This window comes from Providencia rettgeri (genome assembly GCF_013702265.1).
GTDB classification, from domain to species: domain Bacteria; phylum Pseudomonadota; class Gammaproteobacteria; order Enterobacterales; family Enterobacteriaceae; genus Providencia; species Providencia zhijiangensis.
Window position 1 is genome coordinate 1,730,142 of the sequence record NZ_CP059348.1, and the last position, 57,671, is coordinate 1,787,812.

53 protein-coding genes, 4 tRNA genes, 2 pseudogenes and 1 riboswitch (2 of these 60 cut by a window edge) are annotated in these 57,671 nt (G+C 41.5%); of the genes and pseudogenes, 33 read left to right on the forward strand and 26 right to left on the reverse strand.

Annotated elements, in window-relative coordinates; genetic code table 11:
• From H0913_RS07840 to H0913_RS07855, 4 genes are all read left to right on the forward strand, one after another.
• Nucleotides 1-557 carry the 3' portion of a Rieske 2Fe-2S domain-containing protein gene (locus H0913_RS07840; protein ID WP_181478447.1) on the forward strand. It extends 418 nt beyond the left edge of the window, so 557 of the gene's 975 nt are visible here — the last part of the coding sequence; its start codon lies off the left edge, out of view; the stop codon is at nt 555-557.
• A gap of 303 nt (nt 558-860) precedes the next feature.
• Nucleotides 861-1,412 (forward strand): helix-turn-helix transcriptional regulator, encoded by a 552-nt coding sequence (locus H0913_RS07845; RefSeq protein ID WP_154639178.1) that lies wholly within the window; start codon nt 861-863, stop codon nt 1,410-1,412.
• Between the two features lie 24 nt (nt 1,413-1,436).
• Nucleotides 1,437-1,919 carry a glutathione peroxidase gene (locus H0913_RS07850; RefSeq protein ID WP_181478449.1) on the forward strand — a complete coding sequence of 161 codons (483 nt, stop codon included), beginning with the start codon at nt 1,437-1,439 and terminating at the stop codon, nt 1,917-1,919.
• A gap of 358 nt (nt 1,920-2,277) precedes the next feature.
• Nucleotides 2,278-3,525, forward strand: coding sequence for a DUF3644 domain-containing protein (locus H0913_RS07855; protein WP_181478451.1), 1,248 nt, complete (start codon nt 2,278-2,280; stop codon nt 3,523-3,525).
• A 320-nt stretch (nt 3,526-3,845) separates the two neighbouring features.
• Here H0913_RS07855 and H0913_RS07860 read toward each other — a convergent pair whose 3' ends face one another.
• Nucleotides 3,846-4,907 carry a tetratricopeptide repeat protein gene (locus tag H0913_RS07860; protein WP_181478453.1) on the reverse strand — a complete coding sequence of 354 codons (1,062 nt, stop codon included), beginning with the start codon at nt 4,905-4,907 and terminating at the stop codon, nt 3,846-3,848.
• A gap of 1,019 nt (nt 4,908-5,926) precedes the next feature.
• Here H0913_RS07860 and dtpA point away from each other — a divergent pair.
• Complete coding sequence (dtpA, locus tag H0913_RS07865) at nt 5,927-7,396, forward strand: dipeptide/tripeptide permease DtpA (RefSeq protein ID WP_036951277.1); 1,470 nt, start codon at nt 5,927-5,929, stop codon at nt 7,394-7,396.
• Between the two features lie 79 nt (nt 7,397-7,475).
• Here the strand turns inward: dtpA and glpX are convergent, their stop codons facing one another.
• Together glpX and H0913_RS07875 are read right to left on the reverse strand one after the other, a co-directional pair.
• A complete protein-coding gene (glpX, locus tag H0913_RS07870; RefSeq protein WP_181478713.1) occupies nt 7,476-8,453 on the reverse strand; it encodes a class II fructose-bisphosphatase in 978 nt (325 codons plus the stop codon).
• A gap of 174 nt (nt 8,454-8,627) precedes the next feature.
• Complete coding sequence (locus tag H0913_RS07875) at nt 8,628-9,551, reverse strand: AEC family transporter (protein ID WP_036951272.1); 924 nt, start codon at nt 9,549-9,551, stop codon at nt 8,628-8,630.
• Nucleotides 9,552-10,060: 509 nt separating this feature from the next.
• Here H0913_RS07875 and H0913_RS07880 point away from each other — a divergent pair.
• From H0913_RS07880 to H0913_RS07955, 16 genes and pseudogenes are all read left to right on the forward strand, one after another.
• Complete coding sequence (locus H0913_RS07880) at nt 10,061-12,823, forward strand: DUF2339 domain-containing protein (protein WP_181478455.1); 2,763 nt, start codon at nt 10,061-10,063, stop codon at nt 12,821-12,823.
• Nucleotides 12,824-12,825: 2 nt separating this feature from the next.
• A complete protein-coding gene (locus H0913_RS07885; RefSeq protein WP_230089169.1) occupies nt 12,826-14,355 on the forward strand; it encodes a DUF3999 family protein in 1,530 nt (509 codons plus the stop codon).
• Between the two features lie 61 nt (nt 14,356-14,416).
• Nucleotides 14,417-14,827, forward strand: coding sequence for a GFA family protein (locus tag H0913_RS07890; protein ID WP_154604114.1), 411 nt, complete (start codon nt 14,417-14,419; stop codon nt 14,825-14,827).
• 222 nt (nt 14,828-15,049) lie between these two features.
• On the forward strand, nt 15,050-15,457 hold the full coding sequence (psiE, locus tag H0913_RS07895) for a phosphate-starvation-inducible protein PsiE (protein WP_181478715.1): 408 nt from the start codon (nt 15,050-15,052) through the stop codon (nt 15,455-15,457).
• A 295-nt stretch (nt 15,458-15,752) separates the two neighbouring features.
• A pseudogene (locus tag H0913_RS07900) lies at nt 15,753-17,307 on the forward strand (AbgT family transporter).
• 16 nt (nt 17,308-17,323) lie between these two features.
• Nucleotides 17,324-18,556: a peptidase T gene (pepT, locus tag H0913_RS07905; RefSeq protein WP_154604112.1), complete on the forward strand. Its 1,233-nt coding sequence runs from the start codon at nt 17,324-17,326 to the stop codon at nt 18,554-18,556.
• 229 nt (nt 18,557-18,785) lie between these two features.
• Nucleotides 18,786-19,472 carry a LuxR C-terminal-related transcriptional regulator gene (locus tag H0913_RS07910; RefSeq protein WP_154639181.1) on the forward strand — a complete coding sequence of 229 codons (687 nt, stop codon included), beginning with the start codon at nt 18,786-18,788 and terminating at the stop codon, nt 19,470-19,472.
• Complete coding sequence (gene uvrC, locus H0913_RS07915; RefSeq protein ID WP_181478457.1) at nt 19,439-21,271, forward strand: excinuclease ABC subunit UvrC; 1,833 nt, start codon at nt 19,439-19,441, stop codon at nt 21,269-21,271. Before H0913_RS07910 ends, uvrC begins: the two co-directional genes overlap by 34 nt.
• A gap of 56 nt (nt 21,272-21,327) precedes the next feature.
• Nucleotides 21,328-21,876, forward strand: coding sequence for a CDP-diacylglycerol--glycerol-3-phosphate 3-phosphatidyltransferase (gene pgsA / locus H0913_RS07920; RefSeq protein WP_006657588.1), 549 nt, complete (start codon nt 21,328-21,330; stop codon nt 21,874-21,876).
• 164 nt (nt 21,877-22,040) lie between these two features.
• Nucleotides 22,041-22,116 (forward strand) — tRNA-Gly (locus tag H0913_RS07925).
• 25 nt (nt 22,117-22,141) lie between these two features.
• Nucleotides 22,142-22,215: transfer RNA gene (locus tag H0913_RS07930), tRNA-Cys, on the forward strand.
• A 7-nt stretch (nt 22,216-22,222) separates the two neighbouring features.
• Nucleotides 22,223-22,309, forward strand: a tRNA-Leu gene (locus H0913_RS07935).
• Between the two features lie 104 nt (nt 22,310-22,413).
• A tRNA-Leu gene (locus H0913_RS07940) sits at nt 22,414-22,500 on the forward strand.
• 241 nt (nt 22,501-22,741) lie between these two features.
• Nucleotides 22,742-22,900: an MbeCy gene (locus tag H0913_RS07945; protein ID WP_154604110.1), complete on the forward strand. Its 159-nt coding sequence runs from the start codon at nt 22,742-22,744 to the stop codon at nt 22,898-22,900.
• A 98-nt stretch (nt 22,901-22,998) separates the two neighbouring features.
• On the forward strand, nt 22,999-24,198 hold the full coding sequence (gene fabV, locus H0913_RS07950) for an enoyl-ACP reductase FabV (RefSeq protein ID WP_154604109.1): 1,200 nt from the start codon (nt 22,999-23,001) through the stop codon (nt 24,196-24,198).
• Nucleotides 24,199-24,329: 131 nt separating this feature from the next.
• Nucleotides 24,330-25,532, forward strand: a complete 1,203-nt coding sequence (locus H0913_RS07955) for a nicotinamide mononucleotide deamidase-related protein YfaY (RefSeq protein ID WP_181478459.1) — start codon at nt 24,330-24,332, stop codon at nt 25,530-25,532.
• 69 nt (nt 25,533-25,601) lie between these two features.
• Here the strand turns inward: H0913_RS07955 and H0913_RS07960 are convergent, their stop codons facing one another.
• A complete protein-coding gene (locus H0913_RS07960) occupies nt 25,602-26,021 on the reverse strand; it encodes a DUF5339 family protein (RefSeq protein ID WP_181478461.1) in 420 nt (139 codons plus the stop codon).
• A gap of 300 nt (nt 26,022-26,321) precedes the next feature.
• Between H0913_RS07960 and map the strand changes: the two genes are divergently transcribed.
• The gene (gene map / locus H0913_RS07965) at nt 26,322-27,092 is read left to right on the forward strand and encodes a type I methionyl aminopeptidase (RefSeq protein WP_181478463.1); all 771 of its coding nucleotides are present in this window, start codon (nt 26,322-26,324) and stop codon (nt 27,090-27,092) included.
• 285 nt (nt 27,093-27,377) lie between these two features.
• Complete coding sequence (locus H0913_RS07970) at nt 27,378-28,184, forward strand: hypothetical protein (protein WP_181478465.1); 807 nt, start codon at nt 27,378-27,380, stop codon at nt 28,182-28,184.
• 59 nt (nt 28,185-28,243) lie between these two features.
• On the opposite strand, the gene H0913_RS07975 is transcribed toward H0913_RS07970, so the two are convergent.
• The 3 genes from H0913_RS07975 to H0913_RS07985 are packed head-to-tail and all read right to left on the reverse strand — an operon-like array spanning nt 28,244 to nt 30,266.
• Nucleotides 28,244-29,500, reverse strand: coding sequence for a PTS ascorbate transporter subunit IIC (locus tag H0913_RS07975; RefSeq protein WP_006659411.1), 1,257 nt, complete (start codon nt 29,498-29,500; stop codon nt 28,244-28,246).
• 11 nt (nt 29,501-29,511) lie between these two features.
• Nucleotides 29,512-29,799, reverse strand: coding sequence for a PTS sugar transporter subunit IIB (locus H0913_RS07980; protein WP_006659412.1), 288 nt, complete (start codon nt 29,797-29,799; stop codon nt 29,512-29,514).
• A 20-nt stretch (nt 29,800-29,819) separates the two neighbouring features.
• Complete coding sequence (locus H0913_RS07985; protein WP_036953691.1) at nt 29,820-30,266, reverse strand: PTS sugar transporter subunit IIA; 447 nt, start codon at nt 30,264-30,266, stop codon at nt 29,820-29,822.
• A gap of 236 nt (nt 30,267-30,502) precedes the next feature.
• Here H0913_RS07985 and H0913_RS07990 point away from each other — a divergent pair, with 236 nt between their 5' ends.
• Together H0913_RS07990 and H0913_RS07995 are read left to right on the forward strand one after the other, a co-directional pair.
• On the forward strand, nt 30,503-31,537 hold the full coding sequence (locus tag H0913_RS07990) for a LacI family DNA-binding transcriptional regulator (protein WP_154604103.1): 1,035 nt from the start codon (nt 30,503-30,505) through the stop codon (nt 31,535-31,537).
• Between the two features lie 223 nt (nt 31,538-31,760).
• Nucleotides 31,761-32,662, forward strand: a pseudogene (locus tag H0913_RS07995) (endonuclease/exonuclease/phosphatase family protein).
• A 54-nt stretch (nt 32,663-32,716) separates the two neighbouring features.
• On the opposite strand, the gene H0913_RS08000 reads toward H0913_RS07995, so the two are convergent.
• The 3 genes from H0913_RS08000 to H0913_RS08010 all read right to left on the reverse strand — a co-directional run bounded on the left by H0913_RS08000 (nt 32,717) and on the right by H0913_RS08010 (nt 35,909).
• A complete protein-coding gene (locus H0913_RS08000) occupies nt 32,717-33,004 on the reverse strand; it encodes a hypothetical protein (protein ID WP_154604101.1) in 288 nt (95 codons plus the stop codon).
• 517 nt (nt 33,005-33,521) lie between these two features.
• Complete coding sequence (locus H0913_RS08005) at nt 33,522-35,144, reverse strand: FGGY-family carbohydrate kinase (protein WP_181478468.1); 1,623 nt, start codon at nt 35,142-35,144, stop codon at nt 33,522-33,524.
• 36 nt (nt 35,145-35,180) lie between these two features.
• A complete protein-coding gene (locus H0913_RS08010; RefSeq protein ID WP_181478470.1) occupies nt 35,181-35,909 on the reverse strand; it encodes an SDR family oxidoreductase in 729 nt (242 codons plus the stop codon).
• A gap of 238 nt (nt 35,910-36,147) precedes the next feature.
• Between H0913_RS08010 and H0913_RS08015 the strand changes: the two genes are divergently transcribed.
• Entirely contained in the window at nt 36,148-37,206 is a 1,059-nt protein-coding gene (locus tag H0913_RS08015; protein ID WP_181478472.1) for a LacI family DNA-binding transcriptional regulator, read from the forward strand.
• A 57-nt stretch (nt 37,207-37,263) separates the two neighbouring features.
• Here H0913_RS08015 and fetB read toward each other — a convergent pair whose 3' ends face one another.
• Nucleotides 37,264-38,004 (reverse strand): iron efflux ABC transporter permease subunit FetB, encoded by a 741-nt coding sequence (gene fetB, locus H0913_RS08020; protein WP_420720243.1) that lies wholly within the window; start codon nt 38,002-38,004, stop codon nt 37,264-37,266.
• A gap of 54 nt (nt 38,005-38,058) precedes the next feature.
• Nucleotides 38,059-38,712 carry an iron efflux ABC transporter ATP-binding subunit FetA gene (gene fetA / locus H0913_RS08025; RefSeq protein ID WP_181478477.1) on the reverse strand — a complete coding sequence of 218 codons (654 nt, stop codon included), beginning with the start codon at nt 38,710-38,712 and terminating at the stop codon, nt 38,059-38,061.
• A gap of 144 nt (nt 38,713-38,856) precedes the next feature.
• Nucleotides 38,857-38,926: riboswitch (Fluoride riboswitch) on the forward strand.
• A gap of 108 nt (nt 38,927-39,034) precedes the next feature.
• On the opposite strand from fetA, the gene crcB reads away from it, so the two are divergent.
• The 3 genes from crcB to H0913_RS08040 all read left to right on the forward strand — a co-directional run bounded on the left by crcB (nt 39,035) and on the right by H0913_RS08040 (nt 42,500).
• Nucleotides 39,035-39,415, forward strand: a complete 381-nt coding sequence (gene crcB / locus H0913_RS08030) for a fluoride efflux transporter CrcB (protein ID WP_006659423.1) — start codon at nt 39,035-39,037, stop codon at nt 39,413-39,415.
• Nucleotides 39,416-40,011: 596 nt separating this feature from the next.
• On the forward strand, nt 40,012-41,235 hold the full coding sequence (locus H0913_RS08035) for a hypothetical protein (RefSeq protein ID WP_181478479.1): 1,224 nt from the start codon (nt 40,012-40,014) through the stop codon (nt 41,233-41,235).
• A gap of 80 nt (nt 41,236-41,315) precedes the next feature.
• Nucleotides 41,316-42,500: a M20 family metallopeptidase gene (locus H0913_RS08040; RefSeq protein ID WP_181478481.1), complete on the forward strand. Its 1,185-nt coding sequence runs from the start codon at nt 41,316-41,318 to the stop codon at nt 42,498-42,500.
• A 172-nt stretch (nt 42,501-42,672) separates the two neighbouring features.
• Here H0913_RS08040 and H0913_RS08045 read toward each other — a convergent pair whose 3' ends face one another.
• Entirely contained in the window at nt 42,673-42,849 is a 177-nt protein-coding gene (locus H0913_RS08045; RefSeq protein WP_108479034.1) for a DUF2526 family protein, read from the reverse strand.
• A 27-nt stretch (nt 42,850-42,876) separates the two neighbouring features.
• The gene (locus H0913_RS08050) at nt 42,877-43,446 is read right to left on the reverse strand and encodes a helix-turn-helix domain-containing protein (protein WP_154604094.1); all 570 of its coding nucleotides are present in this window, start codon (nt 43,444-43,446) and stop codon (nt 42,877-42,879) included.
• Nucleotides 43,447-43,517: 71 nt separating this feature from the next.
• Here H0913_RS08050 and H0913_RS08055 point away from each other — a divergent pair, with 71 nt between their 5' ends.
• Both H0913_RS08055 and H0913_RS08060 read left to right on the forward strand, forming a co-directional pair.
• Nucleotides 43,518-44,189 (forward strand): AzlC family ABC transporter permease, encoded by a 672-nt coding sequence (locus H0913_RS08055; RefSeq protein ID WP_181478483.1) that lies wholly within the window; start codon nt 43,518-43,520, stop codon nt 44,187-44,189.
• Entirely contained in the window at nt 44,189-44,512 is a 324-nt protein-coding gene (locus H0913_RS08060) for an AzlD domain-containing protein (RefSeq protein ID WP_181478717.1), read from the forward strand. The genes H0913_RS08055 and H0913_RS08060 overlap by 1 nt, the downstream gene beginning before the upstream one ends.
• Nucleotides 44,513-44,666: 154 nt before the next feature.
• Here H0913_RS08060 and H0913_RS08065 read toward each other — a convergent pair whose 3' ends face one another.
• The 5 genes from H0913_RS08065 to hxpB form a co-directional block, all read right to left on the reverse strand.
• Nucleotides 44,667-44,975 carry a hypothetical protein gene (locus H0913_RS08065; RefSeq protein ID WP_154604091.1) on the reverse strand — a complete coding sequence of 103 codons (309 nt, stop codon included), beginning with the start codon at nt 44,973-44,975 and terminating at the stop codon, nt 44,667-44,669.
• Between the two features lie 212 nt (nt 44,976-45,187).
• A complete protein-coding gene (locus H0913_RS08070; RefSeq protein WP_036950513.1) occupies nt 45,188-45,577 on the reverse strand; it encodes a YkgJ family cysteine cluster protein in 390 nt (129 codons plus the stop codon).
• Nucleotides 45,578-45,860: 283 nt separating this feature from the next.
• Nucleotides 45,861-47,252, reverse strand: a complete 1,392-nt coding sequence (locus tag H0913_RS08075; protein WP_154638929.1) for an L-cystine transporter — start codon at nt 47,250-47,252, stop codon at nt 45,861-45,863.
• Between the two features lie 166 nt (nt 47,253-47,418).
• Entirely contained in the window at nt 47,419-48,009 is a 591-nt protein-coding gene (locus tag H0913_RS08080) for a metal-dependent hydrolase (protein WP_181478485.1), read from the reverse strand.
• A gap of 192 nt (nt 48,010-48,201) precedes the next feature.
• Nucleotides 48,202-48,867, reverse strand: a complete 666-nt coding sequence (gene hxpB, locus H0913_RS08085; RefSeq protein WP_132494803.1) for a hexitol phosphatase HxpB — start codon at nt 48,865-48,867, stop codon at nt 48,202-48,204.
• Between the two features lie 303 nt (nt 48,868-49,170).
• On the opposite strand from hxpB, the gene H0913_RS08090 reads away from it, so the two are divergent.
• Complete coding sequence (locus tag H0913_RS08090) at nt 49,171-49,710, forward strand: YniB family protein (protein ID WP_154604089.1); 540 nt, start codon at nt 49,171-49,173, stop codon at nt 49,708-49,710.
• A gap of 171 nt (nt 49,711-49,881) precedes the next feature.
• Here H0913_RS08090 and H0913_RS08095 read toward each other — a convergent pair whose 3' ends face one another.
• From H0913_RS08095 to H0913_RS08115, 5 genes are all read right to left on the reverse strand, one after another.
• The gene (locus H0913_RS08095) at nt 49,882-50,751 is read right to left on the reverse strand and encodes a fructosamine kinase family protein (protein WP_154604432.1); all 870 of its coding nucleotides are present in this window, start codon (nt 50,749-50,751) and stop codon (nt 49,882-49,884) included.
• Nucleotides 50,752-51,014: 263 nt separating this feature from the next.
• Nucleotides 51,015-51,881, reverse strand: coding sequence for a metal ABC transporter permease (locus H0913_RS08100; RefSeq protein ID WP_154604088.1), 867 nt, complete (start codon nt 51,879-51,881; stop codon nt 51,015-51,017).
• Nucleotides 51,874-52,764 carry a metal ABC transporter permease gene (locus tag H0913_RS08105; RefSeq protein ID WP_154627923.1) on the reverse strand — a complete coding sequence of 297 codons (891 nt, stop codon included), beginning with the start codon at nt 52,762-52,764 and terminating at the stop codon, nt 51,874-51,876. The genes H0913_RS08100 and H0913_RS08105 overlap by 8 nt, the downstream gene beginning before the upstream one ends.
• The gene (locus H0913_RS08110) at nt 52,761-53,651 is read right to left on the reverse strand and encodes a manganese/iron ABC transporter ATP-binding protein (RefSeq protein WP_154604086.1); all 891 of its coding nucleotides are present in this window, start codon (nt 53,649-53,651) and stop codon (nt 52,761-52,763) included. Before H0913_RS08110 ends, H0913_RS08105 begins: the two co-directional genes overlap by 4 nt.
• On the reverse strand, nt 53,652-54,563 hold the full coding sequence (locus H0913_RS08115) for a metal ABC transporter substrate-binding protein (protein ID WP_154604085.1): 912 nt from the start codon (nt 54,561-54,563) through the stop codon (nt 53,652-53,654).
• A 370-nt stretch (nt 54,564-54,933) separates the two neighbouring features.
• Here H0913_RS08115 and H0913_RS08120 point away from each other — a divergent pair, with 370 nt between their 5' ends.
• Nucleotides 54,934-55,593 (forward strand): transglycosylase SLT domain-containing protein, encoded by a 660-nt coding sequence (locus tag H0913_RS08120; RefSeq protein ID WP_181478487.1) that lies wholly within the window; start codon nt 54,934-54,936, stop codon nt 55,591-55,593.
• Here the strand turns inward: H0913_RS08120 and H0913_RS08125 are convergent.
• Nucleotides 55,587-56,291: a MarC family NAAT transporter gene (locus H0913_RS08125; protein ID WP_154638925.1), complete on the reverse strand. Its 705-nt coding sequence runs from the start codon at nt 56,289-56,291 to the stop codon at nt 55,587-55,589. The genes H0913_RS08120 and H0913_RS08125 overlap by 7 nt on opposite strands.
• Before the next feature lie 475 nt (nt 56,292-56,766).
• Nucleotides 56,767-57,671: the 3' portion of an IS5-like element ISEc68 family transposase gene (locus H0913_RS08130; RefSeq protein ID WP_000082736.1), read on the reverse strand. The gene runs 76 nt beyond the window's last position; the window shows 905 of its 981 coding nt (coding positions 77-981); the start codon falls outside the window, past its right edge; the stop codon is at nt 56,767-56,769.

Consider the following 57,671-nt stretch of genomic DNA (forward strand, 5'->3'; position numbering starts at 1 on the left):
ATTTTCTTGATGGTTTTCACACCCATTTTGTTCACTCTGGCTGGATCCGTCATGACCGGCAACGGCAACAAATTAGCGCCCGAGTTCACTCACTGGCAGATGGCGTCGAAGCCGTGTATAGCGAAGAGGGCAAACAGTCAGGATTTATTTCACGATTGTTTGAGCGTGAGCGTGGAATCAGTATGGGGCGCTTTCGTCTGCCGTGTTTGGCGGAAATTGAGTACCGCGACCGCCGTGACGAGCTCAATCTGCTGGTTAGCGCTTGGCTAGTCCCTTGTGGAAATGACCAGTTACGCCTGTTTGCACGGATTGCCACTCGACGCGGAAAGCTTCCGGCAGTCATCAAACGTTATGTATTAAGCAAGTTATTCCGCGTGATCCTCCGTCAAGACCGTCAAATATTGGAGAAAGTCAGTGCCAATAAATTGCGTTTTCAAGGAACCTTACCGACACCGTTGGATGGTGAGCAAGATTTACTAGGTCCTAGTATTCGCCAATTACTTGCAGATGGTGAGCCGCTGATGTTTGAGGAGAGGGAGTTCTGTTTTCGGCTTTGAGTCGCTGCGAGGAATATTGCAATACGCTTTCCAGACATATTTGGAGCCTATAAAAAGGCTCTTTTTATAGGTCAGTGCCATCAATCTCTCTTTCCATCTTTTTTCTCAAGTATAAGCCTTCAATTGCATTACTCGGCACTAATGTCATTAAATGGTGTTGACGAGAGTCAACAAACTGCATATTGTTAATGCATGCAAAGCAAATCCGTAGAATGGTTGACCGCTGTACCCCGAAGAAATCTAAGGGTTGATTCGGTTTTTTAAGGCAAGGCGGGTAACCGCCTTTTTGATGAGGAGAGCAGAATGGAACTCTACAATTTCACATTGACGTTATCAGGCGTTCAAATGGAGACGGAGGGTCTTGCCGATGCTCTGTATTCTAACGGTTGTGATGATGCACTAATTTGCTACTACGGTAGCTCAGTCTATATAGAATTTGACAGAGAAGCTGAAAGCTTAGATTTGGCAATCAAATCAGCGATTAATGACATTGAAACTGCTGGTATTGGGGCTATCGTTGAGTCGGTGGACTCGGCTCTAGTTGGTTTGAGTGATATTGCCCAACTTTCCGGTTTAACTCGTCAAGCCATTGCTTTACTTAAGGACGGCTCACGAGGTAAAGGCGATTTCCCTTGTCCTATCCAACGTATTAGTGGCCAGTCACCACTTTGGGATTGGTCAGAAGTTGCTAAATGGTTGAATGATAGCGGTCGCCTCGACAGTAAAGGCGTTCAGGCTCGAGAGCAGTTGGTGAGTAACGCACACACATTGAGCAAGTGGAATCTTGCGTTAAGAATGCGGTCATTTGGAAATATTAAAGAAGTAGAATCCATCGCATATTCACTTATTTCATAATATTTGATCTTTGAGGGCTTTACGATGACCACTTTTTATCAACTGACAGCAACAAGCCTTGGCGGGCAGCGTATTTCTATGGCGGACTACGCGGGTAAGGTGGTTCTCGTCGTGAATACCGCCAGTCATTGTGGCTTTACACCGCAATATGAAGGTCTTGAAGCACTCTACAAAAAATATGCAGATCAGGATTTGGTACTGCTGGGTTTCCCTTGCAATCAATTCGGGAAACAGGAACCTGGAGGTGCTGAGGAAATCGGGCAAACCTGCTACATTAATTACGGTGTAAGCTTTCCGATGTTCGAGAAAATAGACGTCAATGGAAGCGCCGCACACCCAGTATTTCGTTATCTAAAAAGTGAGTTACCTGGGCTGCTAGGTGGGCGAGTTATGTGGAATTTCACTAAATTTTTGATCGGACGCGATGGTAAGCCAATTAAGCGCTTTGCTCCGTTCACAACCCCAGAAAAAATGGAAACTGCGATTGTTGCGGCACTGGAAATTTAAGCGCTTTAGTATTTGCAGATTAAATACGAAATATACAGTGAAGAAGAACACTGAAAATATCGATTAAACTAAATAACGTATATATAGGGGAACTTTAGTATCTGTGGCTAGATAATTGACATCTACAGGAATGTATTTTCTCTGTGTCGGATTAATATAGTTTTGCTCGGTAGGCTTGTGATAGTAGCATATACTGTAAAATTGGGATTAATAATATTGTTGATATAAATTATACATATGTTTAAATTTGAAGTTTATTGACTATATTATTAACACGAATTCATATAAACAGCATGTGAGTATCTTTGGTAAAAATTACTGTTCAGGTAATAAGGCCACTAGATTAGGAAAATTCATAATGAGCAAGTTTGATAAAGTTGATTTGGCATATGACTTTTTAGTTTCGAGAGAAAAAAACCAAGAGTCTTTTACGGTAGAGGAGCTGGCTGAAGCTACTGGATGGAAAGCTCAAACATGTAAAACCTACCCAACCAAAACATGGAGTAAATTTATATCTAGAGATGGTAATCAATATACTACTCAAGGAATAAAATATATTAGTAAGGAAGATTTTCGGCATGTAAATACTCAAAAATATAAGGACTCAACATCTCAATCAGAAAGAAGTATTAGTTTACGAAAAGCTAGAGAATTTGCGTTACTTGCAGTTGCAACATATAACAACCCTTTTACTGACTTCAAGACATTCGGTTTTATCGTAAATATTATTATTGCATATACATCTCTTTTTCATGCCATTTTTGCCAAAAATGGCACACCGTATACTTATCTTGATGATGATGGAAATCCTAAATTAGTAGATGGACAAGAAAAAGCATGGGAGTTAAAAGCTTGTTGCCAAGAATATTGGCCTGGTATTGAGTCTGCAGAAAAAGCAAATCTACTATTTCTTATTGGGCTAAGAAATATAATTGAGCATCGAGGTCTTCCTGCAATTGATTTATTAACATTTGGTGAGTGTCAGGCTGCAATTAATAATTTCGAAAATATTCTAACTGAAGAATTTGGAGAGGATAATGTGTTGATGATTAATTTGGCGCTTGCTATGCAACTGACAAGAGCCACTCAACAAGCACAGATTGATGCCATAAAACAATTTCAAACAGAAAATTTTAATGTAGTTAAAAAATTCATGGATGATTATAAAAATGAGCTATCTGATGATGTAGTTCAAAGTCAACAGTATAGATTAAGAGCATTACTAGTACCTTTAGTTGGAAAAAATGCTAAACAGTCAGATTTAGCAGTTGAATTTATAAATGTTAATAATTTAAGTGAGGATGAAGTAGAAAAATATGAGTCTGGCATAGCATTCATAAAGAATGTAGAAAATCAATTCAAATTAAAGCCTAAAAAAGTTGTTTCACTGGTTGAAAAAAAAGAAAAGAGTTTCAATATGGCAACTCATACCAAATTTTGGAAGTATTATGAAGCTAGGCCGATTCAAATCGACAAAAAGTTTAAAGGAAAATATTGTGGTTATATAGAGGGTTTCGATGGCTATCTATATTGCCAGGAATGGGTACGATTTATTTTATCTATCTATAAAGATACAGAGGAACTAAAAAAAGTTCTCGCTTCCTAATCAATAAGTAGTTTTTTAGGGGGTAAAAATCCCTAATAATGCTGGCAAAGTACTTACTAGTTTAAGCGCTATCATGATGTAAATGGTAGCGTTTTAATATTTTTTGTATACGTACCTTGATGTGTGATGATGATTTATTTTAAATAAAACAATGGGGTAAATTGGTTTGTTATTATCATTAAATATGGAGATCAAAGTATTTAATTTTAAATTAGATATGACATGTTTACCTTATCAATGCTAACCATCAAGTTAACTTCTGTTCTATCAACAAACAAAAAACGCACTTAACAGTATTATTCCATGCAGATATTCTGAGGCTATTTCCCTTTCCCCAAATTCTGTAACTCATTTTCCATAATCATCACTTTCTTCTGGGCGCGTTCATCGCCTTGCTTCGCGGCGAGTCGATACCAATATAAGGCTTTCGCATCATCTTGCGGTACGCCCATTCCATACTGATAACACGCTCCGCTGGCATACTGAGCATCACGGCTGCGCTGGTTGGCGGCCTTGATAAACCACTGGCAGGCTTTCGCTTGGTCGGCGGTGATGCCATCACCTCGAGCGTAAATTAACGCTAAATTAAACTGGGCGGAAACTTCCCCTTGCTGAGCGGCGAGGGTGAGCCACTTAATAGCGGAAGCGGTATCGCGTTTGGTGCCTTGCCCTGCTAAGTAGAGCATACCTAAGCTATTTTGTGCGGGAGAGAAGCCTAACTCCGCAGAGCGCGTAAAATACTGAAACGCAGCGGGGTAATTGATTTTGTCATACATCCCCGTTGCGGCTTGATAACCTAATAAATAGAGCGCTTGTGGCTGATTTTTTTCAGCTAGAGCGAGGTAGATTTGATTGGCTTTTTGAGGGTCTTTATCTCCGACGACACCTGTTTCATACCAATAAGCTAAAGTTAGCTGCGCTGCGGGTAACTGCTGTGCTGCGGCTTTTTCTAGCCAACTTAATGCTTGTTGTGGATTTTTTTCCAACAAGTTTGGAATGCCTTCTAGAGTATATTCCGCCATATTCATTTGGCCGATAGGGTCGCCTGCGTTGGCTGCCGCTTCCATCCAATGCAACATCTCTTTGGGGTTTTTACCGACGCCAGCTCCTTGCTGGTACATCAACGCGAGGTTGATTTGTGCTTTGGTAAAATGTTGGCTGGCGGAAAGCTTATACCAGTACACCGCTTTATCGAGCTGGCCGTGAGATTGATAAAACATGGCTAAATTGAACTGTGCTTCCGCTTGCCCGCTATCCGCTAATTGAATTAACGTTTTTTCATCCACGATTGAAGAGGGGGAAACAGGAGCCGCCGTTTTTGCTTGACTCAAATTAATGAATAATGAGCAAAGGATGATGAAGGGGAGAGTAAACTGTTTCACTGAGCTTCCTTGGGATGAATTTTAACCATTTATTCCTAATGGGTAGGTTAACGGGTTGCAGCCAGCGACGCAATTGCCATTCTTGCTATTCTTAAAATTATTTTTACACATTAAATGATGATAAATCATGATGTTATAAAAAAGATTAAAAATAATGAAAAAAAAGATGAACCTTTTGAGGCTATCAAGGGTCTTAATTACATATATATCACTGTTTGCTTGTGTAAACATTCATATATTTACCCTCAACATTCATTTCTTTACATGAAGTAATGCAATAATGCATCTATATCGTGTAGTTTGAATTAGTAGTACGATCCTTAATAGAATGCATTATGCCCAGTTTTAGTCGCTGGGCTTTTTTTTGCATAAAATACGACTCTTCCTACAAATACCGCTTTATTTTTATCTCACACCGCTACTTTGTTCGATAAATAAACACATAGTAGTGACATCAATAAATAATCACCTATCTAAATTCATTTTCTATTCAGTTTTTATTACCACCAAGACGAAATATCCGCAGGGTGCTGCGTGGTATGTTTGTGGTGTGTATAAGGTATTACTCTGCGAGTAAAGTGATTAAAGATAGAACAATATGCTTAACATATAGTGAACAAGTGATTATTTAATGGGCGATAATAATTTCATGATTTTGTAAAAAATTGAAGTTAATCACGATATGAATCTATAAGCATGGTAATTAATGCTAGCTAAATTATTAGTTTTGGTGCATAAATAGCATATATTGCTTAATTGATTATTCTGTTTGGATTGGCATATATTCGCCGTAATGCTGAATAAATAATCAAATATGCTTTAACTCATTGAATTTTATGTTCGCGATTCATAAACAATATTTACACACAGTTTTGTTTGTTTTGAGGTCAGGGATTGATACTCCTCCTACCAAAAGTGAATCTTCTAAAGCTTGAATTCTTGAGACCATAACAATGCGAGGGTGCAGACAGCGCCCCGTGGTTTTTTTGCATACGTACAGGTTGTATTAGAGGTAACTTGTGTCCACAACAAATAACAAAGAGGAAGTCAGTCTTAACGCGTTTAAGCAACCTCGTTCATTCTATCTCATCTTTTCTATTGAACTCTGGGAACGTTTTGGTTACTACGGTCTTCAGGGGATCCTCCCAATCTATCTCAGCCAAGTGCTTGGCATGTCGGAAGCGGAATCTATTACGCTGTTCGCAGCATTCTCTGCACTGGTTTATGGCTTCGTTGCCATTGGTGGTTGGCTAGGGGATAAAGTTTTAGGGACTAAGCGTGCGATTGTTCTTGGAACGGTAGTACTGATTGTCGGTTATGCCTTCGTTGCCTACTCTGGGCATGATGTGTCGATGGTTTATCTCGGCCTAGCTACCATTGCGGTAGGTAACGGTCTGTTTAAAGCGAACCCATCATCATTATTATCCACCTGTTATGACAAAAATGACCCACGTTTGGACGGTGCATTCACCATGTACTATATGTCCGTTAACATTGGTTCATTCTTCTCAATGCTGGCAACGCCATGGTTAGCAAAACATTACGGCTGGGATGTTGCATTCTCCCTCAGCGTAGTGGGTCTGATCATCACCTTAATTAACTTCTATATGTGCAAAAAATGGGTCGCAGACCACGGTTCAAAACCGGACTTTGCACCTGTTGTTATCTCCAAATTACTGATGACTATCGTCGGTGTGGTTGCCCTGATTGCGATTTCAAACTGGTTACTGCACAACTTAGGCATTGCGCGTGCGGCACTGGCGGTAATTTCTCTAGGTATTTTAGTTATCTTTATCAAAGAGATGATGGCGCTCAAAGGTATTGCTCGTCGCCGTATGGCAGTCGCGTTGATCCTGATGCTCGAAGCGATTGTTTTCTTCGTACTCTATAGCCAAATGCCAACCTCACTGAACTTCTTCGCACTGCATAACGTGGAGCATGAAGTTTTCGGTTTTGCGATTGAACCTGCTCAGTACCAAGCCTTAAACCCATTATGGATCATGATTGGTAGCCCAATTTTGGCGGCAATTTATAACAAAATGGGCGATAACTTACCGATGCCACATAAATTCGCTATCGGGATGTTACTGTGTTCTGCGGCGTTCTTAGTGCTGCCATTAGGCGCAAAATTCGCGAACGAAGCGGGTATTGTTTCTGTTCAATGGTTAGTTATCTGCTACGGTTTCCAAAGTATCGGTGAGCTGATGATTTCAGGTCTGGGTCTGGCGATGGTGGCACAGTTAGTTCCACAACGTCTGATGGGCTTTATCATGGGCGCATGGTTCTTAACTAACTCTGCTGCGGCATTTATCGCGGGTTATGTTGCTTCTATGGCGGCTGCACCTCAAGGCGAAATCACCAGTAAAGTTGAATCACTGGCTGTCTACAGCGATGTATTTATGAAGATTGGTCTGGTAACGGGTGCGATTGCTATTGTGATGGTATTCACCGCGCCGTTATTAAACCGTATGACGCAAGAACAGCATTAATTTGTTCTGTCAGTGATAAAATTGAAAAGGGCGATAGAAATATCGCCCTTTTTTAATGCATGATTATTCAAAGCCTATGTTATTTAAAATACCGATTGCTAATTAATTTCATCGAACGGTTATTGCCGTTGACTAAAATGGTGCTCGCGCTGCGGCTATGCAGATCATTCGAGATACCATTCATCAGGACCGTTGGCGTGATAGCCGTCGCCGAGAAAATCACATCGGACGTATTCACCATCATATCCAATGTTAAAATTTCTCCAATTTCGATGCCCATTTGTTGGCAACGAATCGCTTCTTGCGCCGCTAACAGTTTATTTTGTTCGGTATCTTCTTTGGCTTTATTACGTGGAACAAGACGTGCTTGCATGTCGCCACCTAATGCACGGGCAATGGCTGCACTAATGATGCCTTCTGGTGCACCACCGATACCATACATCATATCAATAGGGTGCTCTGGTAAGATTGTTAGCAGTGATGCAAGAACATCGCCGTCAGGAATGGTGATGACGTTGGCGCCAAAGTTACGGATGGTTTTAATAATGTGCTGGTGGCGAGGTTTATCGAGAATGGCAATGTTAAGCATGGAAATTGGCTTATCCAATGCCGCAGAGAGAAACTCGAGGTTTTTTTCTAATGGATTTTTTAGGTGAACGGCATCCTTTGCTGCTGCACCGACGACCATTTTTTCCATATACATATCGGGGGCTTGCAGCAATGTTCCTGTTGGTGCGGCCGCTAAAACGGCAATGGCATTGTGCTCATTACATGCCACCATCCGGGTGCCATCAATGGGGTCGACCGCGATATCTAAATGATGTTCGCTAGATTGCTTGCCGACTTGCTCACCAATATACAGCATTGGCGCTTCGTCAATTTCCCCTTCGCCAATTACGATTTTTCCATGAAAATCAATTTCATTGAGTCGATTTCGCATGGCTTCAACCGCAGCGTTATCCGCCGCATTTTTATCTTGTTTCCCTACCCATTCAAACGCGGCAATGGCGGCAACTTCCGTCACTGATGCGATAGCAGACGCGAGTTCATCGCTAATTTTCATTTTGGTGTGATCCCTAGGACTAAAAAATTATCGCGCCTATGATACGTTTTTTGTGATCAACTTGGTAATTTTTTGGCGAATAAAACGGCGTTTTATTGAGGTTAAAGCGGAAAGTTAAGGAATGGAAAGGGCGGAGCGAACTCCGCCATTTGACATATCAAAGACGCATTACAGCATTTCGACGATGGTGATCCCGCCAATAATTGAAATCAATGCCGCAATGGTACTGAGTAATACGGTTCCCGCAGAGGTTTCAGTATAGGCTTTATTACTGATAGCTAACGCAGGTACAGCCGTTGCCGTCGGTAATACACCGATAATAAATGCCGCTTTTAATAAATCACTTTGTAACCCTAATGCGAGGCCAGTTCCAAGAATAAGCGCCGCCTGTACAAAGTTTTTCACAAAAACGTTAAAGATAATTTCTTTATTGATTGTGAGTTTAATACCGGAAAGTAATAAACCGAGGAAGAAGAGGGCCACACCACCTGCCGTTTTCCCGAGTTCATTGACTGAGTTTTGTAGGATTTCAGGTAATTTTACGCCACAAATTGCCAGAATTGCCCCTAAAACAGGCAGGAAAACTAATGGCTGAATGACGGCTTTACCAACAGACTTCAGAATACCATTGCCATTTGCTGATCCGCTGATCATTAATAAGGTAAATGGAATGATGATGACGGTATAAATTAAGTTACCGAGAACCATGGCAATTAAACCGGATGAACCGACAGTTGCCAGTAAAACGGGTGGCCCACAGTACGCCATATCTGGGAATGAAACAGACAATGCTTGCATCGCAGCATCGGTTTTATTGTGACGGAAAAATACTTTACCGACCACAAAACCAATGACATAGGATGCAATTAACCCGACTGCTAGTGCTATCAAGTAATCCACATTCAGTAAAACTGAAGGAGGGGCTTGAACGGCAGCAAGGAATAATGCAAATGGTAAGGCGATTTTGACAACAAAGTCGGCAAACGCTTGCGAATATTCCCGTTTCACGAAGCCATATTTACCCGATAACCACCCTACGGCAAGACCGAGTACGATGGGACTTAGGGCTTCAAGTATTATGTGTAATAACATAGGTATTCCTTTGCGTTATTTAGGACAATACATATTTTTTAAATATATCGATAAAAGACAGTCGTTATTTGTTAAATAACTTATTGGTGAATTTGTCTATAAATTAATAACATAATCACACGAAAATACACCTATTATCTGCATATTTTCCCTAATAAATAAAAAGTATCAAAAATGGATTATTGAAATTAATAAGTTATTAATAAAGTAATAGAGGATTGAGTGGTGAGAAAAATAATTATTTGAAAATGTGTTTTTCTGGTCTGAAAAATATTAAAAATGTACTATCATTTTATGATAGTTAAATAATAAGATGATAGAATAGATTAATTCGTGAATACTCTTAAAAAGAGTTATTTTGTAACAGTTTGTTACCCACTGTTGGCAATTTAGTTATTCGTCTCTAAACTAGGACGATTATTGAATAATGTCGATTGATACTGTGTATTCTAAGATCCTGTTAACTAATCTTGGGTTACTGGCATTGGATTAAAGAAGGAAACCTATTTGTGGATACATGGATACTCCTAGGGCTCATTTTAATTGCGTTTGTGATAGTTGCCCCTGTGCTAGCTATCATTGCGATTAATCGCACTGGTCGAATGCAATACCAAATTAACCAGTTAAACCAAAAGGTTGCCTCGTTAGAAGCCGAAATAGCTCGTGATAACGGCCTTCAGCCTGTTCACGCTATTGATATGGATGAAGAAAATCCAGTATCCCATCAAGGTGATATCCAACATAATAAGTATCAAGTGGATGCACTTGAAATTGCAATCCAAGATACTCAACGCCAAGATCCTCAACACCAAGCACCTCAAATTATGCCGCAGCCGGTGGCAGTGTCCAGTGACAAACAAGTTAATGCAGTTAACCCAAATCGTTTTGATAAGCCAAAGCCAAGTCAGGCGACATCATCTCAGAATAAAACAGAAGATAAATCCATTTTTGCCCATTTCTTCACGTGGCTAGTGACAGGTAATCCGCTGGCGAAGATAGGAATTTTATTATTATTTTTAGGTGTTGCCTATTTACTGAATTACAGCGTACAAAATGAGATTATTTCACCTGAGCTAAGGCTTGTCTTCAGTGCGGCGGGTTGTTTAGTTTTACTAGGTACAGGTTGGTGGTTACGCACGAAGAAAGCGTTATTTGGTCTGATATTACAAGGCGGCGCTATTGGCTGCTTATACATTACCGTTTTTGCCGCTTTCAAGTTATACACCATGATCCCCTATGGATTTGCATTTGCGGCGATGCTAATAATCTGTTGTGCAAGTATTGGGTTGGCATTATTACAGCGTACGATTAGCTTAGCAATTTTAGCGTCGTTAGGGGGTTATTTAGCGCCAATATTACTGTCCACTGGGGGCGGTAGCCATATTGTTTTATTCTCCTATTACTTAATGTTGTCGATAGGGATTTTAGTTATCAGCTTCTGGCAAGCATGGCGCCCGTTAAATTTAGTCGGCATGTTTATGACTTATGGCGTGGCAATACTATGGGGAATGGACAATTATCATTATGATTATTATCTATCATGCCAGCTATTTATTATTGCTAATTTGATTGTATTCAACGCATTAACTCAGTTATTCGCTTTACGCTTCGAACATAATAAACAGCTCGTTGTTGATAATACGCTATTATTTTTCCCTCCATTAATGAGTATCGCCTTGCAATTTGCTATTTCGGATGGCATCGGATTATTGCCAGCATTTATTTCTCTGCTTATCGGTTTACTGTATCTCATTGCCAGTTTACAGCTTCATAAACGCTTTAATGCTGCGGGCAAGAATATGGCTCTAGGTAATATCATTATTGGGGCTAGCTTCGTAACCTTGGCCGTACCGCTTGCCTTGTCATTTGGATGGACGACGATTGTTTGGTCATTACAAGGTTTCGCTATGCTGTGGTTTGCCCTCAATCAAGGGCATAAAAAATTAGCGTTGCTGTCGTCATTGCTTATTGCTGTTAGCGCTTTAATGATATTAAGTGACTATCCATATTATTATTGGAGCGATAATGTTATTTACATGCTACCGAGCCTGATAGCCGCTTGTTTCTGTGCTGGCGGGTTATTTCATGTGCGCCAGAAAGACGCGAGCTATTTTACCGCGCTCAGTTATGCATTTTTGCTCCTTGGGTTATTAGTTTGGTTCGCCTGGGTGCCCGAGTTTACTGACATGCTGTCATGGAACAGTGAAACGGAAAGCTTAATTATTTTGGCTGTGGTGCTGATCTCAGCATGGTGCTGGCGTCTTGGTGGTCAAAAAATCAATTGGATACCATTAGTTTTATGCCAGTTTTCATTATGGGCAGTGGCTTACTATTACTTAACATTAGATTTTATTTATGCAGAAAATCCGATGGGGCGTGGTGAGGGTTCACTGATTTGGCCTGTTATCTTGGGCAGTTCAGTTCTGTATGTGATGCACGCTTATCGTACCCAAAACTTGTATATTCGACGTGGAATGCACGTTGCCAACCTATGGTTAATTATTGGGTTTGGTGCGACGCAAGTTAACTGGTTTGTGGCTAACCTTCCGTGGGGAATGCACGAACTGGGTTACTTTATCTACATTATGTCGATAACCTTAGTGGTATTAATTCTCTACTGGTTGCAACATAACAAATTTGTACCAATGCGCCGTAAAGGCTTGTTGTATTGGTATAGTCTATTACCACTTATGGCAGTGCTGGTGGTGCTTTCATATTGGTCAAACTTTGAAGATGGCAAACTCACGTTTTGGAGTTACGTCCCATTAGTTAACCCGCTAGATGAAGCGGGATTATTTAGCATTGCAGCGTTGTTATTGATGCGCAAAGGTTTTATCGAGAAACTAAGAAAAATAACGCCTATTGAAATTGGGGTAGTGAAAGGTTTAATGGTGGTGATCATTGGATTAGCTATCTTCTGGTATAACGGCATCATTCTTCGTGCGACAGCTGATTTCGCGAATATTCCTTGGAATGAGAATATCTTATTTGATTCGCGTCTCGTTCAAACGGTGCTTTCCATTAGCTGGGCGATAGCCGCGCTATTCTGCATGGTGATTGCAGCCGTGAAGAAAAGTCGAGCATGGTGGGTTGGTGGTGCAGCGATTTTTGCTTGCGTGATCGCAAAACTATTTCTTATTGATGTGTATGGGCAGGATGGCATTTCCCGTGCGGTCTCTTTTATTGCCGTGGCGGTGTTGATCTTGGTTGTGGGTTATTTTTCCCCATTACCACCAAAGCATAAAACGGACATTGAGGTACAGGATAAATAGTGATGAACTGCATGAAAATAGCCGTGAAAAACCTAACAACATTAGGTGCATGGGGCGCTCTCTTTTCCTCAATATGCTTATTATCATTTGGAAGCTATGCTAGCGATTCTAAAGCCAATGACCTTAGCGCTAATGATTCTAAGCAAGCAAGCCCTTACGATTTTTATCAAGGAGAAGAGCTTACCACTCCGGATAGAAGCAGCCCGTTTTACTGGTTAGAGTTACCCGCAGCAGCCTATATGGGATCTGCGTATCCAGATACTCTGCAAGATATTCGTATTTTCAATGGAACAGGGAATGAAATTCCAACGGCGTTATTTTTCGATACCAATAAATCTGTTGCGACGACCAATGTTAAATTTAATTTTCAACGCTTAGTCACTCGTGCAGATAATGTGAACCCTAACGATGATGCTCAATTTGATAGCCAATATATACTGGTGGAAGCTGAGCCAGGTAAAACAACCCGTATTGAATTGCCGAATTTACAACGAAAAGATAAAACCAATTATCAAGCCTATTTACTGACGCGTGATCAACTCAAAGACAACGGTGTTTTATCGACTTTAGATTTAGGTTGGGCTCAGAATAATCAGGACTGGCAAGCCAAAGTTTTTGTTTATTACAGTACTGATAAGAAAAACTGGGTAAATATTGCATCGAATCAACCTGTCATGAGCCTGAAATTAGACTCAGGCGTTGTGGCGAGTAATACCATTGAATTATTAAGAGGGGAAAGTACAGGCCCCGTCGCGCCATACTTGATGTTAGTAACAGTTAGTGCACCAGAGAGTGATACTCCACTTCTTCAATCTGTGACAGGATTGCTGTATGTGATGAACTCTTTCCATCGTCAGGAATCTTTCCTCTTTGAAGTGACGAACGATGGTATCACTCGAGAGCAAGTGATTTATCGCTTGCCAACGCCGCAACCATTGAATGAAATCAGCATTAAGCTACAACAATCTAATCGCGTGGTACCGCTGAAAATAGAATATATTGCCAATAGTGATGAGGAGTGGAAATTGTTGGCGAATGTGATGGTTTTCAACCAAATCAATGATGGTGATAAAGCGAGCAATCCTAATTTAATGATCCACGATAAGCAAATTAAAGGGCTTAGAATAACGGCATTAAAAGGCAGTTGGGATGAGTTGCCACCTACGATTTATGGGTTGCGTGATGCCGTGAATTTGATTGTGAATATACAAGGAGCTTCGCCTTATTTGCTTGTGTGGGGAAATAAACAAGCCACCTTAGATAATGTTAATTACACTCAACTTATTGGTAAAAATGAAAGTGTTGAAAACGTGATGGAGGATTTCCCTGAAATCACAACGACAGGTAAAGTATTGGAATTAGGTGGTGTGGAGAAAAGAACCCAAGATAAGCCCGTGGAAGAAGGCTTACATTGGATGACTATCGCATTATGGGTGTTGCTTGTTGTCGGTATTTTCGCGCTGCTTTATTTCTGCTGGTATCTTTTCAAAGAGGTTGGGTCATCAAATAAATCCAACTCAGACGATCTTTAATTAAAAAAGGAACCTTAGGTTCCTTTTTTTGAATCCATCTGCATCAATAGAGGACTGGATCATGCCTAAAGGACAGTGTTTATGTGGGTCAGTAAAACTGACTATCAATCAGCCTATCGATACCGTTCATGTTTGCCATTGTGGCATGTGCCTAAAATGGAATGGCGGCCCAGGAATGACCATTGGCTATGAAGGTGAGCCTGAAATTGAAGGTAGCGAGTTCATTACCCGTTTTGCTTCATCAGAATGGGCTGAAAGGGCTTTCTGTAAGCAGTGTGGTACTCACCTATTTTATCACCTGCATTCGCCGTCAACGTATTACATTTCAGCCCCGCTATTTGAAGAAAGCAAAAATGCTAAAATGGGAACGCAGATTTATATTGATTGTAAGCCGAGTTATTATAATTTTGCTGAAAAGACGCCAATGCTAACTGAGCAAGATATATTGAATCTGTTCGCCAACAAATCCTAAACGCCAATCTTATAGCAGGTATTATTGCCTGCTATTTATCTTAAGGTAATCTAAACATTCATTTGTAATGTCAGCGTCAAAAATTTCAATTATAATTAAGCCATTCTATTTTGTTTTTTACATAATGTTGAAAGGTTATGCTTAATCTAAGGTAAATAGAAAAGGATAAATTATCTATTTTAAACGTAGGGAGAGTAACCTGAGGAATGATTAATGAATAATATGAAAGGAATGCGCCACGCTAGTAATATCGCTTGGGTATTACAATGGGTCCTTAACGTAGGTCTAATTGTGCTTGCTGCGGTGTTAGTTTTCTTTCTAGCAAAAGAAACATTTACGATGGCATCGTTAATGTTTGGAGGTAACCAAGAGGCTAAAGCGTATGAGCTTTTAGAAGGAATTGTCATTTACTTTCTGTACTTTGAGTTTATTGCTTTGATTATAAAGTATTTTATGTCAGGTTATCATTTCCCATTACGCTATTTTATCTACATTGGTATTACGGCAATTATCCGTCTGATTATTGTTGACCACAGTGATCCGATGACTACACTACTGCATGCTGGCGCTATTTTAGTGTTAGTAGTTGCACTTTATATTGCTAATACTGAAAAACTAAAACGTGAATAATAATCTTTAGATTAATTTATCAATCACGCTAAAGTGAATAATAATCATTTCCTTTAGCGTGAGCTTAAATAAATAAAAAAATGACTTAAACAATATAAAGCGAGATTAAGCATAAGCTAAAATAAAATTTCAGACAGTTGGATTTAGAATAAAACTAATAATATAAGCATTATTAACTAGAAAGATTACCTGCTTTTTATTCTATTAAAATAAAGTAAGAAAGTGTTTTACTTTTCTAAATGGGTTATTTACTGTGATAAAGTTTCTATTCTAATAACATAAGTAACTTGCAACTATGACAACTAAAACACTCCCCCAGAAAAAGGGTTTTTTAAATCGTGTTGAGCGCATCGGTAACGTTATGCCAGATGTGACAATGCTATTTGTTTACGCCCTAGTAATATGTTGGTTTTTATCCTATCTACTCTCATTTGTAGATTTCAGTTATCACCATCCTATTTCTAAAGAAAAAATTTCCGTTATTAATATGTTTCAGTATGAAGAAATCATATTATTTGTGACATCAGCGGTTAAAAATTTTATTAATTTCCCTCCTCTCGGAATAACAATTGTTGCCACCTTAGGGATTGGGATTGCAGAAAGTAGCGGCTTTATTAATACTGCGCTGAAAAAAATGCTTTCTTTTATTTCACCTAAAATGTTGACCCCAACCGTTGTGTTCGTCGGGATCGTCTCTCACGTTGCTTCTGACTCAGCCTACGTTATTTTGATGCCAGTCGCGGCAATGATGTTCTATGCCAGTGGTCGCCACCCTTTAGCGGGTATTGCAGCGGCATTTGCCGGTTTGGCGGGTGGATTCACAGCAAGTTATACGCCATCGATTATTGACCCAATCATGCAGAGCTTTACGCAAGATGCCGCGCAAATGTTAGCGCCAGGCTACAGTGTAAACGTGCTGTGTAACTATTTCTTTAGCTTGGGCGGAACCTTCGGCGTTATTTTTACTTGTTGGTTTATCACCGAAAAAATCGTTGAGCCGTGGTTAAATAAAAACGCACCAATCACCAAATCTGATGTTGATACAGATGCTGAGCAAGATATTAGGTAAAATCACACCGCAAGAGCATCGCGCATTCCGTGTTGCTGGGTTAATGGTGATTGCATTAGGCGTGGGGTTATTTGCGCTGTTATGGCCTGAAAATTCACCACTACGTGGTCCAGACGGCAGCTTAACCAGCCCGAAAGCTCCGATCATGCAGATTGTTGTGCCATTATTGTTCATCTTTTTTGCACTACCGGGCATTGTGTACGGTTATATGACCAAATCTTTCACCTCGACCAAAGATGTGGTTAAGGCGATGGAAAATATTACCAAATCACTGATCCCATTTATTGTGTTTGCTTTCTTTGCGGCGCAATTCCTGTATTCGTTCCAACACTCTAACTTAGGGACATTATTAGCCTTATCGGGTGCGGAATTACTGCGAACTTTAGATATGCCATCGGGAATGACGGTATTTGGAGTGATTTTATTAACTGCCGTGTTAAATATCATGATCACGTCAGCGACTTCAAAATGGGCGATTATGGCGCCAGTTTTAGTACCAATGTTAATGGCAGTCGGAATTTCGCCAGAATTAACCCAAGCGGCATTCCGTGTAAGTGACTCTGCGATGAACGTAAGTACACCAATGTTCCCGTTCTATCCGCTGATTTTAATGTATTGCCAAAAATATTATAAAAATGCAGGTATCGGAACCTTATGTTCCATGATGATCCCATTCACCATCGGTTTATTAATTACCTTAACAGCAACACTGTATCTGTTCTGGGCATTCGATATTCCAATCGGTTTTGACAGCGGTTATACATGGCAGCCTGCGCAATAAGTAAAAGGTATGAGAAATGAAAGAATTAGGTAAGAAGTTAGAAGAACGTTTTTATCGCTATGTGGCCATTGAAAGCCAGAGTGATGCCGCGAGCTCTGTTGTACCAAGCACAGAAGGTCAGCGCGAACTGGCAAATCTTCTGGCAAAAGAGTTAGAAAGCTACGGCTTGAAAGATGTGTATGTTGATGAACATGCCATTTTATATGGAATGCGTCCAGGTAATAAACCGAATGCCCCTAAAATCGGGTTTGTGGCTCACTTAGATACTGTCGATGTAGGTTTATCTCCGGTGATCAAGCCGCAAACATTAAAGTATGAAGGTGCTGATTTATGCCTGAATGCGCAGGAAGATATTTGGTTTAAAACCGCTGAACACCCAGAAGCTACAGCGTATGTGGGTGATGAAATTATTTTCAGTGACGGAACCAGTGTTCTGGGTGCGGATGATAAAGCGGCCATTACGGTTGTCATGGAGCTGATGGATAAGCTGCAAAATGCAGACTTTGACTGTGGCGATATCTATGTGGCGTTTGTGCCAGATGAAGAAATTGGTCTTCGTGGCTCTAAAATCATGGATCTTTCTCGCTTCAAAGTGGATTTTGCTTACACCATCGATTGCTGTGCGCTTGGTGAAGTGGTTTTTGAAACCTTTAATGCGGCTTCTATTGAAGTGGAAATTAAGGGGATCACTGCTCACCCAATGTCAGCGAAAAACGTATTGTTAAACCCAATTCGTGTGGCACATGATTTTATTGGTTGTTTCGATCGTTTTGATACGCCGGAACACACTGAACACCGTGAAGGCTATTTCTATATTACAGATCTAGCCGCAAACCCGAACGAAGCGAAAATCAAAATGGCGATCCGTGATTTTGACCGCCCAAGTTTTGAAGCCCGTAAGCGTTTCATTGCTGAAAGTATTGAACTGATTCGCACTCGTCATCCACGCGCGAAGATTGAGTTCAAAATTGATGATGTGTATAGCAATATCAGCGATTCAATCGGTGAAGATCGTACTGCGGTAGATATTATTCTCGAAGCGTTAAAAATTCATAATATCGAGCCAAATATCATTCCAATGCGTGGAGGCACTGACGGCTCAGCGCTGTCTGCTCGGGGAATTGTGACACCAAACTATTTTACGGGTGCGCATAACTTCCATTCTCGTTTTGAGTTTTTACCAATAACTTCATTCGAGAAGAGTTATTTAGTGTCTGAAACGATTTGCCGCCTTGTCGGGCAAAAGTAGTTTATATTTGATTTAGCTTTAGCTCGTTTAAAGTAAGAGCATTAAAACAGATAGCTGCTAATTATTTAGCAGCTATTTTTTTGAGATTGATTTATTCAAGTTTTAAATGTTATTTAATGAACTATCATTGGAATAATAGTTTTAAATCTTGATTTAAAAAGAAGATATGACTTATTGATTTTTTCATTTATTATCCTCTCATTATGGCTGCAAGTAATAGGAGAGGTATTTGATTAATATAATAATTATTGATGATAGTAATATTTCGATTCGAGGTATTGAAGCGATACTCACTCGAAATACTCGCTATAAAGTTGTCGCAACGTTTCCTTCTTTAGACCCCGTGATCACGTGGAACCGACAAAATAAAGCAAATGTTATTTTGATTAATCGGGAACATTGCCATTTTGATTCATTAAAAACTTTCACGACAATCCGCCGTACTCAACCTGATGTTGGGCTCATTATCTTCAATATTCGTCATAATGATATGTTTGTTGTGAAAGCATTGGATATTGGCATTTTTGGCATATTGAGCGCCAGTATTGCAGAAGAAGAGCTTATTGAGGCTCTGCAAATAGTGAATGCGCGTCAACGAATTATCTCTCCTGACATTGCTCAACAGCTGGCTTTACAAAGATTAAATCAACGTGAACAGTTAGATATATATGAATTGCTTTCCGCAAGAGAGCTTGAAATTATGCTCATGATCACAAGAGGGCTTCCGGTTAAGCATATTGCGGAGTCATTATCTTTAAGCCCAAAAACGGTAAATACCTATCGATATCGAATGTTTGGTAAACTTAATATCTGTAGTGATGTAGAATTAACACATATAGCAATCGGTTATGGTTTAATCACCGCAAAACAGGGTTCATCAGGGTGGAACAACAGTTTGATCCAAAAGTTTTCTTAAAAACAGTCACAAACCAACCCGGCGTTTATCGTATGTATGACGCTGGGGAAACCGTGATTTATGTCGGGAAAGCGAAAGATCTGAAAAAAAGGTTATCGAGCTATTTCCGTGAGAATGTCGGTAGCCGCAAAACAGAGCAACTCGTCAAGCATATCGCCTCTATTGATGTGACGGTAACCCATACCGAAACTGAGGCGCTACTGCTAGAACATAATTATATAAAGTTGTATCAGCCTCGTTATAACGTCTTGCTACGAGATGATAAATCTTATCCCTATATTTTTCTGAGTAGCGAAACACACCCCAGAATTTCTAGTCACCGTGGCGCGAAACACGGGAAAGGGGAGTATTTCGGTCCGTTCCCAAGTTCTTATGCGGTGCGTGAAACGTTGGCAGTGATGCAAAAACTGTTTCCCATCCGCCAGTGCGAAGATAGCGTTTACAGAAACCGTTCAAGACCTTGTTTACAGTACCAAATTGGTCGCTGTTTAGGACCGTGCGTGAAAGGCCTAGTGACGGATGAAGAGTATGACCAGCAAGTCAACTATGTGCGTCTGTTCTTAACGGGTAAGGATAAGCAAGTTTTGACTGGGTTGGTCGAACGCATGGAAAAAGCGAGCCAAGAGCTGCGCTTTGAAGATGCCGCGCGTTTTCGTGACCAAATTCAAGCCGTGCGTGCGGTCACAGAAGAGCAATATGTGTCAGGCGGTGATGATGACCTCGACGTTATCGGAGTCGCATTCGATTCTGGTTTGGCTTGTGTTCATGTTCTATTTATTCGCCAAGGAAAGGTTCTGGGCAGTCGAAGCTATTACCCAAAAATTCCAGCGGGGACTTTATTAGAAGAAGTGGTTCAAACCTTCTTAGGGCAGTTCTATTTACAAGGCAGCGAAAACCGCACATTGCCAGGGGAAATATTAATTGATTTCCCATTGACGGAAAAAGAGTTGCTGGCGGAATCGTTGTCTGGGATTGCGGGCCGTAAAATTAATATTCAAAGCCAGCCACGAGGCACCCGTGCCCGCTATTTAAAACTAGCTCGAACCAACGCTTCTATTGCGCTATCTACCAAACTGGCGCAGCAGTCGACGATCCAACAACGCATGGCTGCGCTGTCAAAAGTCGTGAATATAGATAATATTTCGCGCATGGAGTGTTTCGATATTTCCCACACGATGGGCGAGCAAACCGTGGCCTCCTGTGTGGTGTTTGATAAAACAGGTCCTGTGAAGTCAGAGTATCGCCGATACAATATTACGGGGATCACGCCTGGGGATGACTATGCTGCAATGCACCAAGTGCTAACTCGTCGTTATGGTAAACATCTGGATGAGAGCAAAGTTCCCGATATTATCTTTATTGATGGTGGTAAAGGACAGCTGGGTCAAGCGCGGGATGTATTTAATTCCCTTGAGGTGGATTGGGATAAAAACCATCCTTTATTAATTGGGGTTGCTAAAGGTAGCGACCGTAAAGCAGGGTTGGAAACGCTGTTTTTAAAACCCGAAGGTGAAGGTTTTGCGCTTCCCCCTGATTCGCCGGCATTGCATGTCATCCAGCATATTCGTGATGAGTCACATAACCATGCGATTACGGGGCATCGCCATCGCCGTGCGAAAGTGAAAAATACCAGTGCGCTTGAATCTATCGAAGGGGTGGGGCCAAAACGCCGCCAAATGTTATTGAAGTATATGGGGGGGTTACAACCTTTGCGTAATGCGAGCATAGAAGAGATCGCAAAAGTGCCCTCGATCTCATACGCGCTGGCAGAAAAGATTTATAATGCATTGAAACAGTAGGTATCTTAGGGCAACATACTAAGGTATCCGTCTTGGACAAAGAGTTAGTGAGCGCGATGAAATTAAATATACCAACGTGGTTGACCTTATTCCGTGTCATCCTGATACCGTTTTTCGTATTAGCATTTTATCTTCCTGTCAGTTGGGGACCTTTCGCTTGTGCGCTGATCTTCGTGATTGCCGCTGTAACGGATTGGTTCGACGGATTTTTAGCGCGTCTATGGAAGCAAACGACCAAGTTTGGTGCTTTCCTCGATCCTGTTGCCGACAAGGTTATGGTTGCGACAGCGTTAGTCTTAGTGACTGAAAGTTACGATGTTTGGTATGTCACTTTACCCGCAGCAACCATGATTGCTCGTGAAATCATTATCTCTTCACTCAGAGAGTGGATGGCAGAAATTGGTAAACGTAGCAGTGTGGCTGTTTCTTGGATCGGTAAATTCAAAACTACCGCGCAAATGATGTCGCTGGTGGGCTTATTATGGCGTCCAAATCCGCTGATCGAACATCTGTCTATTGCTCTTTTATATGTGGCTGCAATTCTGACTTTCTGGTCAATGTTCCAATATTTAAAGGCTGCGTGGGGCGATTTGAGCGAAGCGTGATCGAAATGATTGAAAAAACAGCGAACGATCCAATTATTTCAATAATTGTATTGACTCGATAGGTGAAATCAGTAGAATGCAACGCATCGAACGGCAACGTGGTTTACGAAAATAAATAAGTAAATCAGCCAGTTTGAGAGCAGAAACTGAAAAGTGAAGCTTAAGCGGGAATAGCTCAGTTGGTAGAGCACGACCTTGCCAAGGTCGGGGTCGCGAGTTCGAGTCTCGTTTCCCGCTCCAAATCTTGAAAAAGACTAGGGTGTAAGGCGCGTTAGCAAAGCGGTTATGCACCGGATTGCAAATCCGTGTAGCTCGGTTCGACTCCGGGACGCGCCTCCAAATTCTAGCCCAGGTGGTGAAATCGGTAGACACAAGGGATTTAAAATCCCTCGGCTGTAAGGCTGTGCGGGTTCAAGTCCCGCCCTGGGCACCATATTCAGTAAATGGACCAATAGGTCCATTTTACTTTAAAGATTTAAACTAGTTAGTTAGTAAAGTTAACAACTAGATATGCAGTAAAGCAGTATTAAAAATTTGGCCCAGGTGGTGAAATCGGTAGACACAAGGGATTTAAAATCCCTCGGCTGTAAGGCTGTGCGGGTTCAAGTCCCGCCCTGGGCACCATATAAAACTTCACTGAGTTTAATCAGGAAGTTAGAAAAAGAAGAAGCCACCCAATGGGTGGCTTTTTTGCGTTTGAATATAAAAATAATTATCGTTTTTCAATGGGTTCTGCGAATCCTGTTTTTTGTCATTTTTCTCCCATTTTTATCAAGATCCCGAAAGACTAAGTAAAAATAAGTAAGTCAGACCCATCCCACCTTGAACTGTGCCAATATCAGCGTTTTAGAAAAAGGAGAGGGTGATGTCTAATATGAAAACTGAAATTGTGGTTGTCCGCTTAACGAAGCATGAGCGTGCGATGTTAGATGCGATAAAAACCACACCATTACTTGCTGATTGGTTGAAAGCGCTCGCTTTTTCTCAAGTAGAACAGCACGAAAAGAGTCAAAATCCTAAATAAACTGGTCTGTTCACTATGTTTCTTGCCTATACATCTTAAGTATAAGGTGAATATCAGGTATATTAGTGTTCGATTGTAAGCTACCAAGAAAAATTACTATGATTATCAAACCTAAAATTCGTGGTTTTATCTGCACTACAGCTCACCCAGCAGGCTGCGAAGCCCATGTTCGTGAGCAAATTGCCTATGTGAAATCTCGTGGTGAACTGAAAAATGGACCGAAAAAGGTTCTGGTAATTGGTGCATCCACTGGTTATGGTCTGGCTTCTCGCATCAATGCGGCTTTTGGCAGCGGTGCAGCGACCATCGGTGTTTTCTTTGAAAAGCCGGGCAGTGAGAGCAAAACAGGTTCCGCAGGCTGGTACAACGCAGCTGGTTTTGACAAAGCAGCGAAAGAAGCGGGTCTGTATGCGAAAAGCATCAACGGTGATGCATTCTCTAATGAATGCCGTCAAACCGTAATCGACTTGATTAAACAAGATTTAGGTCAAATCGATTTAGTGGTTTATTCACTGGCTTCCCCAGTGCGTAAAATGCCTGAAACGGGTGAAGTTGTACGTTCAGCATTAAAACCAATTGGCGAACCGTACAAATCTGTTGCGCTGGATACAAACAAAGACGTGCTGATCGAAGCCGTTGTTGAACCGGCCAACGAGCAAGAAATCGAAGACACCGTGAAAGTGATGGGCGGTCAAGATTGGGAATTGTGGATGAACGCATTAGCGGATGCGGGCGTTCTGGCTGACAATGCACAATCTGTTGCTTACTCCTATATCGGTACTGATTTAACTTGGCCAATCTACTGGCACGGTACATTAGGCAAAGCGAAAGAAGATTTAGATCGCGCAGCCCATGCTATCAACGAAAAAATGGCACAGAAAGGCGGTTCTGCACACGTTGCTGTACTGAAATCTGTGGTCACTCAAGCGTCTTCAGCAATTCCTGTCATGCCTCTTTACATCTCAATCGTGTTCAAAATCATGAAAGAGCAAGGCATTCATGAAGGTTGCATCGAGCAAATTCAACGTCTGTTCGCAACGAAATTATTCAGCGGTGAAACACCAGAAACTGACGAGAAAAACCGTCTGCGTCTGGATGACTGGGAACTGCGTGATGATGTGCAAGAAACTTGTCGTCAAATCTGGAAACAGCTTAACGACGACAACATCAATGCACTGACTGACTATCAAGGCTACAAAGCAGAATTCTTACGTTTATTCGGCTTTGGCTTAGATGGCGTTGATTACGAAGCAGACTTAAGCGGCGAAGTTAATTTTGAAGTGAAAGAATTAGTTTAATAGATAACTATCTATTTCGCTGAAACCCCCGAGCGCTGGTAAAACGGTTCTCGGGGTTTTATTTTTTGAGCTCTAGGATAATAATGATCAATTAGGCTTTTCATGGTGAGCCTCAAAAAGGGAGCGCAGGGATGTTGATTGTAGAAATGTTAAGTACCGGTGATGAAGTGCTGCATGGCCAAATTGTTGATACCAATGCGGCTTGGCTAGCGGATTGTTTATTCCAGCAAGGAATACCGCTGCATAGCCGTACAACAGTTGGTGACTCTCTTGATAGCTTAGTGGAAACATTTATCGAACGTAGCCATCATGCAGATGTGGTTATTGTTAATGGTGGGTTAGGCCCAACGAGTGATGATCTCAGTGCCTTAGCGGCTGCAACCGCTGCAGGCGTACCACTTGTAGAGCATCCTGAGTGGATTGCGGTAATGGAAAGCTATTTTACTGCTCGAAGACGTGAAATGCCGGCTACCAATCGTAAGCAGGCCATGTTACCCGCCAATGCTGAACTTATTGATAATCCTGTGGGAACCGCTTGCGGTTTTGCGCTGCATCTTAATGATTGCTGGTTCTTTTTTACACCGGGCGTCCCTTCTGAATTTAAAGTCATGGTTAATGAACAGATCATTCCTCGTTTACGTCAAAAGCTTACGTTGCCAGAGCCACCAATTTGTTTGCGTCTAACCAGTTTTGGTCGCAGTGAAAGTAGTCTTGCAAGGCAGTTTGACCCACTTGAATTACCAAAAGAGTGCGTGTTGGGTTACCGCTCTTCAATGCCAATCATTGAATTAAAATTGACAGGGCCTGCAAATCAACGCGATGCGATGGAGCAAGTTTGGCGAGTCGTGAAAGCGGGTGTCGGTGATAATAAAGTATTCGAAGGAACCGAAGGTATTGGCGCGTTAGTGCAGAAAGCGCTTGAACAACAACAGCTTTCGGTTGTGACTCATGAACAGTTCAGCGCGGGTTTACTCTATTGGACATTGAATGCAGCAAAAGTACCTGTCACTCAAGGGAATATTGAAAAATCGGCAGCGCATTCAGATTTGGCCACATTAGTCCAAACTGCAAAAAATAGTCGGTCGCTAAATCAGTGTGAGATTGGTTTAGTGGTTGGTAACTATCATGAAGGTGTGTTATCTCTAGCGCTATCAACACCAACGGGCAGTTATGCTCAGAGCGTAAATTATTTACCTCGTAATCACTCAGAACTCGAAAAACAGCAGGTTAGCGTGATGTTAATGTTGGATATGCTATCCCGCTGGCTAGAGGGGCGGCCAATCATTGGGGACTATGAGTGGTTAGAGCAAATTCAAGTGATGGAAGTTAGCTAAAGTAATTAGCGTGCCGTTAGGATTATTTGCAAAGCCACCCTCAATGAAAATGGGGGTGGTTAGTATCCGTTATTCAGTGGGTGAGATAGTTTCAATCATAAAATTAAGCCCAGAAATTCCTTTTTCACAGGCTTTATCTTGAAAAATGGAAGGGGCTTTTTCAATTTTACGTTTTAATGCGGCAATTTGATTGGCATAAATATCTGCGCCTGCAATGTCTGGGTTATCTTTTAAATATTCGATAAACACGTCCACATTCTGATAAAAATAGTCACAAGGTTTATCTGTGACATCAATCTTAGACAGTTCTTTTAAAGAGTCAGGTAAAATATTATCTTTGGCCAACTCAATATATTCACCGTCTTTCACTTGTTGAATTGCGTTATCCACCTTCGCTTTTAAATTAAATAGCATCACGGCGACAGAGATCAGTGCAATGAGTAAAACAGCATTGGCGGCTAAACTAATACTCAGTAAATATTTTTTCATTGGTTTCCTCAAATTAGTCTCAATAACCGATTCATAACGCAAGAAATTTAAATTTTCTACTTAATAATCTAGCAGCAATGAATCTAGCTGTAACTAAGACAATCCTTGAAGCTTAACAAATCATCACTTATTTATTTTATGCCGTTTTGTGCCTTTCAATAATGGAGCGCTTTAATGGGATGAATTGATACGCTATGATCATACCAATTTATATGCATAGCTAATTTATGTTAAGTCAGATTTTTAGCACGTTATTTAACGAAATGCTGAATACGTGAACGGCAGTTAAAAGGAAACTCAATGGACAATATCACGATTAAAAATGTTGAAGAGATAGAATTAATGCGAGAATCTGGTCGATTACTTGCCAGCGTTTTTAAAATGTTGGATGAGTTTATCGTTCCCGGAATATCCACGATGGAAATTAACGACAAAGTCGAAAGCTATATTGTGAATGAACTTCAAGCACGCCCTGCCAGTAAAGGCCAATATGGTTATCAATATGTTCTGAATACATCAATTAATGAAGTTGTTTGCCATGGTGTGCCAAAAATCGATGAAATCTTAAAGCCAAAAGATATTGTCAACGTGGATATTACCCTTGAGAAAAATGGTTTTATTGCTGATTCAAGTAAAATGTATGTGATGCCAGAGGCTTCCCCGCTTGCCCGAAAATTAGTGAAAGACACCTATAATGCCATGTGGGAAGGGATCAAGCAGGTAAAACCAGGAGCGACGTTAGGTGACATTGGTTCTGCTATCCAACATCATGCGGAATCAAACGGTTATAGCGTCGTTCGCGAATATTGTGGGCACGGCATTGGTCGAAAAATGCATGAGGACCCGCAAGTATTACATTATGGAACCCGTGGACGCGGTGTAGTTCTAAAGGAAGGGATGACATTCACCATTGAGCCGATGATCAACCAAGGTGGCATGAAAATAAAAACCAAAAAGGATGGTTGGACGGTCGTGACGCGAGATAAAAAGCTTTCTGCGCAGTCGGAACACACCATTTTGGTCACTAAAGATGGTTATGAAGTACTGACCCTGCGTGACGAAGAACGCTAATCCGACTTAGCTATAATTCGATTTAGTTCTAATACTGTCTACTTCTGATACTGCAAATCGCCATATTTACCATAGATTGAATATGGCGATATTTTTTATTAAGTTAAATTTTATACTTAAATTCTGAAACTATTCATTTATTGATGTCATTTCAACTTTAGTTATCGTTATTGGATAACAGCCCTGAAGCTTATTACCAAAATACCCAACAAAAAGGTAATTTCCATAGATATTACGGATTTGATCGTGTTATATATCGGCAAATAAACTTTTCTGGTGCCACGCATGTTTAACCTCTCTGAGTTAATTAACGATACCCCCATTGATTCTATTCTGTTATTTATTGTCACCTTCATTTTATTAATTATTTCTGCTTATATTGGGAAATATATTTTTAAACGCCGCAGTGCTCATGAAGAACTAGCGGATGATGAGGCGAAAATTATTTTAGGGGCGATTTTGTCGCTATTGGGTCTGTTGATTGGCTTTGTATTATCGATTTCTATCAATGGCTATAACAACCGCCAACAAACAGAAGAAAACGAAGCGATTGCGATTGGAAATGCCTATCAACGAGCCCAATTACTCAGCGGTGATGAGCGGGCGGAAGCCTCATTGCTTATTCAACAATATCTTGAAGCGCGTATCGAATTTTTTAAATCGGGAGTCAGTGATGAAAATAGCCAATGGCGGATGACATCGCTGACTAAACAAGGGCAACTTTGGGAAATTGGTGTGAAGCAGGCTCAAGAATCGCCGAACCCTGTGGTCTCTTCGGTTTTATCGGCATTTGGTGATTTATATGTTTCTCAACAAAAAACCATGGCGAGCTGGCGACACCAAATACCGAATGCTGCTTGGTTCTTACTGATATTTTTCGCTGTCTGCTCGAATGTCCTGATAGGCTATAACATTCGAGGAACAAAAGGTAAAAACTGGCTCATTGTGATTTTGCCATCTTTGACGACATTGGCACTGTTTATGATTGCAGAAATTGATATCCCGGGAGAAGGGGTGATCCACGTTACGCCGGACGATTTACTTTTATTGCAGGACTTCTTATTTAAAGATGGTGCTTGGCTGGGAAAGTAAGTTAGGCAGTGCAGGAATGAAGGAAAACCCTCTGAGTATAAACTCAGAGGGTTGAAGGATTATCGAACGATAATACCTAATAAAATTCCGATAGCGCCGAAGTCGGCATCACTAAAGGTCGTATTTGCAATACCGATGTCACCGAGGACAGGCAGTAAGAATACAGGTAAGAAGGTAATCAACAGACCTTGAGCAAAGGCACCAAGAATCGCACCACGGCGTCCACCTGTTGCGTTACCGAAGACCCCAGCCGCCGCACCCACGAAGAAGTGTGGTACAACACCCGGAATAATTACCGTCATGTTCAGCGCATACAAAACAAACATGCCTAATACACCCGCTGCAAAGCTGCTTAAGAAGCCAACTAATACCGCATTCGGCGCGTAAGGGAAGACCACTGGGCAGTCTAAAGCAGGTTTTGCATTTGGCACCAGTTTGTCAGAGATCCCTTTAAATGCAGGAACGATTTCGGCGATAACCATACGCACACCTTGCAGAATGATGTAAACACCCGCTGCGAAAGTAATGGATTGCATCAACGAGAACATAAACCAGTTTTTACCGCCGCTCACTTCACGAACAAAATCACTGCCTGCAAACAAACAAGTAATGATAAAGATAATGAACATAGTGAACGAAATAGCCACTGGTGTATCACGCAGGAACAGTAAGCTTTTTGGCACATTCATATCTTCAGTAGAATGTTCTTTATTACCAAATTTGCTACCGATAAAGCCCGCTAACACATAAGAAATCGTGGAGAAGTGACCAATTGCCACATCATCAGAACCAGTGACTTTTTTCATGTACGGGTGTGCGATCGCAGGGAAGAACACCATACAGAAACCCACAATCAATGAACCAACAGCAACGAGCATGGTTCCTTCCATACCTGCGGTCGCTAAGATAACCGCAATCATCATAGACATGAATAAAGTATGGTGACCTGTCAGGAAGATAAATTTCCATGGGGTCAGGCGAGCAATCAATATATTGATTAACATCGCAAAGAACATGATCATGGCCATTTCACGACCGAAGCTTTTTTGTGCAATAGACACAATCGCTTCGTTGTTCGGCACGACACCATTGATACCAAATGCGTGTTGGAAAATTGCGGAGAAATCACCTAAAGAACTGACAACTAACCCTGCACCGGCACCTAAAATCACAAAACCCATGATAGTTTTGATGGTGCCTTTAATGCATTCAGTGACAGGTTTCTTTTGGGCAATCAGACCGATAAGTGCAATCAGACCAACGAGCACCGCCGGTTCAGAAAGCACATCTTGCATCAGAAAACGAAAGAATTCCATGAAGCCTCCGGTTACATCGCGCCGAGTTTCTGTAAAGCCACGCTCAGACGTTCTTTCATCGCGACTTTATCAATCATATTTTCTAGAGCAACAATTTCGCCGCCAACTTGTTGAGCAACTAATTGTTCTGCGATATCGGTGGTGCCGACAAAAATATCACTCACAGTGCCTTTTGCAGAGCCTAAGTCAACGTGGTCAACATCAGCCGCAACTTGCAGATCTTTTAAAATTGTCTTGATGCTCATTTCCATCATCAGACTTGTACCTAAACCATTTCCACAAACAACAGTGATTTTCATAATATTTACCTATGACTCAATTATTCATATTTAGCGATGATGTTAAGGATGTCATCTACGTTTTCTGATTGCATGATGCTATCAATATCTTCTTGGTTATCAAAAAGTTCAGCTAGTTTTGCAATCGCGCCGATGTGGCTGTTGCTGTCTGTTGCTGCAAGAACAATCAATAACTTAATTGGATCGTTACCCTCTGAACCAAACTCAACCCCTTGTTTAATGACTGTTAAACCGAGAGATAACTGGTTAACACCGTCTTCAGGGCGGGCATGTGGCATTGCAATGCCCGGGCCTAATACATAGTAAGGGCCGATTTTTTCGTGAGATTGAATGATGGCATCAATATAACGAGGTTCGATGAATTTATTATTAATTAAGGGATTACAGGCAATTTTTATTGCATCACGCCAGTCATTGGCGCTGTCAACCACCTGAACCACATTCGGGGTTAGTAACGTAGTTAGCATTGGCTTGGCTCCTGGTAAAAAAGAAATTCTATTAGATGTTTTAGTAATGGAATGAATAGTAGTGATCTATGGTAGCGCTATCTAGCTGAATTATTCATTTTCGTGATAGCGCTATCATTTTGGCTAAATATCGTTAATAAAATCATTTTTAGTGCATTTGGCAGTTAATTAACAAATCGGAGCTGTGATAAGTTATCGTCGTTGAATAATAAGTTTAGACGAAACAAAGTAATTTCATGCAGAAAACCCGAAAAAGAAAGAATACAGGCAGAGTCACATTACAAGACGTCGCGAAATATGCGGGAGTCGGTTCAATGACGGTATCACGCGCCTTGCGGACACCGGAGTTAGTCTCGGATAAATTGAGGGAGAAAATCAATGAAGCTGTTGAGGAGCTCGGTTACATTCCCAATTCCGCTGCGGGCATTTTAGCATCAGGTCAAAGCCGAACCATTGCAGTGTTGATCCCATCATTACGAGACAATGCAAGCTCAGTTTTTCTGCAAGCTTTACAAGAAGTCTTGAACAAAAATAATTATCAAGTTGTGATTGGTAGTCACGATTATCAGCATAAAAAAGAGTCTGAGGTGTTACTCACGCTGTTGCAAAGTAGCCCCGCCGCATTGGTGATTTTTGGTGCAATGAATTCTGAAAGTGCTTTGGGAACTCTGAATAATTTGCCAATCCCCGTCATTAATGTGACGGGGGATCCCGCTCATCGCTTTACACTGAATATAAAAAATAATTTAGGGGAAGCCGTCAGTTTCCTAACGCATTATTTACTGCAAAAAGGCCATCAGCGTATTGGTTATATTGGTGCTCAGATGGACAGCAAAATGCAGGGGCAGCAACTGAGTGGCTGGAATAATACTCTGTTAAAGCATAACTTAAGTGCTGAGCAAAGCATTACGACGCCTTATGTGGCAACCATGGACTTTGGTCGGCAGGCGATTAGCGAAATGTTGACCCGTCAACCAGAATTAGAGGCCGTGATTTGTAGCCATGAAATGATAGCCTTAGGGGTCATGTTTGAGTGTCAGCGGCGGCTAATCAAAATTCCAAAGATGCTGGCGGTGGTGTGCGTTGAAGGGTCGGAAAATTGCGATCATATTCATCCATCGCTAACATCTGTGCGCATTGATTACAGTAAAATGGCGCGGGATACCGCGAAAAAACTCTTAAAATGGTTAGGGGATACTGAAGAAAGCTTTGCCGATATTCAGGATGAAATTGTCTTCCCTTATAAATTTGAGGCAAGGCAAAGTGGTTAGAAATCACCATATTTGTTGCACTACATTGTGTATCGGGTCACAGAATCACGTAAAGGTTAAAAGTTATTTTTAATCTCGAAATAAGAATGCCGTAGAGGTCACTGTTTATTTATCTTTATGTGCTAATTTCCTCATTATATCTATCGTGCATGTTCGGATTTTATGCAGAGATAGATGCTTTGTTTAACTTGAATATCGTTATTACACAGGGGATAAGTACATTATGAAATCAATAAAAACACTCATATCTGCCGCAATTTTAGTTTCGTGTGGCGCGACGGCTGCAACAACTGGTTCTGAAGTTTTAATGGTGCAAAATGGCGGAACGCCGAACAAGGTGTATTCTGCAAATAAACCCACGATCAAAGTTGCTACTTATAATATTGGTAAAAATGAGCTGGCGGCAGATGTCGCTAATTTAGATGAATTGAGTAAAGCGATCGCTAAGATTGATGCGGATGTTATTGTCTTAACTGAAATTGATAATAAAACTGCACGCAGTAAGAAAGTGAACCAATTAGAGGAAATTGCCAAAGCTAACAAAATGGATTTTGCGTTTGGTAAGGCACTTGATTTTGATGGTGGTGAATATGGCGTAGGAATTTTATCAAAATATAAAATTGAGAAATCCCAAGTTGTAAATTTACCATCTGGCGGAGCAGAGCAGCGGGTGGTGTTGTTATGTTGTTATCACAAATTACAAAGCCTGGCTTTGATTCCCCCATTATTATCATGGGAACTCACTTAGACTGGCAGAAAGATCCTACCATCCGCATTGGCCAAGTTCGTCATATTCTCGATGCGACGATTGGTGATACCGAAACCGGTTTTGATAATATTGCTGCCTCTATCAAGATTCTTGCCGGGGATTTCAACTCAACCGCCAAAGAGCAACCTATTCAGGAAATCAGCTATTTTTGGGATCCAGTTGAGAAAAAAGGGGTTAATTATCGCACATGGCCTGCGGTTAACCCTGCCATTGATATCGACCATATCTTTACCTATAAAGGCCAAGTATGGGATGTGAAAACCATGACAATTCCAACAGACAGTAAAGACTTTCAATGGTCAAAAGTCAGTGACCATTTACCTGTTATTGCAGAACTTGAGTTACAAGAACAGTAAGTTATTGGGATAGTGGACAGGCCTCTATTTGAGGTCTGTTTTTACTTGAATCACTTACTTTTGCAGTAATTTTTGACGTTGAATATAGCGGACTTGCGCTATTCCTAAGTACTCTTCTATAGCGGCGTAAATACGTGAGCTTAATGCGTGAAAATCCGCTTCACTTTCTAAGGCAGCTTTAGTTAATGCAATGAATTCATGCATAAATTCTTTAATTGTTGAGAATTTATTGGCGACGTTTTCATAGTAAAATTGGTAAACATAGGACTCTTGAGAATGGCTGAGTTCGGTATTATTTTTGATGTTGTTGGTTGCCAGCAACAGTAGTTGTGTATTTGTCATGATGGGTCCTATTTTTGTTTTTTTGAATAGTACACAAGTTACTATAAATCTTTTATCAAAATTAGTCGGATAATTTTAGTTTTTGGTTTTTAAATTAACCCTAAAATTGTATTTTCTATTATATCATTATGTTAGCAATTTATTTCTTGGAAAGAATATTGAAGGGTGAAAGTCATAATTTAACCCTGTAATTATTAATGAAATTCTATCATATTAAAAAATATGAAAATAAATATCACATCAGATGATCTCTCTGGTAAATCTTAGCTTCCCCTTGTTTTCTGCGTGTAGGGAGCATGTTTTCGATGTTCTATATCATGTGTTAGTACGTCTATTTCATATGTATCTAATAACTATTTATATTCTTTTTTATTTTAATAATAATTATGATTAATTCCAAAATTCAATTTTAATTAATCATTTGTTCATTGTTTTAATATTATTTAATTTTTTATTAAAGATAATAAAAAGGGATAAATAAAACTTATCCCTTTGGTTGACTATTTAAATTCGCCAATTAACCTTTTAGTTCTCTCGCACATTGTTGTAAATGCTGGAAAGAAGTGAATCGAGTTTGGTGATGTAATTTAAATTGCTCATTAGGTTGATACGTTAAATCAATATTTGCAAATTGAGCCATTGCTTGTGCAACATTTTCACAGACACCTCCCGCTACAGCTCCCAAAATAGCAGAGCCCAATAATACAGGTTCATCCGCTTGAGTTGAAATCACCGGAACACCACAGGTATCGGCTAGGAGTTGGCGGATCAGCGGGTGCTGACCGGCGCCACCACTGATAGCGATATTTTGGATAACAGCACCTGATTGCGCCTGAGCATCAATGATTTGTCGTAATCCATAGCCAATACTGCAAACACCGGCGGTATAGAATGCAAGTAAGTTATCAAAGCTGTTATCCATGGTTAAGCCCGCAATGATGGCTTTCGCATGGGGATCGGCGAAAGGAGCTCTATTGCCTAAAAACTCAGGAACAATATGAATACCTTTAGCTAATTCAACTGCTTGAGATGGGATACCTGATTTTTCTAATACTTTATCCGCCAGCATAACGGGTAATGATTTACCTTGCTCTTTTGCCATCACTTTGGCTTGTGCAGCCATCGGATGTAAAGAAAGTAGTTGGTCAATTGCCGCACCAGCAGCACTTTGCCCACCTTCGTTGAGCCACATACCCGGTACCATTGCTGAATAATAGGGGCCCCAAACACCAGGGATAAACACGGGTTCTTGGGTGGTGGTCATCGTGCAGGAAGACGTACCGAAAACATACGCCATATTTGCAGTTGCATCACCATTCACCCCAACTGTGCCAATTCCACCAGCATGAGCATCAATCATTCCTGCGGCAACGGGTGTCCCAACTAACAATCCCATTTGTTCAGCAGCTTGGGCGGTTAAGCCGCTTCCATTTGGTGTACCTGGTTCGACAATTTCCTGACCAATGCGAGCAAAGTTTTCATCCGCTAATTCAGCGAGACCAATTTGGCGAAAATAGTCAGCATCCCAGCGTTTTTCATGGGCCAAATAAGTCCATTTACAGGTTACTGTGCATGTAGAACGCGCTAAAGAACCCGTTGATTTCCACGTTAGGAAATCTGCTAAATCAAAAAATTGCCACGCATTATCATAAGCTTGGCGGCGATTCTCCTTTAGCCAAAGAATTTTTGGGGTTTCCATTTCAGGGGAAATCTTGCCGCCAACATAATTCAATACCGGGTGTTTTAGGCTATTGATGCGCTCAGCTTGTTCTGTGGCTCGGTGATCCATCCAAACAATAATATTGCGTTCAGGATCTTCACTTGGACTGACGGAAATAGGTTGCTGGTTTTTATCTAAAACAACCAGAGAGCAGGTCGCATCAAAACCAATTCCTGCGACACGTTTCGCATCAATTTTGGCATCTGCCATTGCATGTTTCACACAATAACAAACGGCATTCCAGATTTCGTTACTTGATTGCTCTGCGAAATTGGCACCATCACGATAGAGCGTAATATCGTGTTTAACAGACGCAAGCATGTTGCCACTCAGATCAAAAATACCTGCACGCGCGCTGCCTGTACCGACATCAATACCAATGACGACGTCGTCATTTTTACTTTGCGTAGGGCTGTTCATATGTCCTCCCACAATCTTTATGGTTATCGGTAAAAATTAAAGGTCAACGCTGTTTGGTAGGATCACAAGATCACGGATGGTGATATTTCTTGGACGAGTTAACATAAATAGAACCGCTTCAGCGACTTCGATAGGTTGCATTAAGCTGCCATTGGCTAATGCTTCTTCCATTTTTTCTTTTGGCCAGTCATCCAGTAATGCGGTGACAACAGGTCCTGGTAATACAGCACCAACGCGAACACCGTATTGAGACACTTGGCGGCGAGTTGAATGGACAAATGCTTGAACTGCAAATTTAGAGGCGGTGTAGATAGGCTCCCAAATCACGGGTACCACACCAGCGATTGAGCTAGTAAACAGGACATCCCCAGATTTTTGCTCAATAAAGTGAGGGAGTACTGCGCGAACGCTCCGGAATGCAGCATTGATATTTAAATTTAATACTTTATCCCAAACATCTGGGTCGCCTTCTGCGACTGGGCCACCGATATACGCGCCTGCGTTAGCGTGGAAAATATCTAAGCGACCCGCTTTGGCTAAAATGGCGTCTAACATGCCATCCACTTGTTCTGGCTTCATTAAATCAACAACCAGAGGAATTGCATTGTCGCCTAGTTCGGCAACTAACTGATTTAATCGGTCTTCGGCACGGTCAATTAAAACAACTTTCGCGCCAGCTTTGAGTAGGGTACGTGCGCACTCAAGTCCAATACCAGAAGCCGCACCTGTGATGGCGGCAACTTTGTTTTCTAATGAGATAGCCATGATGTTCACTCCGGATAAGTTAGTTAATCAATAGAGAAGTCAAATTGAGTATTAGAAATTAATGTAATTTTAATAAGTTACGAGGGGATTTGGCGGAATGTATTCAGTGAGTGAGAATGCAGGCAAATCGCCATATCAACTCGATTCTAGGTTAATTTCGATGTCGCTCAATCGATGGAGCAGTATTGCGACTTTTACGCTTTGGTGTCAAGCTAGGAAAAAATGGAGGCATAAATTTGTGAGCAAGATCAGACAAAACAAGAAAACCACGATCTATGACCTTGCAGAATTGGCAGGGGTTTCAGCCAGTGCCGTTAGCGCTGTATTGAATGGAAATTGGCAAAAAAGACGTATTAGTACCCAATTAGCTGAAAAAATTATGCGAATAGCGCAGGAGCAAAACTATTCGGTGAATAAGCAAGCGAGTCTATTACGTAGTAATAAATCCAAAATTATTGGGATGTTGGTTCCTAAATACGATAACCGTTATTTTGGGTCGATTGTGGAACATTTCGAGGAGATGGCGCGTGAACGTGGGCTATTTCCTATCATTACCTGTACACGCCGTGATCCTCAATTAGAGTTAGAAGCCGCAAAGGCAATGCTCTCATATCAAGTGGATTGGTTGATATCAACGGGGGCAACCGATCCTGATAAAATTACACAAATCTGCCACGCATCAGGTGTACCGACACTCAATTTAGACTTACCCGGCACCTTGGCACCTTCGGTGATTTCCGATAATTATCATGGTGCAAAGCAGTTAACGCTCAATATTTTGCGCAAAAGGCAGCAACGAGCCGCATCGTCAGAATCACTGGTGTTTGTGGGAGGGCGAGAAGAGGAGCATAACACTCGAGAGCGAATTCGAGGATTTATCGATGCTCATAATTCCTTGAATATAGAGGTTCCTCAACATCATATTTTGACTTGTGGTTATGCGCCAGAAAAAGCCGAACGGGCACTCTCGACATATTCTTCGCAGCATTCATTTTTACAAAAAGAAACTCCGCAAGACCCTCAATATATTGAACTTTGTGGGCTATTCGTCAACTCGACTATCTCATTAGAAGGGGTGATGAGGTGGTTAATGAAAGAGGGGCACACAGGCGCGCATCAGCCGCCGATGGGGTGTTTTGACTGGGATCCGTTTGTCGCATTACTTGGGAATGATATTGAGATGGTTAAACAGGATGTTCCCGCTATGCTAGAACAAATTTTTACCTTGATAGAATCGGGAGAAAGCCAGCCTCAGCTTATTGAGGTGATGCCTGTCATGGTAGGTAAAACAGAATAAATAAAATCAGGCTTAAAGTAGAAATATTAAGCCTGATTATTGGTCTATTGACTATTTTTACTTAAGGTTTTTATTTAAAGCATCTAAACGCAATTGATGGCGTTGATTATAAAACTTCACGTAGGTTAAATACCCAGCCAAAATTGTGGATAAACTTGCTGTCGCTAACAGCATAAATGTCACCATAATTTGGTATTTAACTGCCTGTAAAGGATCGACTCCCGCAAAAATGAGCCCTGACATCATACCAGGTAAACTCACGATCCCAACCGTCTTGGCGGAATCCACCGTAGGGATTAATGATGCGCGAATACTTTCGCGAATAATGGATGCTGACGCAATTTTAGGCGTGGCGCCCAAGCTAAGCATTTCTTGAATTTGCTGTTGTTGGCTATTAAAGCGCTGCCCTAAGTTATTGAAGCAAAGCCCTACGGCAATCATGGCATTCCCTGCAATCATCCCTGTAATTGGGATCACTTGCATTGGGGTAAACGCGATGGCTTCAGTGAGAATTAATACCAGCAAGGTTAAAAACGTACCTGAAGTAATCGCAATTAATGCGGTTGGAAATAGCTTATCGAGGTATTTACTGCGTTTTTTGGCATTCCACGCGGCGTTAAAACAGATAAATAGCACCAATAAAACTGTGAGTGCTTTATGGTCGACGTGAAAAATATATTTGAGGATATAGCCGGCAATTAATAGTTGAACAATGGCGCGACATGTACTCCAGATAATATCTTTTTCAAGAGAGAGTTTCTCTTTATGGCTAATAAAAATAGCCACTAAGACTAACATGATAGAAAAGGCGAGCGACTCATTGGAAATAGTAGGTTGATGCACGGTTAATTCCTATTTTTCGCTATGGTGTACGGGAAAGGTAATAATATCGTCAGCATGGCCAATTTCATCCTGGTCATGAGTCACCCAGAGGACGGCAATATTATTCTTGACCGCTAATTGATGAATAAGCTCATTCACTTTGATTTTATTTTGTTCATCTAAGGCGCTGGTGATTTCATCCAGTAATAAGATTTTCGGAAGAAATTGCAAATTACGGATCAATGAGACCCGCTGTTTTTCTCCGCCTGAAAGTTCATTAATGCCTTTTTCTAGTATGGTATCCGGCAGTGAAAAATAGCTTAAATCATCAAGGATTTTTTGCTTATCAAATGGCTGATTGCGTATTTGATAAGGAAAAAAGAGATTGTCATACACGGTATTGCCAAAAAGTGCAGGCGTTTGAGTGCAATAGGAGACTTCTTGGCGGTATTTCTCTGGCGCAATTGCGTTGATGTTTTCGCCGGCAAAGAGGATTTCACCGCAACTTGGTGGGATGAGTGAAGAGACAATTTTTAATAATGTACTTTTGCCACAACCAGAAGGGCCCGTGATCAATTTAAATTCACCGGGGTATAGGTCAATTTGCACATTATCTAAAATTATCTTCTGACCAACCTGAAAACCGATATTCTTAAGTTGTAATAAGGGCTGTTTTGTTTCCATATTTGACCTAATCCATCTAATTCTATTATCGATATTACGGGTATTATGCGCCAATTTAGGGTAAATAGACACCGCGTTATCTGGAATAGGCTTGGCAAATTAGATTTGCATGAAGAAAATAGTTGCCTTATTATTTTAATCAACGTCTTGTTAGGAGATGGCATTCCTCCTAGTTTAACCGTCCTTGATGTGGACTGATGATGCCTACGTAAACCTTTTCATTTGAATGGGCACGTAGGTTATGTGCCCGAATTTAGGGCATAAATGTCTGCAGGAGCTTTTCCTTGCATTTATTCCCATCTAACTTGTAAGGAAAGTGGCAATGTACGCATCCCTCATTTCTATTGCTTTAGGTTCCGTTTTAGGTGGCTGGTTAAGATGGTTGATTGGGTTAAAGCTGAATAACCTGCACCCTCACATTCCATTTGGTACTGTTTTCGTCAATTTAGTTGGCGGTTTTATCATTGGTTTTGCTGTCTCTTACTTTGCGAGCGCGAATATTAATCCCGCCTATAAACTGTTTATTGTCACGGGCTTTTGTGGCGCATTCACCACGTTTTCAACATTTTCTCTGGAAGTGTTGGTGATGTTGCAAGAAGGAAAGTTGGTGGTGGCATTTAGCACAATCGCAATTCATGTTCTCGGCGCTTTATTATTTACCTTACTCGGTATGTTGTGCCATAACATGCTCTCTCAAGGATAATGGGCTTTAATTAAGTATCTATTCCCCATCTATTATTTTCGTACGATTAATCGCCTATTTGCGGATGTGAATAGGCGATTTTTGTTTCTATTTTGAGCAAAAAAAGAGGATCGCGAAATAAAGCAGAATATATTACTAACTATGATAATGAGCCTTTTTTATCATGATATAACTGCATCAAAATTGTGAAAGCATAAAAATATATATCAGGGCAATAGATTATAAATTTATCGTTTCCCCTACACTGAAAAAGTATGAATTATCATCAAATATAACGCATAAAACATATCCTATTAAAAACGGTTCTAAATACGAAACTATCGTTCTGTATTTTCATTCTCTCCCCTCATATATGACTTTTTAATCTACGACTTTTTACTAGTGTATTATCAGCCTTACACTGTAACTTAATCTATACATCTATTTATTCAATGTTATGATGAAATTGTTGATTAAATGTAATGGCTTGGATGGATGTGTGCTATTTGGCTTTATTTCGTTCTTTATTTTGAATGAATAAATCTGACATATCAAAATTAATGGATTAAATAACTAAAACAGAAATAAATAAAAATAATAAATGCGGGGAAAAACTTATGTCACAAATGTTAGCTCTGTTATTAATTGTCGGGATACTGTACATCGGGGATGCCATTGCAGTACGAACAAAAGCGTGGATCCCATCGGTGTTTGTTTGCGCGGTATTATTCCTTTTAGGTTATTGGACATTCTTTCCTAAAGATATTGTGAGCATTGCGGGAATACCAAAAGTTGTCGCCGTGATGCTGATGTATTTACTCATTACAAATATGGGTACATTGCTCTCATTGAAAGAACTTTTACACCAATGGAAGACTATCTTAATTTCGTTATCCGGTATTTTGGGGATCATAGTCTTTATTTACGGGGTAGGTTTAGCGCTATTTGATTTAAATACAGTATTAGTGGCAATCCCGCCATTAGTCGGTGGCATTGTCTCTTCATTAATTATGTCAAAAGGTGCCGCGGAAGCTGGGCTGGTGGATCTCTCGGTATTTGCCATCTTAATTTATGTAATGCAAGGTTTTGCCGGTTATCCGCTAACGGCCATTATGTTGAAGCGTGAAGGTCGCCGCGTGCTTGAGCAATATCGCAGTGGTACATGGAAAGAGTCATTGGTTGTTGACGGTGCGGATGATGTGGAAGTCAAAACACTGGCATCTGAAAGTGCGATGCCTCGCATGTTCAAGCGAATTCCGAGTCACTATAACACCAGTTATTTCCAATTTTTACGCTTAGTGGTGGTGGGGTATCTCGCCTATTTAGTTTCTACCGTTGCCGCGCCTTATGTCAGTATCAGTCCCTTTGTTTTGTGCTTATTATTTGGTGTTATTGCCTCGTCAATGGGCTTTTTAGAAAGGCAGCCATTGCAAAAAGCGAACGGTTTTGGTTTTGCTATCATGGCATTAATGCTATTTATCTTTGATACGTTAAATCATGCGACACCAGATATGTTGTTGAGATTGGTCTACCCAATGGTGGTGTTGATCGTGGCAGCGGTCATCGGCATGTTTATCGCGTCTTGGATTGTTGGAAAAATTCTAGGTGTATCAAAGGAGATGGCTTTCGCGGTCTCATTGACGGCACTGTATGGTTTCCCTGCGGATTATATCATTACCAATGAAGCCATTAATGCACTGACCAAAGATGAAAAAGAGCGTCAGATTTTAACTAGCCATATGTTAGGGCCAATGCTAGTTGGTGGTTTTATCTCTGTCACGATGGTTTCCGTGGTATTAGCGGGGATTATGGTCGCCTACATTGTGCCTGTTGCGGCATAACAATAAATAGAATATTAGAATTTAACACGCTGAAAAATAATAGTTTAATAAAGCGAAAAGAATAGAAAAAGGACAGGACAATGGTTAATAACAGCATCACAGCATCCATTAAAAAACACACAGAAGCGATGATTACTTTTCGTCGCGACCTTCACTCACATCCAGAATTGCCTTTTGAGGAAGTGAGAACTACGAAGCGTATTGCTGAAGAATTGGCAAAAATTGGTATTGAGTATCGCCTCACTGAACCTACCGGAATTATTGCGGACATTAAAGGCGGTAAACCCGGAAAGACGGTTGCCTTACGTGCGGATATCGATGCATTGCCCGTTCAGGAATTGAATGATTCCCTTGAGTATAAATCGACAAATAAAGGGAAGATGCACGCGTGTGGGCATGATGCACATACTGCGATGTTATTAACCGCAGCCAAAGCGTTATATGAAGTGCGCGATGAGTTGAAAGGAAATATTCGCCTGATTTTTCAACCGGCTGAAGAAATAGCGCAGGGCGCTAAAGCGATGGTAAAACAAGGCGCGGTGGATAATGTCGACAACGTGTTTGGTATGCATATTTGGTCTACGACGCCTTCAGGAAAAGTATCGTGTAATGTCGGCGGGACATTCGCCTCTGCGGACTTATCGGTCGTGAAATTTAAAGGGCGTGGTGGACACGGTTCGATGCCGGAAGCGACCGTTGATGCTGCAATCGTTGCCTCATCATTTGTGATGAATTTGCAAGCGGTGGTTTCCCGTGAAACTTCTTCGCTAGACTCAGCCGTTGTGACTATCGGAAAAATGGACGTGGGCACCCGATTTAACGTGATTGCAGAAAATGCGGTACTGGATGGAACGGTACGTTGCTTTGACATTGAAACCCGTACTCGCATTGAAGCGGCGATCCGTCGTTATGCCGAACATACTGCCGCAATGTACGGCGCTACCGCTGAAGTGGATTATATCTATGGTACGCTGCCTGTGATTAACGAAGAGCGCAGTGCATTATTGGCGCAGTCGGTGATCAGTGAAGCGTTTGGTGAAAATGCATTAATGGCAGAAAGACCCACACCAGGTGGGGAAGATTTCAGCTTTTACATGGAAAACATTCCGGGTTGTTTTGCATTATTAGGTTCAGGTAACCCAGAAAAAGATACTCAATGGGCGCATCACCACGGCTGTTTTAATATTGATGAAGATGTGATGGCATCAGGCGCAGAACTGTATGCGCAATATGCGTGGTCTTATTTGCAGCAAGATAAGTTTTAATAAAAGAATGAGATTTAATGCAGTAAATAATCTGTTCGGGTTTCACGACATCATAATCGATTATTAAATTAAGCCTGAGCAATAAATAGATTGCTCAGGCTTTTCTTTTGTATTTTAAATCGAGATATGAACCGCCAATTCCCATTTAATTAAACGTTAATTGGGAATTTTATTACGAATTATGGTGAACAAAAATAGCGTCTCTAAGACGTTGTTGCAGCTCGAAGCGTTGTTCTTGGGTAAGCTTATCATCATGAGAAAGCTGCATTAGCATTTCATTCATATTATGAACGGAGTTTTCATCCAGCAATAAGGCGACTTTGTTTGTTATTTCTTGATAGTAATTCACAGCAAATCCTCCAGCTTATTGGGCTAATTAATTCTGTTTATCAATCACCATGACTGCCATGGTGTTGGGTTCAAGCGCGCGCATAATGTGGGGTTCATCACCTCTATAATGAATATAGTCACCGACATTGAGCTCAACAGGGTTGTCGAGTGGCCCAACTAATGCTCTGCCAGACATCAAAATAATATGCTCAGTGACATCATGCATATGGGGCTCTGAAACGCGGTCACGACCGGGTTGAGCGACAACCGTATAAATATCTCGCTGAGAATTAGGGGGCGCAGAAGAGAGCAAATAGGCCAAATAGTTGGCGTGCTCTGCACTTACTGGGGTGCCTTCGCCATGGCGGATCACCGTCACTGCTGCGCGTTTTTCTTCAATTAAACGGGAAAAAGGGATATCCAGAGCAACACATAATGCCCATAGGGTTTCAATGCTGGGATTGCCGCTACCGGCTTCCAATTGGGATAGTGTGGATTTAGCTATTCCCGCTTTACGCGCAAGTTCAGAGAGAGAAAGCCCACTTTTTTGCCTTTCACAAGCCAATGATTTTGAGATTAATTCGATAGGGGGCGTGAATAAGGTCAACTTTAACATCCTATTTGATTGCACTTAGCCTAAAGTAACGACATAATGAACGAATGTTTTTTATATCGAACGGTCGTTCTATGCAGACATCTTCATTTCAGTTTTCTATTCTCCATAATAGCACAGTGAAAAATATTGCACTGGTGTGTATTGCAGACTTAATTGTGGGGATTTCTTACGGCGCATTAGCTCATTCACAAGGCTTTGATTGGTGGGTGCCGTTGATGCTGTCCATTTTTGTGCTAGCGGGTGCATCCGAGTTTCTGTTTATTGGCGTGGTATTTTCAGGGGGAAGCCCGCTGTCTGCGGCCTTAGCTGGGCTATTAGTCAACTCGCGCCATATTCCATTTAGTTTTGCCGTCAGTGAATTAACGGGAAAAGGGATAAAGTCGCTGCTGGGATATCACATTATGAATGATGAAAGTGTGGTTTTTGGCTTGGCGCAAGATAGTGAACGCGAGAAAACCGCCGCATTTTGGTTATGCGGATTAGGGATTTTAATCTGCTGGCCTGTCGGTGTGGTCATCGGAGAAATTCTGGGAAGCTTTATTCAAGATACCCATGCGCTAGGGATGGATGCCATGTTTCCCGCCATTATCTTAGCGCTGAGTTTACCCGCGTTGAAAGATAAGCACTTAAGACTCGCGGCGATAGTCGGGGCTGTAGTTGCTGTGGTAACAACACCGGTATTACCGGCGGGGATCCCCGTTTTACTGGCCTTGTTGAGTTTAGTTATTTATATAAGGAAATGATGATGATGGAACATCCTTGGTTAATCGTCAGTGGGATTTTCATTTTAGCGGTTGGGACGTACTTAATGCGGGCATCCGGCGCATTGCTAAAAGGGCGGGTCAATTTAACTGAACAAAATAAAGCCCTATTTTCAGCAGCCGCCATTGTGATTTTATTTTCAGTCGCGATGACCTCAACGCTCTTTTCAGGTAATGAATTATCGGATTTACCGAAAATAATTGGGGTGGTGGTGGCAGGTATCCTGACTTGGTGCCGTAAGCCATTTATTGTGATTGTTTTGTCGGCGGCGATAGTCACAGCGCTATTGCGCTGGTTATTTTAGTTAAAAAAAAGCCCCTATGGCATTAGGGGCTAAAATTAGGGATATACCTAAACGTTATTGTGTCTATTAAGATACTGATTTTTAATTAACAATGCCAAAAGGTTGATGTTATCAGTGTAACAGGCACAGCCTATGGTTTAGGTTGATTCATTCATTATTTAGCTGCGGGTGCCGTAGCAGGAACCGGCATTGGCATCGGTTGTGCTGGTTTGAATTCAGGTACTTCCACGACAGACATCTTCACCATGTAGCGTTTGCCATCTTCAATTTTAGGCGTATCGTTCGCCAGTTTTTTCAAGGTTTCATTCGGTTTGGTGGTTTGTTCAGTCACGCTATACACCATATTATGATGATTTCCACCGTGATGGCGTGGTGATTTGTTCATATCAACATTAGCGGCTGCGGCAGCAAAGCCGACAGACAGTAAAACGGCAGCAAGTAAACCTTGGTTTAATTTGTTCATCTTTTATCTCCTCATTAACGTGATGAGAGGATAATTCATCAATTAGATTTCCCTCGCAATGGCTTTTACCTGCTTTGACTGAAGCTCCATATTTCCTGCACGTTTTATCCTTTCTTTACACATTTTATTGAAAATAATGAGATTATTTTACGTAGGAAAGGGCGTGAGAGGGTAAAGAAGATAACCCAGAAAAATCTCTGGGTCATTGACGGTTAGCACGCGATTTGCGGTTGCTGTGGCTCGAGAGGAGGTAAACCATAGGCTGCGCGAGCACGGTCACAGGCTTCATTGTGGATGCCGTTATGCCACGATTGTTCGAATTCTCGGCATGGCGTAGGGCGCTGTTCATAAATAGAGCAAGAGACACATTCCCCGACGGTGCCACCAAGTGCAGTACAGCGGGTATTCGGCTTTTGATTTGTACCTTGCATGCAGCTCATAAAGGGGGTGATTTGCTCGGTTAAATGTTGAGGAACTGAACCACCGCCAGCTTCTGCTTCTGCCCAGTAAAATGAGACGCGAAAGTAAGCACAACAAGCACCACAGCTGACACAGGGGTTATCTGAAGGATCAGTTTTTAGTATATGAATAATATTGGTCATATAAAAAATCTAACAATGAAGTTGATAGTTCCCGTAGGAAACGGGAGACGCAACACAGGCAGGAGGCCTAAGAAAATGTTGCTCAGCCGCTATTATGTTACGCAGCTTTACGTATTGGCAATATTTTTTAGAGTAAAAGACCTATATTTCCAATAAAGTCAAAATAAAGTAAAAATTTCAAGCTGTTGCAGTTTGATGACATATCGAGAATGGAAAATAGCAGACACAAAAAAACCTGCCGTTTGACGGGCAGGTTTCAATGAGTGTTAGGAGATTAGGACGATTAAACGTGTTTTAAATCACCGTCGTCATCTTGGTTGAAGATTGACTTGTCCGTTTCGCCCATTAACTGGCTAGTGACGGTACCCGCTGTCATGGAACCACTCACGTTCAGAGCGGTACGACCCATATCAATCAGAGGCTCGACTGAAATTAACAGCGCAACTAACGTGACTGGTAATCCCATTGCTGGCAGTACAATCAGTGCGGCGAAGGTTGCACCGCCACCCACACCAGCAACACCGGCAGAGCTGATAGTTACGATACCGACTAAGGTTGCAATCCACAGAGGGTCAAATGGGTTGATCCCCATAGTTGGTGCGACCATCACGGCTAACATCGCAGGGTAGATACCCGCACAACCGTTTTGACCAATAGTTGCACCGAAAGAAGCCGAGAAGCTTGCGATAGATTCTGGCACACCAAAGCGGCGAGTTTGCGTTTCAATATTCAGTGGAATACTGGCTGCGCTCGAACGGCTAGTGAATGCAAATGTCAGTACTGGACCTGCTTTCTTAAAGAACTTGATTGGGTTTAAGCCTGTTGTTGCCACTAAGATACCGTGAACCACAAACATAATAGCTAATGCAACATAGGACGCGACGACGAAAGTTCCTAAGTTAATGATATCGGCTAAGTTAGAGCTTGCGACCACTTTGATCATCAGCGCCATTACACCGTAAGGGGTTAAACGCATGACTAAGCGAACGAGTTTCATTGCCCATGCTTGCATCACATCGATAGCCGCTAATGCTTTTTCACCGCGCTCTTTATCATCTTTAAACAGTTGCAGCGCAGCTACTCCTAAGAAGGCAGCAAAAATAACTACACTAATGATAGATGTTGGGCTTGCACCCGTTAAATCCGCAAACGGGTTTTTCGGGATAAAGGACAGGATTAACTGAGGAACCGTTAAATCTGAGACTTTACCAATATAATTTGTTTCAATGGCCGCTAGACGTGCAGTTTCAGATTGACCTTGAACCAGACCTTCAGCGGTTAAGCCGAACAGGTTTGCGATCAAAATACCCACTAAAGCCGCAATGGCTGTGGTAAACAGCAATGTGCCAATGGTTAAAAAGCTAATTTTCCCTAAAGAAGATGCCTTATGAAGTCGAGCGACCGCACTCAGAATAGAGGCGAACACCAGAGGCATAATCACCATTTGTAACAGTTGAACGTAACCATTACCGACGATATTAAACCAAAGAATGGAGTCTTTTACCGTTTGGTGACCGGAACCATACACGAGGTGAAGTCCGACACCATAAGCAACACCGAATACGAGACCCAGTAAAACTTTTTTGGACAGGCTCCAACCATTCGATCCGAGTTTTGCTAACAGTATTAATAGTGCTACGAAAATCAGCACATTGATAATCAGAGGAATATTCATTCCGCACTCCAAATTGTAATTATTTTACATAATGATTCTTGTTGTTAATCCTTAATAGGTATAAGGATTTCATTTCTTCTAACAACTGGTTATATGATATCAGTTGAAGTTAGTCATTACTTATAATCAAAAGTTATAATTTAGGTTGATTCATGCTTACAGTATATTACAAAAGTGAGCTTTTTGTCGGTAAGTGTATATTTATCTGATTATTAAAATAATTTAGTGCGCTTTCAATTTGCTGGAACCAATCAGAGGAATGACCCGTTGGAATTAAGACCGCACAGACGGTCAAAAGCACGGCAATAAAGCGTTCCCCGCGTTTACTGGACTTGCCGCGTAAGATGGGAAAACAGAAACGTGTTGGTAGAGGCCATAAAAAAGGTACTCCAGATGGGGTCAGCATATCCGCCACTAAATGACTCATATAACCTAATAAGAACGCTTGGATAAGGTCGCTAGGTAAGTCCCAATAGTGAGGTAGCCATTGGTAGCTGCTGATCAGTAAAATGAGCCAAGCAATCAGGCTGTGAGTGAACCCGCGATGTCCACACAGTTTTGATATCGGTAATGAAATAATGCGAAAAAGCCGCCCGAGGATAGATGAAGGGTGGTCAATATCCGGCAATAAGGCACCCAGCAACACCCCTGGCACCATATGCAGCCAATCACCCTGAGCGAACTCTGGGGTAATTTGCAATTTATGAGCCATTACAAGTGAGGCGACGGAAAAAAGCAGATGCCCTTCAGCAGTCATGGTGGATAAAATACCATCTGTTTATCTATACAGTAGGCGGGCAGTATAAAGGGTTTGCAGGAAATATGGTAGTAGGGGAGAGTTAAAAAAACTCTTATTTATTAGTTAATAACCGTAGGTTTTTATACTTTTTTGAAATTTCCCCTACGTGAAAAACGTAAGGGAAATCGTGTTTTGTTAACGTCTTTAAGATTAACGTAAATTTTCTGGGCGTAAATCGTTCAATGAGGCGATTTTAACATCAGCCAGACCCCAACGAGGATCATTGAAATGCTTGCTATCAGGTACAACGATAGAGCGCATTCTTGCCGCTTTTGCAGAAATCATCCCATTAAAGGAGTCTTCTAAAGAAGCACAATGGATAGGCTTGGTGGATAACTCGGCCGCGGCTTTTAAATACACTTCGGGATGAGGCTTACTTAATGGTAAGTCTGCTGCTGAAACGACGGCAGAAAAATAATGGCGGATATCAAATAAGTTCAGCACTTTTTCCAGCATATAATCTGGAGACGCAGAGGCTAAAGCGATGTTCAGATCCATTGAGCGGCACAGTTCAAGTGCATGCTGTACACCTGGCAGTAATGGGCGTTTTTCTTCCACTAAACCAATAACGCGGTCAATGATACGCTGTTTTGTTGCTTCTAAACTACAACCTTGCCAAGGAGATGCGTTGTACCAAAGTTCAACAACGTGATCGATACGTAAACCGAGGGTGTCAGGAAGAGTGTGCTTAATGGATAAATCGACGCCTAACTCTGCAAAAACTTCATCTTCCCCTTGTTCCCAAAAAGGTTCCGAGTCAATCAGCAAACCATCCATGTCAAAGATGACAGATTGGATAGGTAATTTATGATACATAGCAAACTCCATTCATTTAGATACCCGCTTAAAAATAGGGTATGGGGATTGTCGCTGTACTTTAATCACAGTCATTTTGGTTTCTGAAACGATTCTAACAAGCTATGACTTGGGGTTATAGAGATATCTGTGCTATCACATGATTTTATTGAAAATTTGAGATTAGTTATTGATGTAGATTCGATTCACTCTTTGAATAATCCGAAACTCGGTTTTTAACTATCATTTTTTTATAGAAATTTGGAGCCAGCAAATATTATCAGCTATGATTAGCGTAGAAAAAAACTTTAAGGAATAGTTGTAATGAATTACCACAAGGCAAATTCTCTTGCGATTGGCAAACGTATTTTGGGCTGGATCGTATTTTTTGTGGCGTTAATTTCTACATTGACATCGTTAATTAAATTAGCTGCTCTGAAAGGAATTCAAGGCGAAGGAATTAACGCAGTTGCCAATGATTTTGTTAAATTAATGGCGGAGATGACTCGACAAAGCACGCCGTTTCTCAATGTATTCTGGAATAATTCACCAGTCCCTGAAGTGAGTCATGGTTTTTCAGGTAGCTGTATCGGATTTTTTGTTATTTTTATTTTTATCTTTGTAGGGCTTGCTTTAAGCGCATCAGGCTTACGCATGTATCGACAAATTAAATTCATTCGCGAAAGCATTGAAGATCACGTCATTCTTGAAAATGCAAAAGGCAGTGAAGTGACTAAAGAAGAGTTAGAATCCAAAGTCACTATTCCTCGACATACTATTTTCAAACAGTTCTTTTTGATGTATTTTTGGCCGATTGTTTTAGGGATCGCCATTTATTTTGCATTGAAACTTCTGAATTGGTAGTTTTTTATCATGTAGGTAGCTTTTCATAATGTAGGCCGCTTTTCATTATGTTGGCTTTTCATTATGTTGATAGTGCCCATCATGTTGGTATTTTCCCATCATGAAAAATGCACAGCATCGGTGTTTATTCCGCTGCTGTGCATCTCTTATTTTCGTCTAATTGATTCGCTGCTATTCGTCGTCTAATAAATTATCAATAATGCTGCGAGCATGCAGATAGCTTTGCTCATTACCAAACATGTTGGCTTGATTGAGTAAAAAATAAAGTTGATAGAGTGGTTGTCTGTCTAAAAAGCCCGTTGGTAATGGCCAAACACTTTGGTAGCCATCAATAATTTGAATCGGAATTTCTTTATATAATGGCAGCATCGCGATATCACATTCCCGATCACCCCAATAACAGGCCGGGTCATAGAGTACGCCATCCATTTGGTTGGTGACCGCGCAGTTTGCAGGCCACAGATCCCCATGTAATAAAGAAGGTTGAGGTTGATGGCCGGATAAACGGTGCTTAACAATATCCACCAGTCTTTGAATATCACCAAAAACCATGCCTTTTTCAGATGCAATTTGTAATTGAAGACCGATACGTTTTTCTGCAAAGAATGCATTCCAACGTTTTTCCCATCCATTAGGTTGAACAATGGTACTGAGCATAGTATCAAAATCGAACCCATAACTTGGCTGTTCTTCCCATTGATGTAATCGCGCCAATTGTTGACCAAAGTGCCATGCATTGGTGCTATCAAAATGTTTTAACGGGAAGTATTCGAGGAGAAGAAAGCTATGGTGCTTGTTGCTACCCAAGCCGTAGACTTTGGGAACGGTGATAGTTTGGCTTTTCGCTAGCATTTCAAGCTGCTCTGCCTCTTGTTTAAAAAGAGGGAGAAATTCGCGGCGATTTTGTTTTACGAACACTGTATGCTCGCCATAATCGATTCTTAGGGTGTGATGAATATCCCCACCAGAAAGAATCACTTTATTTCGCAGCTCTGCCTCACCAAAGTGTTCAATTAATAAACGATTCATCGCTTGCCACATGATCCACCTCGCTGTGATTTGGTCTTCACTCATACCATACTATAGCGTCAATTTAGGAATTAACAGTGATCATTGTTTAATAATTACGCCTTATTCCGAAATGATTGATGGCTGATTTTGTTCAAGAATTGGGGGGATTGCTTTTGATGATAACAAATGGATATCGCTTTTCCTTTTATAGAGAGAAAGCTTCAAAATAGAAGAGAGTCAAATAGAAGAAAGAAAAAGCTGAATAGGTTTTTAGCGTATTCAGCTTTATATCATTAGGCCGTATGCAAATCTTGGCGCGTGGTGTGGGATTTGCGGCGTGCGAGAATTAATTTGCTATAGAGTAGGGCGATAACAAAGTAGCCCGCTTGGATCACCACAATGGTTGGGCCCGTTGTCGCATTAATATGGAAGCTGACAATCGTACCGAGTACGCTGGAGGTGACTGAGGCGATAATCGCCACCACCAACATCCAACCAAAGCTCCGACACAGAACAAAGGCGATGATCCCCGGCGAAATCAACATTGCAATCACCAGAATGATCCCAACGGCCTGTAGTGATGCCACGATGGTTAACGCTAATAGCGAAAGTAATCCGTAATGCAGCCATTTAACCGGCAAGCCGATAACACGCGCTTGGTTTGGGTCAAAGCAATACAGCATAAAGTCTTTACGTTTGAGTAAGATAATCGCAATGGTTATCCCTGCAAACAGTAAAATTTGTTTAAATTCTTCGTCGGTGATCCCCAAAATATCCCCGAATAAAATATGAGTAAGATGCTGTTCAGTATCGATTTTCGCGAACATAACCAAACCGACAGCAAACATACCCGAGAAGACAATCCCCATGACAGTGTCTTCTTTTATTCGACTGTTCTCTTTTAAATAGCCAGTAGCAACTGCGCAAAATAGCCCTGAAACAAAGGCGCCAATCGCCAGTGGAATGCCAATTAGTGACGCGATAATAATTCCGGGTAATACCGCATGGGAGATGGCATCTCCCATTAATGACCAACCTTTCAAGACTAAAAAGCAGGATAAAATAGCGCAGACGGTTCCTGTAACAATTGCCGTGATCAGGGCTTTTTGCATAAATGGAAATGCAAACGGAGCCATCAGTAAATCCATAAAATCACTCATGGGTCGCTCCTTGTTGCTTACTTTGATGCAGATCAGCGACTTCGCTACGGGCTTTGCGACGAGAAGCAAAGAGCCCATGTTTTGGTGCAAAGAAGAACGCCAGTAAGAAAATCACCGTTTGGAACGTAACAATTAGCCCGCCCGTTGCGCCATTTAAAAAGTAGCTGAGGTAGGCACCAATTGCGCTGGTGGCCGTTCCGATAGAGACGGAAATGATCAGCAAAGTTTTAAATTTATCTGTCAGTAAATAGGCCGTTGCACCCGGAGTGACCACCATAGCAATAACTAGAATAGCCCCGACAGTTTGCAGTGCGGCAACGGTACATGCGCTTAATAAAGTGAAGAAAATAATTTTCAGGCGTAGTGGATTTAAACCGATGGAACGAGCATGGCTTTCATCAAAAAAGACTGCCAGTAAATCTTTCCATAGGCACATCAGGACAACAAATGAAACGGCGATAATAATCTCGACTTGAAGAACATCAGCATCGGCGATCCCTAAAATATTACCGAAGATAATACTTTGCACGTTCACTGAGGTTGGGTTCAACGAAACAATTAATAGCCCCGCCGCAAAAAAGGTGGAAAAGATAAAGCCGATAACGGCATCTTCCCGTAAGCGGGTGAGATGTTTAACAAATGTCATGGCGAGGGCGGCGAGAATACCGGTAAAAAAAGCCCCTGCGGCGTAAGGTAATCCAAGCGCATAAGCGCCCGCCACACCGGGTACAACAGAGTGGGAGAGGGCATCTCCCATCAGCGACCAACCTTTGAGCATTAAGTAAGCTGATAAGAAAGCACACACCGCTCCGACGATGGCACTCACCCAAATAGCTTTAACCATAAAGTTGTACTCAAAGGGTTGCAGTAACAACTCAATCATTCAGATTCCTTAGGCTGATTCTTTCTAACCGGTGCATCGTGATCGTGACCATAGAAGACGGCGGCACGTTCGTCATCAGTAATCACCGTGACAGAGCGTGGGTCATCATCGTCGTGAAGCTCTTGACCAGACAGGTTAATATGACGCAGTACGCCACCAAATGCTTTTTGTAGATTACGCTGGGTAAAGGTGGTTTCGGTTGGACCACTCGCCAGCACAGTGCGGTTTATTAAAATCACATGGTCACAAAATTCAGGCACGCTTCCCAAGTTATGGGTTGATACTAGAATTAAATGCCCTTCATCGCGCAGACTGCGGAGTAGGTCAATAATGGCATTTTCTGTTTTTACATCGACCCCAGTAAAGGGTTCGTCGAGTAACAGAACTTTACCTTGCTGGGCGAGGGCTCGAGCCAAAAACACCCGTTTTTTCTGACCGCCGGAAAGTTCACCAATTTGGCGATGTTCTAATCCGGCTAAATCTACACGTTCTAAAGCCATTTTTACGGCGTCTTTATCTTCCTTTTTAGGAATACGAAAGAAACCCATTTTGCCGTAACGCCCCATCATCACCACATCAGAAACTAGCACTGGAAAATTCCAATCCACTTCTTCTGTTTGTGGTACGTAGGCAATAACATTCTCTTTTAATGCGGCTTTAATCGGCTGGTCATTGAGAGTCACACTACCGGACGATGGCGTCACTAACCCCATAATGGTTTTAAACAGTGTAGATTTACCACTCCCATTCACGCCCACAAGGGCGCAAATGGAACCACCGTGAATATTGAAACTTGCATCATAAATCGCGGTATGACCATTGTTGTAGGTGACTGTTGCGTCATCAACAACCAGAGTCGGATGTTCGAATTGATTTGTATGGCTCATTTACTGTGAAAATCCTTTTGCGATGGTATCGACGGTTGTATTCAACAGGTCTATATAAGTTGGTACAGGGCCTTCAGCGGTTGATAGTGAATCGACGTATAATACTCCGCCGTATTTTGCGCCAGTCTCTTTACTGACCTGCAGAGCCGGTTTGTCTGAAATAGTACTTTCGCTGAAAACAACGGGAATGTTGTGTTCACGAACCGTATCAATCACTTTTTTAACTTGCATTGGTGAGCCTTGCTCTTCAGCATTGATAGGCCACAAATAGACCTCTTTAAAACCATAATCTTTAGTGAGGTAGCTAAATGCGCCTTCACTGGTCACTAACCAACGCTTATCTTCAGGAATACGATTCAAACGTTCACGTAAAGGTGCATCAAGTGCCGCAATTTCTTGGGAATATTTTTTCGCGTTTGCATTATAGGTGTCTGCATTTTCTGGATCATATTTCACCAGTGCCTTACGGATATTTTCGATATAAATTTGTGCGTTAGCAGGGGACATCCAAGCGTGAGGATTCGGATTATCTTTATATTCCCCTTCACGGATTGGCATCGGCTCAATACCTTCAGTGACGACAACCGCAGGCACATCTTTAAGGTTTTCAAAGAAACGCTGGAACCAAACTTCCAGATTCATTCCGTTCCATAAGATAAGGTTAGCATCGTAGGCTTTCATAATATCTTTTGGTGTCGGTTGATAACCGTGAATTTCTGCACCCGGTTTAGTGATGGATTCGACAATTGCGGCATCACCGGCTACATTTTGAGCAATGTCTTGTATTATAGTAAATGTGGTGACCACTTTAAATTTTTTAGCTAAAGCGGGTTGGCTGACAAATAAAACGGCAGCTAATGCAATAAATGTAGTACGTAATAGCGTTGATAATCGGAATAAACAGTTTGTCATAAAATAGATCCTAACGTTGGGTCACGAGTTCTATTAACTAAATTAATCTCATTAAATGGTTAATCTAAATAAGTGCGTTGTTGGGTTTGAATATAGCTTCTCATTTATATTGACCTATTTGACTCTACAATGAGTATGGTCTTTCTGGCTGATAGTATTTATATCCCAATTGATAATGATTATCAATATCAATTATGAAAAATCCCGTTAAATGGTAAAAGGGTTATTTTTTGTAATCGATGAGTTGCTGGTTATCATTATTATTTAACACGACTAAAACACGTCCAGAAGTAAAAGTTAAGTAAAAAATGTATTATTTTTCTAAAGATTAGCTATTCTTTCGGTGTTTTAATTTGCAGAGGATACAACAGTGAAAAAAATGGTCGGCAGTGCGCTTGTACTTTTGCTATTGGCAGGTTGTTCAAGTGATCCCAATAAAACCGCGAACAGAACAAGAATGCTAGATAATCGCAATCAAATGCCAAATACGGCAGCTAATACTAGCTATCCGCGAACTCCTTATGATGAGTTTATTCGTGAATCCGCGAATCGCTATAGTGTGGATGAAACACTGATCAGAGCCATTATTGAAGTAGAATCTAACTTCCGACCTGAAGTGGTGAGTAAATCTAATGCTATTGGTTTAATGCAAATTAAAGCATCAACAGCAGGGCGTGATGCATATCGTTATCAAGGACGTTCTGGTGAACCAAGTTCTAGCGATTTAAAAGATCCACGCAAGAATATTGATATCGGCACAACGTATATTCGTATTCTCAAAGAGCAACATTTGGCGGGTATTAGCCACCCGCAAACGATGTATTATGCGACCGTTGTGGCTTACGTGAATGGGGCCGGGGCATTATTAAGAACATTTGATAATGATAAAACTAAAGCTATCGCGATGATAAATAATTTATCGCCAGAAGAATTCTATCAACATGTTCAGTCTAAACACCCCGCACCGCAGGCTCCACGCTATTTGTGGAAAGTTAAGAATGCGTATAATGCATTAGCGGTGAATTACTGATATTCCGTCATTAAGTGTGGGAGTTGCGCGATAATTTCAACGATGCCGTTGATGACGAATTGCACTCCCATACAAATTAATAAAAAACCCATTATCCGCCCAATGGCATCAATCCCACTGTTCCCTAGCCATTTCATAATTGACGTTGCGCCCCGTAATCCTATCCAAACAAACACACTGGCTATTAGAAAAACAATAATGGGTGCGACAGTGATAACCCATGGCGCAAAACCAATATCCCCTTGCAAAGACGCGGTGGAACTAATAATGATTGCGATGGTACCTGGACCTGCGGTACTTGGCATCGCGAGGGGGACGAAGGCAATATTTTGGTTGCCTTGACGTTTTTTGGGAACACTTAAATCATCAGTGGAGACATTACTGTTGTCTTCACTATTTTCTGAATTAGGAAATAGCATCCCAAAACCAATAAAGACCACGATAAGTCCCCCTGCAATACGTAGTCCAGGAATAGAAATTCCGAAGGTGTTCATGACTAATTGGCCCGCATAAAAAGCGACGAGCATGATACAAAAGACATAAATTGCAGCCAGCAGTGATTGGTGGTCACGTTGTTCTTTGGTCATGTTGGCGGAAATACTGAGCATCACGGCAATGGCGGTCAGTGGGTTAGCCAGTGGAAGGAGTAAAACTAAGCCAAGGCCAACGGCTTGAAAAAGTTGTAAAATATCTTGCATGTCGAAAATTACCCTCCAAATTAATCTAGAATGGCTTCTCGTTGGAACTATAACAAACATTGTTACTAATTTGTGGAATCAGAAGGGTATTCTCCCATCAAATATAGGATAAAGAGACTTTTTTTACGTGAAATTGCGTAATGTTTTCACTTAATGAATGACAAAGTTGTTCACATTAACTGTGGATAACATCCCGATTCATGTGTGAATAAGTGTATTTATTTGTTGAATAACAAAGAGGTATGCAGCTGGATTAAAAACATTCAATATTTTGAGCAAAAAAAACCTTTTTATGTGAGATAAAAAGGTCAAGGGCATTATTGCTAGGGAAGCTGCGATTAAGTGGTCCGCAGCTCCCGATATGACGCCCCAAACCGTCCTTTATCGACGTCCTGTGGCTCAATTTTCCAATTTTCAGCCCAAAATCGTCTCTTCGTGGCTGATTTTGGCCCTGTTTCAGGCCAATTTCCTCATTTCAGGTAGATCTCGCCTGTGCCCGTATCAATTGGTCAACTCGAACCAGGTTCGCCAGGGTGAATAACATCGCCAGTTGACTGTCATTTTTAGCCAGCCCCTTGTACCTGGCTTTGACGAAACCAAACTGACATTTTACTATCCGAAATGGATGCTCAACCTTCGCTCGGATACTCGCTTTCAGGTATTCGTAACGGATGGCCAGCTTGTTCTTGCGCGGGTGTTGCTTCAATGCATTCACTTTGCCGGGACGCTTGGCGATAAGCCAGTCTGCGCTGACATCGCTGAGCTCATCGCGCTTTTCGGCCCCCTGATAACCAGCATCGGCTGAGATAAACTCTTCATCGCCATGCAGTAACTTGCCAACCTGATTGAGGTCGTGCTCGTTAGCCGCCGTGGTCACCAGACTGTGGGTCAGGCCACTTTTGGCGTCCACGCCAATGTGCGCTTTCATGCCGAAGTACCACTGGTTACCTTTCTTGGTCTGGTGCATGTCTTCATCACGGCTGTTGTGTTTGTTTTTGGTAGAGCTGGGGGCTTGAATGATGGTGGCATCCACCAAGGTGCCCTGGGTCATTAGAACGCCACACTCTGCTAGCCAGTGATTAACGGTACTGAAGATTTTGCGGGCCAGTTCATGCTGCTCCAGCAAATGCCGGAAATTCATGATGGTAGTGCGGTCTGGAATGGCTTTATCCAGTGACAGGCGAGCAAATTGGCGCATGGAGGCGATTTCATAGAGGGCATCTTCCATGGCCTCATCGCTCAGGTTGTACCATTGCTGCATGCAGTGAATACGCAGCATGGTTTCCAGCGGATAGGGCCTGCGACCATTACCGGCCTTGGGATACACAGGCTCGATAACGCCAAGTAATTTGTCCCAGGGAAGCAAGTCATCCATTCTGC

What these genes read in the sequence shown, in the direction of transcription:
- H0913_RS07970 (WP_181478465.1), top strand. Translation starts at nt 27,378, where the DNA reads ATGTTTAACCTCTCTGAGTTAATTAACGATACCCCCATTGATTCTATT.
- H0913_RS08075 (WP_154638929.1), bottom strand. Translation starts at nt 47,252, where the DNA reads ATGAATATTCCTCTGATTATCAATGTGCTGATTTTCGTAGCACTATTA.
- H0913_RS07955 (WP_181478459.1), top strand. Translation starts at nt 24,330, where the DNA reads ATGTTGATTGTAGAAATGTTAAGTACCGGTGATGAAGTGCTGCATGGC.
- crcB (WP_006659423.1), top strand. Translation starts at nt 39,035, where the DNA reads ATGTACGCATCCCTCATTTCTATTGCTTTAGGTTCCGTTTTAGGTGGC.
- H0913_RS08055 (WP_181478483.1), top strand. Translation starts at nt 43,518, where the DNA reads ATGCAGACATCTTCATTTCAGTTTTCTATTCTCCATAATAGCACAGTG.
- H0913_RS08050 (WP_154604094.1), bottom strand. Translation starts at nt 43,446, where the DNA reads ATGTTAAAGTTGACCTTATTCACGCCCCCTATCGAATTAATCTCAAAA.
- H0913_RS07975 (WP_006659411.1), bottom strand. Translation starts at nt 29,500, where the DNA reads ATGGAATTCTTTCGTTTTCTGATGCAAGATGTGCTTTCTGAACCGGCG.
- H0913_RS08100 (WP_154604088.1), bottom strand. Translation starts at nt 51,881, where the DNA reads ATGAGTGATTTTATGGATTTACTGATGGCTCCGTTTGCATTTCCATTT.
- hxpB (WP_132494803.1), bottom strand. Translation starts at nt 48,867, where the DNA reads ATGTATCATAAATTACCTATCCAATCTGTCATCTTTGACATGGATGGT.
- map (WP_181478463.1), top strand. Translation starts at nt 26,322, where the DNA reads ATGGACAATATCACGATTAAAAATGTTGAAGAGATAGAATTAATGCGA.
- H0913_RS07890 (WP_154604114.1), top strand. Translation starts at nt 14,417, where the DNA reads ATGCCTAAAGGACAGTGTTTATGTGGGTCAGTAAAACTGACTATCAAT.
- pepT (WP_154604112.1), top strand. Translation starts at nt 17,324, where the DNA reads ATGAAAGAATTAGGTAAGAAGTTAGAAGAACGTTTTTATCGCTATGTG.
- H0913_RS07850 (WP_181478449.1), top strand. Translation starts at nt 1,437, where the DNA reads ATGACCACTTTTTATCAACTGACAGCAACAAGCCTTGGCGGGCAGCGT.
- H0913_RS07985 (WP_036953691.1), bottom strand. Translation starts at nt 30,266, where the DNA reads ATGCTAACTACGTTACTAACCCCGAATGTGGTTCAGGTGGTTGACAGC.
- H0913_RS07990 (WP_154604103.1), top strand. Translation starts at nt 30,503, where the DNA reads ATGCAGAAAACCCGAAAAAGAAAGAATACAGGCAGAGTCACATTACAA.
- H0913_RS08125 (WP_154638925.1), bottom strand. Translation starts at nt 56,291, where the DNA reads ATGCAAGATATTTTACAACTTTTTCAAGCCGTTGGCCTTGGCTTAGTT.
- H0913_RS07845 (WP_154639178.1), top strand. Translation starts at nt 861, where the DNA reads ATGGAACTCTACAATTTCACATTGACGTTATCAGGCGTTCAAATGGAG.
- fabV (WP_154604109.1), top strand. Translation starts at nt 22,999, where the DNA reads ATGATTATCAAACCTAAAATTCGTGGTTTTATCTGCACTACAGCTCAC.
- H0913_RS07855 (WP_181478451.1), top strand. Translation starts at nt 2,278, where the DNA reads ATGAGCAAGTTTGATAAAGTTGATTTGGCATATGACTTTTTAGTTTCG.
- H0913_RS08060 (WP_181478717.1), top strand. Translation starts at nt 44,189, where the DNA reads ATGATGATGGAACATCCTTGGTTAATCGTCAGTGGGATTTTCATTTTA.
- H0913_RS07885 (WP_230089169.1), top strand. Translation starts at nt 12,826, where the DNA reads ATGAACTGCATGAAAATAGCCGTGAAAAACCTAACAACATTAGGTGCA.
- H0913_RS07875 (WP_036951272.1), bottom strand. Translation starts at nt 9,551, where the DNA reads ATGTTATTACACATAATACTTGAAGCCCTAAGTCCCATCGTACTCGGT.
- fetB (WP_420720243.1), bottom strand. Translation starts at nt 38,004, where the DNA reads ATGTTAGTCTTAGTGGCTATTTTTATTAGCCATAAAGAGAAACTCTCT.
- H0913_RS08110 (WP_154604086.1), bottom strand. Translation starts at nt 53,651, where the DNA reads ATGAGCCATACAAATCAATTCGAACATCCGACTCTGGTTGTTGATGAC.
- H0913_RS08115 (WP_154604085.1), bottom strand. Translation starts at nt 54,563, where the DNA reads ATGACAAACTGTTTATTCCGATTATCAACGCTATTACGTACTACATTT.
- H0913_RS08080 (WP_181478485.1), bottom strand. Translation starts at nt 48,009, where the DNA reads ATGACTGCTGAAGGGCATCTGCTTTTTTCCGTCGCCTCACTTGTAATG.
- H0913_RS08005 (WP_181478468.1), bottom strand. Translation starts at nt 35,144, where the DNA reads ATGAACAGCCCTACGCAAAGTAAAAATGACGACGTCGTCATTGGTATT.
- H0913_RS08090 (WP_154604089.1), top strand. Translation starts at nt 49,171, where the DNA reads ATGAATTACCACAAGGCAAATTCTCTTGCGATTGGCAAACGTATTTTG.
- H0913_RS08070 (WP_036950513.1), bottom strand. Translation starts at nt 45,577, where the DNA reads ATGACCAATATTATTCATATACTAAAAACTGATCCTTCAGATAACCCC.
- H0913_RS08000 (WP_154604101.1), bottom strand. Translation starts at nt 33,004, where the DNA reads ATGACAAATACACAACTACTGTTGCTGGCAACCAACAACATCAAAAAT.
- H0913_RS08040 (WP_181478481.1), top strand. Translation starts at nt 41,316, where the DNA reads ATGGTTAATAACAGCATCACAGCATCCATTAAAAAACACACAGAAGCG.
- psiE (WP_181478715.1), top strand. Translation starts at nt 15,050, where the DNA reads ATGAAAGGAATGCGCCACGCTAGTAATATCGCTTGGGTATTACAATGG.
- H0913_RS08010 (WP_181478470.1), bottom strand. Translation starts at nt 35,909, where the DNA reads ATGGCTATCTCATTAGAAAACAAAGTTGCCGCCATCACAGGTGCGGCT.
- fetA (WP_181478477.1), bottom strand. Translation starts at nt 38,712, where the DNA reads ATGGAAACAAAACAGCCCTTATTACAACTTAAGAATATCGGTTTTCAG.
- H0913_RS08105 (WP_154627923.1), bottom strand. Translation starts at nt 52,764, where the DNA reads ATGATTGAGTTGTTACTGCAACCCTTTGAGTACAACTTTATGGTTAAA.
- H0913_RS07960 (WP_181478461.1), bottom strand. Translation starts at nt 26,021, where the DNA reads ATGAAAAAATATTTACTGAGTATTAGTTTAGCCGCCAATGCTGTTTTA.
- H0913_RS07945 (WP_154604110.1), top strand. Translation starts at nt 22,742, where the DNA reads ATGTCTAATATGAAAACTGAAATTGTGGTTGTCCGCTTAACGAAGCAT.
- H0913_RS08095 (WP_154604432.1), bottom strand. Translation starts at nt 50,751, where the DNA reads ATGTGGCAAGCGATGAATCGTTTATTAATTGAACACTTTGGTGAGGCA.
- H0913_RS08065 (WP_154604091.1), bottom strand. Translation starts at nt 44,975, where the DNA reads ATGAACAAATTAAACCAAGGTTTACTTGCTGCCGTTTTACTGTCTGTC.
- H0913_RS07980 (WP_006659412.1), bottom strand. Translation starts at nt 29,799, where the DNA reads ATGAAAATCACTGTTGTTTGTGGAAATGGTTTAGGTACAAGTCTGATG.
- pgsA (WP_006657588.1), top strand. Translation starts at nt 21,328, where the DNA reads ATGAAATTAAATATACCAACGTGGTTGACCTTATTCCGTGTCATCCTG.
- H0913_RS08035 (WP_181478479.1), top strand. Translation starts at nt 40,012, where the DNA reads ATGTCACAAATGTTAGCTCTGTTATTAATTGTCGGGATACTGTACATC.